Below are 56,470 nucleotides of genomic sequence, written 5' to 3' on the forward strand. Positions count from 1 at the left end.
ATGGTGCGGTCGGAGAGACTTGAACTCTCACACCTCTCGGCGCCAGAACCTAAATCTGGTGCGTCTACCAATTCCGCCACGACCGCAGCAAATCTTTATAGTCATATCGAATATTGGTGCTTCAATAAGACATTGTATAAGTGGTGGCTACTGCGGGATTTGAACCTGCGACCCCATCATTATGAGTGATGTGCTCTAACCAACTGAGCTAAGTAGCCATAATAAATCTAAATAGATTCACTATTTGTTCTCTAATGAAAGAGAAATAATGGTGCGGTCGGAGAGACTTGAACTCTCACACCTCTCGGCGCCAGAACCTAAATCTGGTGCGTCTACCAATTCCGCCACGACCGCAGCAAAGCTTTTACTCTAGCGAAGAGTATAGTTAAGAAGACTTATGGTTTGTCTAAGTAACGTTGTAATGGCTGGGCTACCTGGATTCGAACCAGGGAATGCTGGCATCAAAAGCCAGTGCCTTACCGCTTGGCGATAGCCCAACAGTGATATCACTTAAGATATCTAAATAATGGTGCGGTCGGAGAGACTTGAACTCTCACACCTCTCGGCGCCAGAACCTAAATCTGGTGCGTCTACCAATTCCGCCACGACCGCAGCAAAGCTTTTACTCTAGCGAAGAGTATAGTTAAGAAGACTTATGGTTTGTCTAAGTAACGTTGTAATGGCTGGGCTACCTGGATTCGAACCAGGGAATGCTGGCATCAAAAGCCAGTGCCTTACCGCTTGGCGATAGCCCAACAGTGATATCACTTAAGATATCTAAATAATGGTGCGGTCGGAGAGACTTGAACTCTCACACCTCTCGGCGCCAGAACCTAAATCTGGTGCGTCTACCAATTCCGCCACGACCGCAGCAAAGCTTTTACTCTAGCGAAGAGTATAGTTAAGAAGACTTATGGTTTGTCTAAGTAACGTTGTAATGGCTGGGCTACCTGGATTCGAACCAGGGAATGCTGGCATCAAAAGCCAGTGCCTTACCGCTTGGCGATAGCCCAACAATGATATCACTTAAGATATCTAAATAATGGTGCGGTCGGAGAGACTTGAACTCTCACACCTCTCGGCGCCAGAACCTAAATCTGGTGCGTCTACCAATTCCGCCACGACCGCAGCAAATCTTTATAGTTATATCGACATTGGTGATTCGATGTAACGTTGTTCTTTTGGTTAACTACTTAAGTAATCAAACAAAGAGTTTTAAATAGTGGCTGGGCTCCCTGGATTCGAACCAGGGAATGCTGGCATCAAAAGCCAGTGCCTTACCGCTTGGCGATAGCCCAACAATGATATCACTTAAGATATCTAAATAATGGTGCGGTCGGAGAGACTTGAACTCTCACACCTCTCGGCGCCAGAACCTAAATCTGGTGCGTCTACCAATTCCGCCACGACCGCAGCAAATCTTTATAGTTATATCGACATTGGTAATTCAATATAACGTTGTTTTTTCTTCTTTCATAAAGAAAGAATGGTGGCTACTGCGGGATTTGAACCTGCGACCCCATCATTATGAGTGATGTGCTCTAACCAACTGAGCTAAGTAGCCATCTGAGAGCGAAGTAATATAATATAATCTCGCTTTCAATGCCATTATCTTTTTAAAGATAATTACACTTTAAATTGTGGCTGGGCTACCTGGATTCGAACCAGGGAATGCTGGCATCAAAAGCCAGTGCCTTACCGCTTGGCGATAGCCCAACAATGATATCACTTAAGATATCTCAATATGGTGCGGTCGGAGAGACTTGAACTCTCACACCTCTCGGCGCCAGAACCTAAATCTGGTGCGTCTACCAATTCCGCCACGACCGCTTTACTTTCCTAAAAACTCTTGTCGTTAATAAACATGTGTTTAATAACAAACAGAGTGCTTAGGAAATGGTGGCTACTGCGGGATTTGAACCTGCGACCCCATCATTATGAGTGATGTGCTCTAACCAACTGAGCTAAGTAGCCATTTCCAAATTGTCGTTCATTTCGAGACGTTGCCGCTTCGTTGTGAACGGGGCGCATTATGCGTAGTTGAGCGAAACCCGTCAACTTTTTTTTTGAATAAATCGCGAATAAACATCTGTTCGGTTTCTTTTTAGGCAAAGAGGCGTATTTGTCGACAAAAAACAGGTCTAAAAGGCGATATATATAGGAAGTTAAGTTTCTGATAAGGGGCAAATTAGAAAGGGAAAAAACAAAAAGGCCAGTGAATTCACTGGCCTTTTTTCTAGATGTTTAATCAGAATTATACGTTGAAGCGGAAGTGAACAACGTCACCATCTTTAACGATGTATTCTTTACCTTCAAGGCGCCATTTACCTGCGTCTTTCGCACCGCTCTCACCGTTAAACTCGATGAAGTGATCAAATCCTACTACTTCTGCACGGATGAAACCTTTCTCGAAGTCTGTGTGGATCTTACCCGCGGCTTGTGGCGCAGTTGCACCTACAGGGATTGTCCAAGCGCGAACTTCTTTAACGCCAGCAGTGAAGTAAGTTTGAAGAGTCAGTAGTTCGTAACCAGAGCGGATCACTCGGTTAAGACCTGGTTCTTCGATCCCCATATCCGCTAGGAACTCTTCGCGATCTTCGTCATCAAGTTCGGAAAGCTCAGATTCGATTGCTGCACAAACTGCAACAACTACGTTGTTTTCGTTTTCAGCGTATTCACGAACAGCGTCTAGGTATGGGTTATTTTCAAAACCATCTTCTGCAACGTTTGCGATGTACATTGTTGGCTTAAGCGTTAGGAAGTTTAGGTAGCCGATTGCTGCCGCTTCTTCTTTGCCAAGTTCAACAGTGCGCGCCATACCACCTTCAGTTAGAACTGGAAGTAGCTTTTCTAGTACAGTGATTTCGAATTTAGCGTCTTTGTCGCCGCCTTTTGCTTTCTTTGCGTTACGTTGAATTGCACGCTCACAGCTGTCTAAGTCAGCCAGTGCAAGTTCAAGGTTGATCACTTCGATATCTTCGATTGGAGATACTTTACCAGCAACGTGAACAATGTTTTCATTTTCAAAGCAGCGTACAACGTGACCGATAGCGTCAGTTTCACGGATGTTAGCTAGGAACTTGTTACCAAGACCTTCACCTTTAGATGCGCCAGCAACTAGGCCCGCGATATCTACGAATTCCATTGTCGTTGGAAGGATCTTCTGTGGATTAACAATTTTTGCTAATGCATCTAAGCGTAGATCTGGAACCGGAACGATACCTGTGTTTGGTTCGATCGTACAAAATGGAAAGTTTGCTGCTTCGATGCCTGCTTTCGTCAGTGCGTTAAACAGAGTTGACTTACCAACGTTTGGTAGACCAACGATGCCACATTTAAAACCCATGATATAAACCTTATTCTGCTTTGAACGTATGTAAGCGATTTTGTGCTTTTGGTAGGCCATCTTTTAATAAGATGTCTAGGCTGCGAACCGATTCGTCAACGACGGCCTCGATACACTCTTGCTCTTTTTGAGGAGCTTTGCCTAATACATAACCTGCAACTTTATCTTTGTGTCCTGGATGGCCGATGCCTAATCTAAGACGATAGAATTCTTTATTGTTACCCTGCTTGCTGATGATGTCTTTCAGACCATTATGTCCACCATGACCACCACCTTTTTTAAACTTTCCAATACCTGGAGGAAGATCTAACTCATCGTGAGCGACCATGATCTCTTCTGGTTTAATTTGGTAGAACTTTGCTAAGGCTGCAACTGCTTTGCCAGACAAGTTCATAAAAGTCGTTGGGATCAGCAAACGAAGATCTTCACCGTGAACCATGATACGACCCGTTAGGCCAAAGAACTTTGGTTCGTTCTTTAGTGTCACGTTATGTACACGCGCTAATTCTTCAACTACCCAAGCACCCGCATTGTGGCGAGTTTTGGCGTATTCTGGACCTGGATTAGCCAGTCCAACGAGAAGTTTTATTTGTTGGCTCAAGGTATGGATCTCTCTCGGGATTTCAAAAAGCGCCGTATGATATCACAGTTTATGAAAAAGGTGCGAGCTAGCTGATAGCTGCGCGATTATTCCTGTTTGTGATAACTAGCAGTGCAATATTACTCAGACATAAAAAAAGCACTTCATTGACTGAAGTGCTTAATGTCTTTCTCTAGCGTATTTCTAAAACCAAGCTTTTGTAAAAAAGCTATAAAGCTTGGATTAGTTGAACATCGCTGAGATTGATTCTTCATTGCTGATACGACGAATCGCTTCAGCAAGCATGCGAGAAAGGCTAAGTGTTGTCACTTTACCAGTCGCAGCCATCTCTGGAGATAGAGAGATAGAATCCGTTACGATAACTTGATCTAGAACAGAGTTCTTGATGTTGTTCGCAGCAGTACCAGAGAAAACAGCGTGAGTTGCGTAAGCGAATACACGCTTAGCACCGCGCTCTTTAAGCGCTTCAGCTGCTTTACATAGTGTGCCACCAGTATCGATCATGTCATCAACGATAACACAGTCACGGCCTTCAACATCACCGATTAGGTTCATTACTTCAGAAACGTTAGCACGTGGACGACGCTTATCAACGATAGCGATGTCAACATCACCTAGCGCTTTAGCCGTTGCACGAGCACGTACAACACCACCAAGGTCTGGAGAAACCACAACTGGGTTTTCTAGACCACGGTTAGCCATGTCTTCTAGAAGAACTGGAGTGCCGAAGATGTTATCAACAGGTACATCGAAGAAGCCTTGGATTTGCTCTGCGTGTAGGTCGATAGTAAGAACGCGGTCAACGCCAACGTTAGAAAGGAAATCTGCAACAACTTTTGCAGTAATTGGCACACGAGCAGAACGTACACGACGATCTTGACGGGCATAACCGAAGTAAGGGATTACAGCAGTAATACGGCCAGCAGAAGCACGGCGCATTGCGTCAATCATTACCACCAATTCCATTAGGTTGTCATTGGTTGGTGCACAAGTTGATTGAATCAGGAATACATCGCTACCACGAACGTTTTCATTGATTTGAACAGCGACTTCGCCATCAGAAAAACGGTCTACAGTAGCATCGCCAAGAGAGATGTATAGACGATCAGCAATACGTTGGGCTAGTTCAGGTGTTGCGTTACCAGCAAATAGCTTCATATCAGGCACGGTGGAAACCTCGGGTTGCGTCCAGTTTTAAATAGATTGTGGGTGGGCTGATTGGTATTCAGCCAGAGTTTCTTTTAAAGGAGAAATGTTTCTTCCTTTTGCTACGAAAGCGGAAACTGTGTCAAGTAGTTTTTCTTGTACCGATTCGGCTTCTTTTTTGCTGCTAAACTCAGCAAAAATGCATGAACCGGATCCAGTCAATCTTGACGGCGCGTATTGTAGCAGCCATGAAAGTTGCTTATCAACCTCTGGGTACAGCATTCGCACAATTTTTTCGCAATCGTTTACGTATTCTTGTTCTAGAAGCGTTGATAGTGCTCGCTTTGGCGTGCTTCGAGTTAATTCTGAATGTGCAAATATGTCTGCAGTTGCTATGCTCACTTGAGGTTTAACCACAAGATACCATTTTTCACCCGGATTAGCGGGTTGTAGCTGTTCGCCTACGCCTTCAGCAAAGGCAGCATGACCACGAACAAATACCGGGACATCTGCTCCAAGCTTTAAACCGATTTCGGCGAGCTGATCATCTGAGAGATCGAGTTGCCATAAATAATTAAGCGCGACTAATACAGTTGCTGCATTTGAAGAGCCTCCGCCAATGCCACCTCCCATAGGCAGCACTTTCTTGAGTTCAATATCCGCACCGAAAGACGTTGAGGTATATTGCTGCAGCGCAGTAGCGGCTTTCCAGATCAAGTTGTCTTCAAGTGCTACACCAAGAATTTCTGGTGTGATTGTTATCGAGCTAGTTTCTGAGTTTGCAGTGACCGTCAGTTCATCACCAAAATCGACAAACTGAAATAAGGTTTGAAGTTCGTGATAGCCATTGTCACGTCGACCAGTGATATAAAGAAATAGATTCAGCTTTGCTGGAGAAGGCCAGTGTGTTGGTGTTGTAATCATTTTTTCAGTGTCCACTTCGAAACTACGATGTTGATTTTGTTTTGGTCTTGCTTGAAAGATAGTCGAGTAGGGAGCGGAATCGTCTCCACATTTACTTTGTCTTCACCAGATTGCAGCGTACTCGGCATCTCTGTATTGCGATAGTTAGCAAAACTCAGAGTCCATAGTTGGTTGCTGACTTGCTTGGTTAGTGACTCAAGGGTGTTCGTTGTATTTAGCTGATAGCTATCCGCTTGGTCTGGAATGCCAAGGAACCATTGTGGCAGATGATCAACAGGGATCTTCAAGCCTGTAAGCTGCTCAACCAAAATAGAGGCGCTCGCGTGGGTAAATACTTGGTCATCATAAGTGACGACTTTGGCGCCAGATGGATCAATGGTTAGGTTCAATGCGGTTTGACCGAGAAAAGTCGTAAGCCTTAATTGACTCTGATTTGGAGAATGCTTCCAAATGAAATTTAGGCTTTGGCGTTGCTCTGGAGAAATGTAAGCGAGCTTGCCAGAGGCTTGGTAATTTTCTATCTGTATAAGCCGGTTTTGGTGACTTTGCCACTCAACGCTAGTAGGTTGTTCTGGTATAGACGAGCAACCCACCATAATTATGGTCATAAAAATAAGAGACGTGATTTTACGAAGCTTGCTCATATTTGCTCACAACTTGTTCAAATTTATCTGAAAAACGTCTCAACTATAGCATTGAATTCACGAAGTCAGGAAAACAAATCCCGCTTGCTCTTTAAATAGAGCCATGCATCAAGTAAAATTCGCCCCTTGTTTCCATTCCCTGATCGAGAACTTCTGATACATGTCTTTGCTTGCCGTAGGTATCAATCACAATACAGCGTCGGTTGAATTGCGAGAAAAAGTCGCTTTTGGTCCAGATAAATTATCTGAGGCACTCAAGCAACTTAACGCAAATGCACACGTAAATGGAAGTGTCATACTTTCTACCTGTAATCGAACTGAAGTGTATTGTGACGTCAAAGGCGTTGCAAAAAACAAGTTGATCGATTGGCTGTCAGTGTTCCATCAAGTTAGTCCTGAAGAGCTAAAACCAAGTCTTTATATCCATGAAGAGCAGGCAGCGATTAAGCATTTAATGCGTGTAGCTTGTGGTTTGGACTCTTTAGTATTGGGCGAGCCACAGATCTTAGGTCAGGTGAAGCAAGCTTATACAGACTCGCGAGAGAACAAATCTGTTGATGCTTCAATGGAAAAGCTGTTTCAGAAGTCATTCTCTGTCGCGAAGCGTGTTCGAACTGAAACGGAGATCGGCGGAAGCGCGGTTTCGGTTGCTTACGCAGCTTGTACATTAGCCAAACATATTTTTGAATCAATTGCCGATTCAACTGTGTTATTGGTGGGTGCGGGTGAAACGATTGAGTTGGTGGCTAAGCATCTGTCAGCGAATGGCTGTACCAAGATGATTGTGGCTAACCGAACTCGTGAGCGTGCATTAGGGCTAGCAGAAGAATTTGGTGCTGAAGTGATCAGCCTCAATGAGATTCCTGATCATCTGCATAGAGCAGATATCGTGATCAGCTCAACCGCAAGTCCGTTACCTATTATTGGTAAAGGCATGGTAGAGACAGCTCTTAAGACAAGAAAACATCAACCGATGCTGTTGGTTGATATTGCGGTTCCTCGTGATGTGGAATCTCAGGTCGGTGAGTTAAACGACGCCTACCTTTATTCAGTGGATGATCTGCAGTCGATTGTTGATGGCAACATCGAACAACGCAAAGTGGAAGCGATTCAAGCGGAAGCAATAGTTAGCGAAGAAAGTGCGGCATTCATGAGTTGGATGCGTTCACTACAAGCAGTAGACAGTATTCGTGACTACCGTAAATCGGCCAATGAAATCCGAGAAGAATTATTAAGTAAAAGTTTACAATCACTTGCCGCTGGTGGTGACCCTGAGAAACTCTTACTTGAGCTAAGTAATAAGCTCACAAACAAATTGATCCATGCTCCAACGCGTGCACTTCAAAGTGCAGCAGAGCAAGGAGAACCTGCAAAATTAATGGTCATTAGACAGAGTTTGGGCTTAGAAAACCCTCAATAATATTAGACCTCCAACAGAATAAGACATTATGAAAGCCTCGATTCTAGTAAAGCTTGAAACACTTGTTGAACGCTATGAAGAAGTTCAACATCTACTTGGTGATCCAGATGTAATCGGGAATCAAGATAAATTCCGTGCACTTTCTAAAGAGTACTCTCAACTAGAAGAAGTGACAGCTTGCTTCCAGTCATACCAGCAAGCTCAAGAAGATCTAGAAGCTGCTGAAGAGATGGCAAATGAAGATGACGCTGAAATGCGTGAAATGGCTCAAGACGAAATCAAAGACGCAAAAGCGGCGATTGAACGTTTGACTGATGAGCTACAGATTCTTCTGATTCCAAAAGATCCAAACGATGAGCGTAACTGTTTCCTTGAAATCCGTGCAGGCGCGGGTGGTGATGAAGCGGGTATCTTCGCGGGCAACCTGTTCCGTATGTACTCTAAGTTTGCTGAGAAGAAAGGTTGGCGTGTTGAAATCATGAGCAGCAATGCTTCTGAACAAGGCGGCTATAAAGAGATGATCGCTAAGGTAAGTGGCGACGCTGTTTACGGCACAATGAAGTTTGAGTCAGGCGGTCACCGTGTACAACGTGTACCTGAAACCGAGTCTCAAGGCCGTGTTCACACGTCAGCATGTACGGTTGCCGTTATGCCTGAGATCCCAGAAGCAGATCTTCCAGAAATTAAAGCGGGCGACCTTAAAATTGATACTTTCCGTGCATCAGGCGCGGGTGGTCAGCACGTTAACACCACGGATTCAGCAATCCGTATTACTCACTTACCAACGGGTACAGTAGTAGAGTGTCAGGACGAGCGTTCTCAGCATAAAAACAAAGCGAAAGCGATGGCTGTTCTTGCTGCTCGTATTGTTCAAGCTGAAGAAGAGCGCCGCGCAGCAGCTGTTTCTGATACACGTCGTAACCTACTAGGTTCTGGTGACCGTAGTGACCGTATTCGTACGTACAACTACCCACAAGGTCGTGTTTCGGATCACCGTATCAACCTTACTATCTACCGTCTTAACGAAGTACTTGAAGGTGACATGCAAAGCTTGCTTGATCCTGTACTTCAAGAGCACCAAGCCGATCAGCTTGCTGCACTTGCAGAGAATAACTAACCTGTATGCAGTCAGCATATACGGTTGAAAGTGCTTTAAAAGCAGCAATCGTAAAGCTTCAAGAGGGTGATAACACATCACCCTCAATTGATGCCGCGGTACTGCTTTGTCAGGCCTTAGATAAACCAAGATCTTACCTGCTTACTTGGCCTGAGAAGCACCTCACCTCAGAGCAAGAGTCTGAATTCAATGCCCTTCTAACACGTCGCTTAACTGGTGAGCCTGTGGCTTACATTATCGGTGAGCGTGAGTTTTGGTCACTGCCGTTAAAAGTTTCCCCGTCCACCTTAATCCCACGCCCAGATACTGAGCGTTTGGTTGAGTTGGCTTTGGATAAAACTTACGGCAAGCAAGGTGCGATTCTAGATTTAGGGACAGGTACAGGTGCAATCGCGTTAGCATTGGCGTCAGAGATGCCGAATCGACAGGTAACGGGTATTGATCTTCGCCCTGAAGCGCAGCAGCTTGCTACAGAAAACGCACAACGCTTAAACATCACTAACGCCACATTTTTACACGGCAGTTGGTTTGAGCCTTTAAGCTCTAAAGAAACTGTGAAGTTCTCTCTGATTGTCTCTAACCCGCCATACATTGAGAAAAATGATCCTCACTTATCTCAAGGTGATGTACGTTTTGAGCCGATCACGGCGTTAGTCGCTGAAGAGAGAGGACTCGCAGATATTCGATACATCTCTGAAAATGCACGCGGATTTTTAGAAAACGAAGGTTGGCTAGCATTTGAACACGGTTACGACCAAGGTTTGGCAGTACGTGAGATTATGCAGACACTCGGTTATCTCGATGTTGTAACAGAGAAAGATTACGGTGGTAATGACCGAGTGACATTGGGTCGTTACTGTTCATAGTTCGTAGCTGTATTCGATTACGGGTATTCGCTTATGAGTAATAGACGATGAACTTGCCAAATTGATACCTTAACTCGAAAATACATTTAACTCGGTAATGCATTTAACGCAGAAATACAGGGCATTAACGGGTATTGTGAGGCTCGTGTTAACGAAAGCACATATAAAAATATAAAGGAATACCATGTACGAAGGTCTAAAACATTTTCACCTATTAACGATTGCGATAAGCGCGCTACTTCTTTCGATTCGATTCGCTCTTATGATGGCTAACTCACCTAAGCTTAAGCATCCTTTCTTGCAGCGTTTTCCTCATATCAATGACTCGTTGCTACTGCTATCGGGTATTGGTTTGATTTTTATCACTGGCTTTATTCCATTTACACCTGCAGCACCATGGTTAACTGAAAAACTAACCTGTGTTATGGCTTACATTGCATTGGGCTTCTTTGCACTTAAACTAGGTAAGAACAAGCTATTGAGAGTTTTCTCTTTCTTCGGTGCACTTGGCTGGTTAGCAATGGCAGGCAAAATCGCAATGACCAAGACGCCAACATTTTTCGGTTAATTATCTCCTTATTTTCGGTTAACTATCTATGTACGAATTTTTTGATGAAGACTTTGACCAGCTAGAATTAGCTGAAGGTGCATTGATCTTAAATAAAGCGATTAACCCAGAAACTCAAGACAGTTGGGCTGAGCAAGAGCTGGCAAGATTGTTTAAAGAAGCTGAGTTTGCTTTGGTTCATGAAACCGACGAACAGCAGAAGTTTGAGTCTTTTATTCGACTATTCTTCTACGAGTGGGGTTTTGCTGGCGATAAGGACGCGTACTTCTCTTCAGAAAACGCATTCATTGATAAAGTGCTTGAGAGAAAGAAAGGCATTCCAGTGAGTCTGGGGGCGATCTTTCTTTTTCTAGGTCGCAAGCTAGGCTTTCCTGTAGAGGGCGTCTCTTTCCCGACTCAATTCTTACTTAAAGTAAGCTGGTACGGGCAAGCTGCGGCCTACATTAACCCTTATAACGGTGAGTACGTTGGCGAACAAACGTTGCGAGCATGGTTAATTGGGCATGATGGCCCATTAGCTAAGGTGAAACCTGAGCACTTGGAAGTCGCCGACCATCCAACAATTATTGGTAAGTGGTTAGCTCTGATCAAGAGTGCACTGCTGCGAGAAGAGCGTTATACACTTGCATTGAAGTGTACCGATCTGGCGTTAACGTTTGTGCCGGATGACCCGTATGAAATCCGTGACCGCGGTTTTATCTATCAGCAGCTAGACTGTCATCAAGTGGCTGCAACGGATTATCAATACTTTATCGACCAATGCCCAGATGACCCTGCATCTGAGTTACTGAAATCTCAAGTGAACGTCATGAACGAAAAGACAGTGGTTGTTCACTAATTAATAATTATTTAGAGAGAATATGATGGAACAGAAAACAGTTCATATTGGCGATATGCCAATTGCTAACGACAAGCCATTTACGCTATTTGCAGGCATGAACGTTCTTGAATCTCGCGATCTCGCTATGCAGATCTGTGAGCACTATGTAAAAGTAACCGAGAAGCTGGGCATCCCTTACGTATTTAAGGCGTCTTTCGATAAAGCGAATCGAAGCTCAGTTCATTCATACCGTGGTCCAGGCATGGAAGAAGGTCTTAAAATCTTCCAAGAGCTGAAAGACACTTTCGGCGTGAAGATCATTACTGATATTCACACAGAAGCCCAAGCTCAGCCTGTTGCGGATGTGGTTGATGTGATCCAACTACCTGCATTCTTAGCTCGTCAAACTGATCTTGTTGAAGCAATGGCTAAGACTGGCGCAGTAATCAACGTGAAGAAGCCTCAGTTCATGAGCCCGAACCAAGTTGGCAACATCGTTGATAAGTTCGCTGAGTGTGGTAACGACAACATCATCCTTTGTGAGCGTGGCGCTTGCATGGGTTACGACAACCTAGTAGTTGATATGCTTGGCTTTGGCGTAATGAAGAAGTCTTCAAACGGTAGCCCAATCATCTTCGATGTGACGCACTCTCTACAAATGCGTGACCCATCAGGTGCTGCATCTGGCGGCCGTCGTGAGCAAACGGTTGAGCTTGCTAAAGCGGGTCTTGCGACAGGTATTGCGGGTCTGTTCATTGAAGCTCACCCTAACCCAGACCAAGCTCGCTGTGATGGCCCATCTGCGCTACCTCTAGACAAACTAGAGCCGTTCTTGAAGCAGATGAAAGCACTGGATGACCTTATCAAAGGCTTTGAGCACATCGATATTAAATAGCTGAAGCTGATGTTAAATAACTCGCTAATGTAAATTAGTTAAAGTGGTTATTTAACGATATCAAATAAACGCCCAACTCTAAGAGTTGGGCGTTTTTGTTTATCTGGGTATCAGTTCGTTTCGTTGTGCGCTTATCTGTTCTTTTGAGCGCTAATTAGCGCTAGATGATTAAATCCTTGTTAACAGAATCTTTGACTCCCTAAGAAATAACCATGAGTGTGTGAGGTCTGTCCTGTTTACAGTAAATTACTGATGTTCATCACACTTTATAAGTAAACGATTGCCTGTGATGCAGGGGAAGTTTGAGTGTAATCTCATAATTTTGTTACACTTAACTGTTGATCTATGCGTGACCAATTCGACATAAATATGAAATCGTCGTGTTACATCTAGAATGTTAATTTAAGATTAGTCATGTTGAAGTCTTATTGTTCGAACTCCAGGAAAGGGGTCGCAATAGATTATAAAAAGCAGTGGATTCCCCTAAAAAGTTCAAAGGTATGACAATGAAGCAACGCCTTATTCTAAAGACAGCACTAAGTGCTGCAATCCTAGCTACTTTAGCTGGGTGTGCGTCTCAATCAGCTCATGATTGGAACCAAGACGAAACTTACAAGCTAACGATTCTTCACACAAACGATAACCATGGTCGTTTCTGGCAGAATAAATACGGCGAATACGGCATGTCTGCGCGTAAAACGCTTGTTGACCAACTTCGTTCAGAAGTTGAAGCAGAAGGCGGTAGCGTGTTGCTTCTATCTGGCGGTGACATCAACACGGGTGTTCCAGAGTCAGACCTTCAGGACGCAGAACCTGATTTTAAAGGTATGAACAAAATTGGTTACGATGCAATGGCATTGGGTAACCACGAGTTTGATAACTCTTTAGACATACTACAAAAGCAGATCGATTGGGCTAACTTCCCAATGCTGTCAGCAAACATCTACGATAAAGCGACAGGCGAACGTAAGTTCCAAGCTTACGAGATGTTTGAAAAGCAAGGTATCAAGATTGCAGTTATCGGTCTAACCACTGAAGATACAGCAAAAATTGGTAACCCAGAGTTTATCGCTGGCATCGACTTCCGTGACCCTAAAGAAGAAGCGAAAAAACTGATCGCTGAACTTAAAGAAACTGAGAAGCCAGATCTCATCTTCGCAGTGACTCACATGGGTCACTACGAGAATGGCCAACGCGGTGTTAACGCACCAGGTGATGTAGCACTAGCCCGTTACCTAAATGAAGGCGATCTAGATATGATCGTTGGTGGCCACTCTCAAGAGCCTGTATGTATGGAAGGCCCTAACGTTGCTAAGAAAAACTTCAAACCGGGTGATGAATGTAAACCAGACGTTCAAAATGGTACTTATATCGTTCAAGCTCACGAGTGGGGCAAGTATGTAGGCCGTGCTGATTACGAATTCCGTAATGGCGAACTAGAGATGGTTAGCTACGATCTAGTTCCTGTTAACCTTAAGAAGAAAGTTAAGATTGACGGCAAGAAGCAACGTGTTCTTATTCAAGACGAAATCGCACAAGATCCAGAGCTACTTGAATTCCTACGTCCATTCCAAGAGCAAGGTCAAGCTCAGTTAGAAGTTAAAATCGCTGATACAAATGGCAAGCTTGAAGGTGACCGTAACGTCGTTCGCTTCCAACAAACTAACCTAGGTCGTTTGATTGCAACCTCTCACATGGAGCGCGCAAAAGCAGATTTCGCTGTAATGAACTCTGGTGGTGTTCGTGACTCAATTGAAGCGGGTGAAGTGACTTACAAAGATGTACTAACAGTACAACCTTTTGCAAACATCCTGACTTACACTGATATGACGGGTAAAGAGGTTTTAGATTACCTAAATGTCGTGGCGACGAAACCAATCGATTCTGGTGCTTATGCTCAGTTTGCTGGTATCTCTATGACAGTAGCAAACGGTGAAGTATCGAATGTATTCATCGGTGGCAAACAGCTGCGTTTAGACGAAACATACCGCTTCACAGTACCAAGCTTTAACGCTGCTGGTGGTGACGGTTACCCTAAACTGTCTGACCACCCAGGTTACGTGAATACTGGTTTTGTTGATGCTGAAGTACTGAAAGAGTACCTAGAAGCGAATAGCCCGGTTGATGTGAATAAGTACGCGCCTTCTGGTCAAATGGTTTACAAGTAATTGAATCCAAGCAATTGTATCAATAGGTGCTAAATTAGATTGACTCTAGCACCATGATAAATTTAACTAAAGCGACGCCTCGGCGTCGTTTTTTGTTTATCTACCGTTTGGATTTGTTATGACCCCTGCAATCAATCTCGCCAAGAAAAAGAAAATCGCTCATAGTGTGCATCAGTATCATCATGATGCGAATAATACGAACTATGGATTAGAAGCCGTTGAAGCGCTTGGTCAAGATCCCAAACGTGTGTTCAAAACGCTGTTGTTCTGCTTGAATGGTGTGGCGAAAGATTTAGCGGTTGCTGTTATTCCAGTCGACCAGAAGCTCAATCTGAAGCTGGCAGCAAAAGCGGGGAAAGGCAAAAAAGCAGAGATGGCTGATCCAGAGATTGCTCAAAAAACCACGGGTTATGTGGTGGGTGGAATCAGCCCGCTTGGTCAGAAAAAAGCGCTGCCGACTTTTGTTCATTCTAGTGCGACAGAATTTGACACAATATGTGTGAGTGCGGGTAAGCGAGGTTTAGAAATTGAACTTGCCCCTAAAGACTTAGCTCAACTGACTCGAGCTCAGTTTACTGATTTGTGCTTGCAAGCTGATGGTTAGTCGTTAAAAGCCATGACGTACCGAACAATAAACAAAAACGCCCACTCATTAGTGGGCGTTTCTGTATAAGGAGTCATTCTACTTTTTCAGACCTAAAGTGCCACTAACACGTTTCTGAGCTGGTTTATTTGGTCTGCTTGAATCTTGGTTACGGCTTGCCGGCTTTCCGCTTTTACGATCGTTATTGTCGCGATCTGTACGATTGCGATCCGAACGGTTTCTATCTGAATTAGAACGCTCTGAACGAGAGTTCGACTTCCAGTTCTCGGTATTACCACCGCTTTCACCGTTCGATGAATTGCGGCCACGCTTTGAGTTAGGCGCATGACGGAATTCATCCGCATTGTTACCGCGGTAAGTGCGAGATCGGTTCTCGTTTTGATTGCGGCGCGCTGTTGAGGTTTGGTTTTCTTCACGGCTGTCAAAAAGTTTTGCGTCAGTCGCTTTACGAATACGCTGACCTTTGGCGTTCATTTTTGACGCATCTTCTGTACTTACTGAGCCTTCACACATCGCTAAAATTTCAGTGATCTCTTCGTCGCTCAGGTAGCGCCATTTTCCGTTAGGAATACCGTCTAGTGAGATGTTCATAATACGAACACGGCGCAGTTTAAATACTTCGTAACCCAATGCTTCACACATACGGCGAATTTGGCGGTTAAGGCCTTGCGTTAATGTGATTCGGAACGAGAACTTGGTTTCTTTCTCGACCTTACATGGCAAGGTCACAGTATCGAGAATATGAACGCCAGCGCCCATTTGCTTCAAGAACTCAGTCGTAATCGGCTTATCTACACGCACCACGTATTCTTTCTCGTGGTTGTTACCTGCACGTAGGATTTTGTTTACGATGTCGCCATCGTTGGTTAGGAAAATAAGGCCATCAGAAGGCTTATCTAGACGACCAATAGGGAAAATACGCTTGTGGTGGCCGATAAAATCGACGATGTTGCCTGGAATATCACGCTCAGTCGTACAGGTGATACCTGTTGGTTTATTAAGAGCAATGTAAATAGGCTTCTCTTTTGAGCGAACAGGCTTATTGTCGATCTCAACATCATCACCGGGCAAGACTTTAGTACCCATTTCAGGGATCTTACCGTTAATAGTAACTCGGCCTGCATCAATGAGTTTATCGGCTTCGCGGCGTGAGCAAAAACCAGTTTCACTGATGTATTTATTAAGGCGTTTAGCTTGGGATTCTTGTGACATGATATTCTCTTAGCGTTTCACAACGGAAATATAGATAAACAAAAAGCAACCTTTGGATAGTTGCTTTGAGTTGGAATTCTTTAACTGAGGACAATTTTAGCACTTGGTGCGAGTCTAGGCACGAAATATCGATCTTGATGCAAAATCGCTACTAGCCCATTTATCTATCTAAACCTATCAACTGGTGCGCTTTTGATGGCGCTCTCTGTTCTCTAGTTTTTTCTCATTACTCTTTCTGAGCATGACATAGACCGCGCCAGTACCACCATGAAATTGCTGAGCAGAATGAACACATTGAACATCGTTGATTTGCGTTAGCCAATTTGCAACGTAGCTTTTCATCATTGCTGGTGGATTCGAACGTTCGCCCTTACCATGAACAATGATGACGGTACGAACATCCATTCTTAAACACTGACGCAAAAATGAAAGTACTTCGTTACGTGCGTCTTTCAGTGTTTTCCTATGAAGGTCTAGCTTGGCTTGAATCGGGTATTTGCCTAGGCGCAGCTTTTTGTATACGCCTTCTTGTACACCGTCTTTTTTATAAGCAATAACATCGTCTGGCCTTATCATTGGTGAGTAGTCTAATGATAAGTAGTCTTTCTCGTCATCAGATAGCCACATAGCGGCTTCACGCTTGGCAAGGTGAGATTCTGTGACTCGGTGTACTTTCTGGTGTTCGGCGGTGTCATGGTCGATACGTTTAACGTCGCCCATCATTTCTTGGAATAGATCTAAGTCGTCATCATGAGACATAGTGTGTATCTCAAGTTGGGGAAGGATTGGGTAAGTATACCTAAGTTGGGACAGGGTTTAAAAATGAAAAAACCGGAGGTGACAAGAGAAATCAGCTCCGGTGCAAAGCGTTTTAATATTTACCCGTAAGTAATGATGCTTGAGGTAAATAATTTAGGCTGAGCGATTCTAGTGAGGAGATTTTTCAGTCATAACTTTGTAGATGAAGAAGCCTCCATAAAACATCATGAGACCCAGAGCCCCGAAGATTACTATCATTGAAGATAGCCCCACCGCATTACCAAATAGGAGATCTAGCCAAAAGTCCATGTGTGTATACCTCAAAGTTATATGACATGGCTTAGTGTATTAAGTAGCATTATCAATTTACTGATCTGGATCAATCCTGTTGCATAAGTTAAATACTTGTTGGCAACTGTGTGTTTTTCGTCACATTGAGCGAGTTGTTGTATGTCTTTTGTTCGAACGATTCGAATTCACAATAAATATGAGAAAAAGCGCTTGCGGATAAATTCAGAATCCGTATTATACGCTCCATCGACAGGCAATCAGCCAGTTAGATATCTCGGTGAATAGCGCAGCTTGGTAGCGCATCTGGTTTGGGACCAGAGGGTCGGGGGTTCGAATCCCTCTTCACCGACCACATTAAAGAAAGCCTGCTCATTGAGCAGGCTTTCGTCGTTTCAGGGCATGAGAAATGGGATTTGAACCTAGGTGGGGTTCGGCTGATGTTCAAAATAAGCTCATCACAGCCACATTGAAGAAAGCCGTAGCATTCTCTGTAATAGAAGGGTCTACGGCTTTTTGTATTTTGGTATATGTGTAATTTCCTAGAGCGACGAAGGAGCGAGTCGGGAATCTCTTGTTGTTCTAAACGTGCAGCATAGAAACAAGGATTGATCCAGTAGTCCCAAATCTATTTACTTAACATCACAGGTAATGTTCTTGATTGGTGTTTCCGAGGTAACAAAACAAACATACGCTTCAGCTGGCTTATTAGGGCCAATTCGAATGTAACCAGCCTTTACCTCATCTTCATCAAACGTCACCGAGTGAGAGATACCCGTTTGGTTGTCGTAAAAGCTCGCTTCAAAATTGTTGTTCATTTGGCTTGCGATACGGTTTCGTGTTGTAGACGTTGTGAACGTAATATTGGCGCAGCGCATCGGGGGCTTCTCTGCAATTAAAAACTGGCCGCTTTCTTTATCTAATACACCGCCTTTGGTATCCGGTTGAATATCTATTGCCTGAAACTGTTCAATGGCGCACGTTTCTTTGGCTGAGGCTATTGAGGGCATCAGCATAGTGAGGGCTAAAGGAAAAGCAAAAAGTACTGGTTTCATTGGAACAACGCCGTAGGTAAAAGAGCGAAAGATAATAGCACCGCAATGGTGCTATTAAATGTAATGATTCTGTTATTAGGTAATGGTTATATTAGGAGAAGGTCATGGCTTCGAATTGAGCTAGCTGTCGTCACTAATCTCAAATTGACACTGAGCCTGTTGGCTTTGTGATTGTTGAGTGACATTAAAACCTTTCTCTTTTAACAACTGCAAAAGGTTGCCTTCTCCAACTAGGTGTAAGGCACCAACCACAATCAAGTAGTTCCCTTTTGAGTCGAGTTTCCAATTATTGGCTGATAGTTTTTGTGCCCAGTCTATGTTGCGATCGGTTAAGAATGCTTTCTCTAGTTCAGGCGACATCTCAGAGAGCTTTGCGAAGGCTTCCAGTTTTTCTAAATCACCCGCTTTCCAGCTTTCTATTAGGCAATGAACCACACGATCAGTTTGGTCAAATTCTTCAAGACTACTGATTAACCACTCCTTACCGTCGTCCTTTTGTTTTGTCATCAGGTCTATTTGGAATTGCAGACGCTCTAAACTGATAACCGGAACACCTTGGATAGTCGCTTTGTAAGCTAGTGTCGCATCAACGCCGCTGGCTGAGCCATAACCCAGGTTTTTTAATTGCTGCATCTGTATGGAAAGAGACGTCGCCCAAGGCGGTGAGCTAAGCAGTTGTTGCGTCGGCATGCCCAATGATTTTGATATGTCGGTTAATAATTGTAGCTGTTCTGTATTGAGTACATCGGCTGTAGTGAGTTTGTTGTGGGGATATACAACGCCATCAGATTTTCTGATATCCGTTTCGATTACTAACCCATCACTGTTTTTTAGCGCGTCGGTGATCGCTGAAGGAAGTGGGTACATACTCTCGTCCCCAACGTGCACAGAACCTAAGATAGTGAGTGTCAGTTCTTCCTTTTTGGCTTGCCAATAAAGGGGCTCGGCGACCGCTTGTTTAGCTGAAAAGACGAGAACGAATAAAACCACGTACCAGAGTGGGCGCAAAGGGAGCTCCTTTAGGAAGTATTAAACTCGTTAAAATCGGTTTTGACGGTATTTTTTAACGGTTTTTTTTGAGAACAATGTCACGTTGTTTGTACGAAAAGTATAACAACCCAAGCAAATTCTTAAACCTTTCTCTATATCAACGACACGATTTTATGAAATCCTTTAGAAAGATTGTGATTCAATTCTCAATTTTTACGTCAAAATTAAAATGACAGAAGTGTCGTTGCTACTAACGTTATGATTTTAAAGTAAATAATTTTAGAGATATTTTTGAGATTTGAAGCTGATCACTTTATTAACTTGATTTAATTCACGGCAAAAAATAAGCCCATATAGTTTAGTTAACTTTCGAAGCGCTCCAATTTGCTTCTTACTCAATTTTTAAATTTATGGGTGAATACGATGTTGAAGAGAAACTTACTATCTGTAGCGGTACTGGCTGGTTTGACGGGTTGTGCTATAACACAAGCACCAGAACAAAAGGTGGTTAATGCACTGGCTGATAACCTTGATGTGCAATATGAAATCTTGACTAACCACGGTGCAAACGAAGGCATGGCTTGTCAGGATTTAGGCGCAGAGTGGGCATCATGTAATAAAGTAAACATGACGTTAACTAACGATGGTGAAGCAATTGACTCTAAAGATTGGACCATCTACTTCCACAGTATTCGCCTTATCTTAGATGTTGATAATGAGCAGTTTAAAATAACTCGCGTAACCGGTGACTTACATAAGTTAGAACCAACCGAAAAATTTGATGGTTTCGCTGCGGGTGAAGAAGTGATTCTTCCACTGACGAGTGAATACTGGCAGTTGTTTGAAACTGACTTTATGCCGGGTGCATTCGTAACGGCACCAAACGCAGAACCTAAGATGATTGCTTCATTGAATACAGAAGATGTCGCGTCGTTCGTAACAGGTTTGGAAGGAAACAACCTAAAGCGTACACCTGATGACAACAACGTAATGGCGACTGCTGTTACGCGTTTCGAAAAGAATGCGGATCTAGCAACGCAAGACGTATCAACCACTTTATTACCAACGCCAATGTCGGTAGAAGTCGGTGAAGGTTCAGTTAGCATTGCTGGTGGTATTGCCCTACCTAAAGACGCATTCGACGCTGAGCAATTCGCAGCAATTGAAGAACGTGCAGATGTGGTAAACGTAGATGTGAGTGGCGACCTACCTGTGAGTGTCGCTGTTGTTCCTACTCAGTTTACGGGTGATTTAGCGAAATCTGGCGCTTATGAACTAAGCATCTCGGAAGAGGGGATTGCAATTAAAGCGTTTGATAAAACCGGCGCTTTCTACGCAGCTCAGTCTATTTTTGGCCTAATAGATAGTCAGAACGCTGAATCATTACCACAACTGTCGATCCAAGATGCTCCACGCTTTGATTACCGTGGTGTGATGGTGGATGTTGCTCGAAACTTCCATTCAAAAGATGCCATCCTAGCAACGCTAGAGCAAATGGCAGCCTACAAGATGAACAAACTGCACCTTCACTTAACGGATGATGAAGGCTGGCGTTTAGAAATCCCAGGTTTACCAGAGCTAACGGATGTAGGGTCTAATCGTTGTTTCGATTTGGAAGAGCAAAGCTGTTTACTGCCTCAGCTAGGTTCAGGTCCAACAACAGACAACTTCGGCTCTGGCTTCTTTAGTAAAGCGGATTACGTCGAGATCTTAAGCTACGCAAAAGCGCGCAGCATCGAAGTTATTCCAGAGATTGATATGCCAGCACACGCTCGTTCTGCTGTGGTATCAATGGAAGCACGTTACACTCGCCTAATGGCGGAAGGTAAAGAAGCGGAAGCGAACGAATACCGTCTGATGGATCCACAAGATACGTCGAATGTAACCACGGTTCAGTTCTACGATAAGCAAAGCTTCATCAACCCATGTATGGAATCTTCAACTCACTTTGTTGATAAAGTGATTTCTGAAGTGGCGGCCATGCACCAAGAAGCGGGTGTTCCGCTAACGACTTGGCACTTTGGTGGCGATGAAGCGAAAAACATCAAGTTAGGTGCTGGCTTACAAGATATTAATGCAGAAGACAAAGTGGCATGGAAAGGTAACATTGACTTATCTAAGCAAGACAAGCCATTCCAGCAGTCTCCACAGTGTCAGAAATTAATTGCAGACGGTACAGTAAGTGATTTCGGTCACCTGCCAAGCCACTTTGCAGAACAGGTGTCTAAGATTGTTGCTGAGAAGGGTATTCCACACTTCCAAGCGTGGCAAGATGGCCTGAAATACAGTGAAGGTGAAGAGGCATTTGCAACAGAAAGTACGCGCGTTAACTTCTGGGATGTTCTTTACTGGGGCGGTACTTCATCAGTTTACGACTGGTCTGCGAAAGGTTATGACGTAATTGTTTCTAACCCAGATTACGTATACATGGATATGCCATACGAAGTGGATGCTGCAGAACGTGGTTACTACTGGGCAACGCGTGCAACCGATACTCGTAAGATGTTTGGCTTTGCTCCAGAGAACATGCCACAAAACGCAGAAACGTCATTAGACCGTGACGGCAATGGCTTCAGTGGTAAAGGTGAGATTGAAGCGAAACCTTTCTACGGTTTGTCAGCGCAGCTTTGGTCTGAAACAGTACGTACGGACGAGCAGTATGAATACATGGTATTCCCACGCGTTCTTGCAGCAGCTGAGCGTGCATGGCACCGAGCTGATTGGGAAAATGACTACAAAGTGGGCGTTGAGTACTCTCAAGGTACTGACTTAGTGAATAAGCAGGCTCTAAACAACGACTTTAATCGTTTTGCGAATATTGTTGGCCAACGTGAGCTGGCTAAGTTAGAAAAAGCGGGTATTGATTACCGACTACCAGTTCCAGGTGCAAAAGTGGTTGATGGCAAGCTTGCAATGAACATTCAGTTCCCAGGCGTCGAGCTGCAATACTCTGCTGATGGCGAAAACTGGCTAACGTATGATGAGCAACAACGTCCATCGGTTTCTGGTGAAACTTACATCCGTTCTATTTCAGAAAGTGGTGAGAAAGTAAGTCGAGTAACGTCAGTTAAATAATCGATAAGCACTGTTATTAGTAGAAGAGCTCCCGAACTTTATCTTACCCAAGATAAAACGGGAGCTCTTTTTATTCGCCGCGAATTAGGCTCTTCTACAAAACTGAAACATATAGAAATCGACTTTGTTTATATCGTCAACAATGCACATAAGGTGACTTTCATCCCAAAAGTGACGAGCTTCTCATTATTCTCTTCAAAAAATAAGTCTCCTATAAAAAACTCTAAATCAGGTGTGATTCATCTATCTAAATCTAATTTTTCTTCGTGAAATAACGTGATCCCGATCTGTGATTTTTTCCATCTTAAGTTTTTTATCAATTTTTATGTTTTTAAGTTGTTGATTTTTAGGTGTTAAATAACTTGTCTTTTTTTGATAGTGAGAGGGATCACTCTGCTTGCTCTTTTATTTTGAAACGCAAATTAATTCGAGCAACATAGATTCCATGCCAGGGAGGCTACCAATTACTCAAGCGGTGAAGGTGAATGATATACCGAAGATATGCCGCTGAAAAAATCAAACTAAGGCAGTTTACTATGAAAAAAATTATCGCTCTAAGTGCTCTTTCTCTTGCTTTCGCTTCTAGTGCTTTTGCTGGTTCTTCTTACGTTACAGGTAACGTTCAATTTCACTCTGATTTCCAACCAAACGCTACGTCTACTCTAGAAGCTGGCCACACGTTTGACTCTGGTACAACGCTACTAACAGAGTTCGATGGTATCTCTCTTGGTAAGTACGACAATGACGCAATCCAAGATAGCGGTCTAGGTAACTCTCCATACATCACTTTAGGTGTTGAGCAGATGTACAACATCAATGACAACCTATGGGTTGCTGCTGGTTACCACCACCTACTAAACAACGGTGAAACAGTTCAGTACCGTCCACTAGTTAAGATTGGCTACAACTTTGATAACGGTATCTCAATCAGCAACCGTACTCGTTACCACGCAATGGAAGATAGCAAAGCTGACGACCAAACTCGCTTTGATAACCGTATCGGTTACGCAGTAAATGCTGAACTAGCTCTAAGCTACAACAACGTATACGTAATCAGCGATGCTGATAACACAATGGACCACGAGCTTCGTGCTACATGGACTCGTCAAGGCGTTCAACCTTACTTTGAGTACCGTAACCAAGCTGACAACGAAAACAATGCATTTGTATTCGGTGCTTCTTACGGCTTCTAAGCTGATTCACTTGGCTACTTAGTCAATTAGATTGTTAGCCAAGTGAGCTTCTTTGCTAACTAGCTTGTTTGCGAATTAGTGAGGAAATATAGCAGCACTAACAGACCGGTTGGTGCCGCGACAAGATTTGCTTTACTGTCCAAAAGCAAAGAGCCTAGCAAGTAAACCACAGTCTTGGGTTTTCTTAATGCTAGGCTCTATTTTTATGACTTCATTTTTTGAATGTCATGTCGGTTACCTTACATTCTACTTTCCATTGTAGTGACGGTATTCAAACACCTGACCTTTCTCGTTAAACGCGTACACTGAATACTCGTCTTTCTTATCGCCATATTCCATGCCCGGTGAGCCCATTGGCATACCTGGAACTGCTAAACCAATTGCATTGCGTGGCGGGTTTTCTAAAAAGGCTTTAACATCATCAGCCGGAATGTGTCCTTCAAATACGTAACCATCGATCTCTGCAGTGTGGCAAGAGGCTAGCTCTTGTGTTACCCCTAGTTTCTGCTTGATTGGATTCATATCATCGTGGAGCTTCTCTGTAACATCGAACCCAGCATCTCGCATATGTTCAGTCCATTCTGTACAGCAGCCGCAATATGGAGACTTATGGTTTAGAACATCAGTAGCTAGAGCTTGTCCTGAAATTGCAGCGAGTGCAGTAAGAGTCATAATTTTACGAATCATGGTTAACCTCATGAATATGGTTTTTGTTGATATTAGAATGAGTGGGTTTGAACAGTCTTAATCTGTTGGCATTGCTTACTACCGTGATTGACGACATAGCCATCGCAGCGCCTGCAACGACAGGGCTAAGCAGAAATCCGAAAAATGGGTAGAGCACACCGGCGGCGATAGGAATGCCAAGCGAGTTATAGATGAAGGCGCCAAATAGGTTCTGCTTCATATTTTTCACTGTTGCTTGAGACAGCTCTATTGCATTACTCACGGATAGTGGTGACGAGTTGAGGAGTGTCATTTGCGCACTCTCGATGGCTACATCACTGCCACTACCCATCGCGATACCGATATCGGCTTGAGCGAGTGCTGGAGCATCGTTAATGCCATCTCCAACCATGGCAACACTCTTATATTGCTGTTGAAGCTGAACAATATGCTGAGCTTTCTGCTCTGGAAGCACTTCCGAGATAACCTCATCGATACCGACGTCTTTACCTATTGCTTGAGCCACAGAGTCGTTGTCGCCCGTTAATAGCACAGTGTGAATTCCGGCGGATTTTAGTTGAGCTATCGCCTGTTTGCTATCTATTTTTAACGCGTCTGAAATGCCCAATATGCCTTCCAGTTTTTGGTCAATCACAATGAAAATAGGCGTCCACGCTTGCGAGCGGCAAAGCTCGATGAAATCCGCGCCAATCTCTGTATTGATGCCTAATTGGGTTAGGTACTTAAGCGAGCCAACTTGCACGTTCTTGCCGTTAATTGTTGCTTGAACCCCAAGCCCTCGTTGGTTTTCAAATTCGCTGTGTGGGAGAGCTGACACTTCCAAGCTCTCTGCATATTGGCAAACGGCTTTGGCGAGTGGGTGTTCTGAACCGACTTCTACTGAATAAGCGTAAGCCAGTAATTCTTGTTCTAATAGATTGTGATAAAAAGCCTGCTGAACGCTTGGTTTCCCTTGGGTTAGGGTGCCTGTTTTATCAAACACAACAGCATCGATCTTGCTGGCAGACTGCAATACATCCGCATCTTTAATAAGAACGCCAAACTCAGCCGCTTTACCAACGCCAACAGTAATCGAAAGCGGTGTGGCTAAGCCTAATGCACATGGACAAGCGATGATCAGCACAGTGGTCGATACGACAAGCATGTAACTTGCACTTGGCTGCGGCCCTACAAAAAACCAAACTAAGGCGGCAACGGCAGCGATCACGACCACAACCGGAACGAAAACGGCTGAGATAGAATCGGCAAGCTTGGCGATTGCTGGTTTACTGCTTTGCGCTTGGCGAACCATTTGAATGATTCTAGCTAGCATGGTGCTTGAGCCAATCCCAGTCGCTTCAATAATTAAGCTACCATCACCATTAATGGTGCCCGCAGAAACGCCATCATTGATCGACTTTACGTTGGGAAGCGGTTCTCCGGTCAGCATCGATTCATCGATATAAGACTCACCCGATACCACGACACCATCAACCGGCACTTTTTCACCGGGTTTTACTCTTACTTGCATACCGACCTGAATCGTTTCTACGGCGATGGTTTGCTCTTTGCCATCGACGATAACCACCGCTTTTTGAGGCTGTAAGTTAATCAATGCCTGTAAAGATTTTGTGGTACGCGCTTTGGCTTTGGCTTCAATGTAATGACCCAACGAGATAAGACCGACAATCATCGCGCTCGCTTCAAAATAGACATGGCGTGATGCTTCTGGGAACCATGATGGAATAAGCACAACCAACATTGAGTAGAACCATGCTGCGCCTGTACCTAGAGCGACTAGTGTGTCCATGGTAGCGCGCTTGTGCATCAGTGATTGCCAAGCATTAGTGAAGAAGCTGCGTCCAGAGGTGGCTAGCAGCACTAAACAAACCACACCGATTAACCCCCAAGCTAGTTGGTCGCTGAATGTCGCAATGGTCATGCTGCCACCGAACATGCCCCAAGCCATCAGCGGAGCACCGATAACCAGCGCACTTACGGAGTTTCTAAGGAAGGCTTGTTGAGTACGAAGTTGCTGTTCTTGCTGTTTTTGTTGTTGAGTCGCTGCATCGTCGACAAACTCGGCGCCATAACCTGCAGCTTTAACCGATTGGATGAGCTCGTTTTCGATAAGATCTCGTGTTTTAGAGGTGAAAACCAGAGCCGTTTGCTCGGCTAGGTTAATCTGAGCTTGGTCGACGAACTCATTGTTTTTCAGTGCTTTTTCTACCGAAGAGACACAGCTCGCACACGTCATTCCCTCAAGAACAAGGTGATAGGTATATTGGCTGGCAACGGGTTCAGTTAAAGTTGCTTCTGTAGGCGCCAGTTTTTTATCTTCTTCTAAATCTGAACTCGATGAAAGGTTATTCGTTTCAGAGTAGGGAGCTGCGTGATAACCCACACTCTCGACCAGCTCAATAACCTCGGATTCAGAAAGCAGAGTAACCAGTGATAACTCCTGTTTGCTCACTTCTAGGTTTGATACTTGATCGGTTTGTTGAAGCGCTTGAGACAGTTTGCTCACACACTTTCCGCAGCTGAGGCCGGATAGTGAAAGGTGCAGCTGATTACCCATAGAATAGCCAAGAGTCGCTAACTGTTCGTTGAGATGAGTGTAGCTATAAGGAGTCGAAATATCGATGTGGGTTGGCGATATGTCATTGATCGTCGTGTTGTTGAGATCGCCAAACAATGTGCGGACTTTCTTTGCACAACCCATGCAATTTAGGCCGTTGAGCGCGGTTGCGTAGTGGTTCATATCGATACTCCAATTCTCATCTACGCCTAACATAAACCTTCCCGTAAGGGTAAGGTCAAACATAAATTCAAGAATTTGATCTTAGTAGAATATGAATGAGTGAGTTACGTTTGTGGATACGGGGGAAACTAAAGTAAAGCGTGGTTTCTATTTATTGGTTACAGGCTGTAGATTTTCGATTTCGAAGCTGGATTTAGCCTTTCTACACTCGCTTTCGCATAAGATCAGCACATTAATCATTCACTACTGATTGTAGATTTAAGCGGTGGTGATAAAATAGCGCCCAAAATTTAGTGATATTTGTCTGTTGCAGGCTTTGTAATAGCGATCACTAAAAGAATCACCTACATAATCAAGGTATTTAAATGACGGTTAAAACTCGTTTTGCTCCTAGCCCAACTGGCTATCTTCACGTTGGTGGTGCACGTACTGCACTTTACTCTTGGCTATTCGCTAAGAACCAAGGTGGTGAATTCGTTCTACGTATCGAAGACACGGACCTTGAGCGTAACTCTCAAGAAGCGGTTGATGCAATTCTAGAAGGCATGCAATGGATGGGTATGGAATGGGACGAAGGTCCTTACTACCAATCTAAGCGTTTTGACCGTTACAACGAAATGGTTGATAAGCTACTTGCTGAAGACAAAGCATTCAAATGCTACGCGTCTAAAGAACTGCTTGATGAAATTCGTGCAGAGCAAGAAGAAAACAAAGAAATGGCTCGTTACGATGCTAACCACCCTAAAATTGTTGCAGCAAACGAAGCAGCAAAAGAAGGTGATGCATGTGTTATCCGTTTCCGTAACCCAAAAGAAGGCAGCGTAGTATTTGATGACCAAATCCGTGGTCGCATTGAAATTGCGAACAGCCAACTTGATGACCTAATCATTCGTCGTACAGACGGTGCACCAACATACAACTTCGTAGTGGTTGTGGATGACTGGGATATGGGTATTACACACGTTGTTCGTGGTGAAGATCACATCAACAACACACCTCGTCAAATCAATATCTATGAAGCACTAGGCGCGCCAGTTCCAACTTTCGCTCACTGTGCAATGATTCTTGGTGATGACGGTGCAAAACTTTCTAAGCGTCACGGTGCTGTTTCTGTAATGCAATACCGCGACGAAGGTTATCTGCCAAATGCACTAAACAACTACCTAGTTCGTTTAGGTTGGTCTCACGGTGACCAAGAGATCTTCTCTCAAGAAGAGATGATTGAATTCTTCAGCCTGAACGCTATCAGCAAGTCTGCTTCTGCATTCAACACTGATAAGTTGCTTTGGTTGAACAACCACTACATCAAGACTTCTGAGCCTGAGTACGTTGCTAAATATCTGCAATGGCACCTAGACGCACAGAAGATCGATACAACAAACGGCCCGGCTATCACTGAAGTGATCAAGCTAGTTGGCGAGCGTTGTAACACGCTTATCGAACTTGCTGAGCAATCTCGTTACTTCTATGAAGATTTCTCTGAGTTTGAAGCTGGCGCAGCGAAGAAGCACCTACGTGGTGTTGCTAAAGGCCCACTAGAGCTTGCTCTTGCTAAGGTTGAAGCACTTGAAGATTTCACTACTGCAAACATCAAAGATGGTGTGATTGCAGCAGTATGTGAAGAACTAGAGATCGGCATGGGTAAAATCGGCATGCCACTTCGCGTAGCAGTAACAGGCGGTGGTCAGTCTCCTTCTGTTGATGCAGTGATGGAGCTTGTTGGTAAAGAGCGCGTAATCGCTCGCATCAAAATGGCTCTTGAGTTCATCGCTGAGCGTGAAGCTAACGCTTAATTGAGCGATTGCTATAATCAAAAAAGGGTCAGTAACTTGGTTACTGACCCTTTTTATTTGTCTTGAGTTTTGTCTAATAAATAAACTTAAATCTTTTTGAAGATAATAGATGTATTAATGCCGCCAAAGGCAAAGTTGTTGCTCATCAGATATTCAACATCCAATTCGCGACCAGAACCTGTAATGTAATCGAGTTTGCCGCAGCGTTCGTCGATGTTCTCAAGGTTTAAGGTTGGGCTGAACCAGCCGGAATGCATCATCTCCAAGCTTAACCAAGCTTCAATTGCACCACATGCGCCAAGCGTATGGCCGAAGTAGCTTTTCAATGAACTGATTGGCACTTCTCCGAAAATATTTGCCGTCGCATTACTCTCTGCAATATCGCCTTTTTCAGTTGCCGTTCCGTGTGCAGAAACATAGCCAATTTTCTCAGCTGGAAGTTGTGCGTCTCTCAGTGCTTTTTCCATACAGATTTGCATGGTTTCCATCTGAGGTTGGGTCACATGGGCTGCATCGCAGTTGCTGGCAAAACCGATGATCTCAGCGTAGATTTTTGCACCACGAGCGACTGCATGTTCATATTCTTCAAGAACAAGCGTGCCAGCACCTTCACCGATAACGAGGCCGTCGCGCTCACTGTCGTAAGGGCTAGGGGATTTTTCTGGTGTGTCGTTTTTTAAACTGGTAGCAAAAAGGGTGTCGAAAACGGCAGACTCAGTTGGGCATAGTTCTTCACCACCACCGGCAACCATCACGGTTTGGTAGCCGTGTTTAATTGCTTCATAGGCGTAACCAATGGCTTGGCTTCCTGAAGTACACGCACTACTGGTGGGAATCACGCGACCGCGCAGACCAAAGAATAGACCTACGTTGACAGCAGCGGTGTGTGGCATCATTTGAACGTAAGTGGTTGCGGTAATCGCGCGTGTCGATTTCTCGTTAAGCATCACGCCAAACGCACCAACGGCATCAGTACTGCCGGTTGAAGAACCGTAAGCGATTCCGGTTTCGCCATTGGTTAATACATCGTGACCAATTAAGCCTGCTTGTCCTAAAGCATTTTCTGTCGCAACGGTAGCTAGGCGCGATACACGACCCATGCCACGCACTTGCTTACGCTTATAGTGTTTTGGCAGTTGAAAGTCATCAATTGGTGCGGCAAGCTTAGTGTTTAGACCATCATATTGCTCGAAGCTTGGCATATATTGGGTTGCATTTTCACAGGCTTTTAGCTTTGGCTCTATCTGTTGCCAGTCGTTACCAAAAGCAGTAACACCAGACATTCCAGTTACAACAACGCGGCGGGTCATACTAAGCCTCCATTAACAGAAATTACTTGGCGAGTTACGTAGCCTGCAATATCAGACATTAGGTAGCTGACTAGGCCTGCCACTTCTTCCGGCTCACCCATTCGGCGCAGTGGTACTTGAGGAAGCGCATGATCTTTCACGTGCTCGTCAACCATACCGGTATCGATTAAGCCTGGGGCGACACAGTTCACGGTGATCTTGCGTTTTGCGAGCTCTAGAGCAAGGGACTTAGTTGCCCCAATCACACCAGCTTTCGCTGCAGCATAGTTAGTTTGTCCGCGGTTACCCATGATGCCTGATACAGACGCTAGAGTGACGATGCGGCCGCCTTTGCGCTTTTGAACCATAGGCATCACACACGGGTGGAGCACATTGTAGAAGCTGTCGAGGTTGGTATGAATCACGCCGTCCCACTCTTCTTCTGTCATGGCTGGAAATGCGGTGTCACGAGTAATGCCCGCGTTGTTCACGACACCATAGTAAGCACCATGTTCAGCGATATCAGACTCAAGTTTTTCGCGACACTCGCTGCGGTTGCTGATATCAAATTGGATAAGACGTCCAGCACCACCCAGTTCGGTGATCGACTGCAATGTCTCTTCAGCGCCTTGCTTGTCACCCATGTAATGAACGGCGATTTCAAATCCGTCTTTCGCGAGTTGAATAGCGATCGCTTTACCAATACCTTTGCTGGCACCGGTGACTAAAACCTGACGGGTCATGATGGGCTCCTAGTTTTCATTTCTTGTAATTTTTGTTCGGTCGGCACGTAGACGTTGAGCTGGCATTGAGCCACCAACTCGCCTTGGTCTTCTACTCTGGCAGTAAACACGGCCATGCCACTGTCTTCCATAAGCTGTTCGGCATAGACGTCAAGGGTCTGACCTTGAGTAAACTCATCACACAGTGATTTGTAGCGACGAGAACCGAGCAGGAAGCCGATAGGGGGAGTGGTGCCGTTTTTGATTGCATGATATCCAGACCACGCAGCCACTGACTGCGCCATAAACTCGATGCCGACATAAGCAGGGACCGTTTGAGAGTCGGTATTAAAGAATAGATTATGGTCACCAATATCGACCTGACAGTGGATAGACAACGCCTCTACGCTGATAGCACGATCGATTAATATCATCGGATCATCGTGTGGGAGAAGTTGGTCTACAGAAGGGATATCAGTCATTTACTACACCAAAAATCAGGCTAACGTTGTTACCACCAAAAGCGAATGAGTTGCTTAAGATGTTCTTTACTTTAAGTTTCTGAGTACAGTTTACCAAATCAATCTCAATATCTTCAGCTTTATCCTGACATTTTTGTAAGGGAAGCGGTAAGTCATATTTCAAAATATGCCACGCAATTGCAGCCTCTATCGCACTTGCGGCTCCAAGAGTATGCCCTGTGAGCGGCTTGGTTGAGCTAACGGGAACCTTGTTTGCAAAAATACGATGAATGGCTTTGCTTTCCATTGAATCATTGAGTGGCGTTGCGGTGCCATGGGCATTGATATAACCGATCTCCTCTGCTTGTAATTGAGCAGAATCTAACGCTTTTCTCATCGCTTGCTCGGCACCGTTTCCTTCTGGATGAGGCGCTGAAATATGGTGTGCATCAGAGCTATCACCACAGCCTAATAAGGCAATGTTTGACGTGCCTTGCGTTGTCTTAACTCTGGTTGGGATGGTCTTGCTGAGCAACATAAACGCCGCTGCTTCTCCGATGTTGATGCCATCACGAGAGGCGCTAAACGGCTTACAATGTGTGGTTGAGAGTGCTTCTAGGCCATGGAAACCATTCAGCGTTAGCTTACACAAAGTATCGACGCCGCCTACTAGCACTGCATCTGCCATTCCAGAATCTAACAAACGTTGAGCGGTAAGAAATACACGGCCACTGGATGAACAGGCGGTCGAGATCGCGTAGCTCGGGCCGGTTAATGAGCAGTATTGGCTAACGAACTCGGAAGTGTTCCCTAGCTCTTGTTTTGAGTAGTGATAATGCTCGGGAAAAGAACCTTGGTCGAGTTTGTGCTTAAAAGCGGCCTCACCGTCCGATATCCCAGAGGTGCTGGTGCCGATAACTACGGCAACGCGCTCGGCGCTAAATTGTGATTTTGCTTGCTCAATTGAATCTTTGATTTGATTAAGAGCCGATAATGCCAGTTGATTGTTGCGAGTGGCGTATTGCGCGAGAGTGGATGGAATCTCTGGCAGTTCACTCGCGATTTTGCCAACGACAGTGTGCTTACCGTCGTTCAGCATATCGCTTACTTCAACCATGTTTGGTTCACGCTCGTCTTTGAGACAGCCATGAATGTCAGCAATACTTGAGCCTAGTGCTGAGTGGAAACCACAGTCTTGGATATAAATAGGCATAGTGTTTAGCTCTTACGTGGGTTAGCGACAATCGTTGAGTTCAACGTTTGTATGGTGATGGTGTAGCCTTGGATCAGATGCTTGAAAACAATCTCTCCAGAGATCTTTGGTTCGCCGACTTTTACTTGGTATTCAATACGAATGATGGCTTGCTGGTTGTCGTCAAAAACGGTTCTTGTTTTGTCGGTATCGACTAGGTGCCAACCTATATTTTGTAAAGGCTGAGCCCAGGCTTCAGCCGGCCATAGAGTCAACATTAAATTGAATAGCACCTGTTCGGGCTGTGGCAAAGTTGCGCCAAGCCCAGACAAAACCTGCGTATCAATCACTTGATTTTGATATTGCAGTGATAAGATGCGAGTACCCCAAGAAGAAAAACCCGCCAAAACCACTTTATCCGCTGTCACTTCGACTTGAACGGGAAGTTGCTGCGTGTCGGTTTCCCACGTGGCGCTGATGAGCTGACTGGCCGTGAGGGAGTATCCCAGTTCAGCTGGTAATGGTAGTGCTAGCTCGGTGTCATTGTTGATAGACACACTCGCGCCTGTAGGTTGCTGAGAAACCATCGAGCAGGCACTGAGCAGAATGCCCACTAGCGTGGCGAAGGTTACCTTTAATGTCTTGATCATCTAAAAGCCTCTCGAGAGGTTGGTCGTTCTACGCTTTTGCCACTGTTGATCGCGAGTGGAGAAAGTAGCCAAGCGACAAAAATCCCTGTCAGAACCGTCACCCCGAAGCTATGAATAGCGTGAGTCTGACTCAGCGACAGTAAGCCAAATGAAAGCAGCGTCGTGAGGCCGGATAAACTAATAGCGAGCAAGGTACTGAGCGATTTTTTCTGTTCGGCAAAGAATAAGGTGTAGTCGATGCCAATCCCTAAAATCAGAATCAAGCCTAGCAGATTAAACAGGTTCAATGTTGAACCTAAAATGCTAGTGACCGCTAAACCTGCTACGCCTGCAATTAATGAAGGCAACAGCATTAATAGGCTTTGCTTCACACCATAACGCCAGCCTAAAACCATCCCAATAGCCGCCAAGGCTATCAATAATAACTCGGTGATCTTGACTCTGTATTCCGCAAAGAGAGCAGAGATTTCATCGGCTTTATTGAGGTATTTAACACCTTGTTGCTGAGCAAAGCTTGAATCGAGCCATTGAGAGAACAGCTCTGAGTTTGTGACGTCTTTGATCAAAATGACCGATGCCGCTTGGCCGTCGATTGGATTTAACCAAAGTGGTCGAACAGGCTCTGAGACTGGAGACCCCAAAAACCCAGATACCGTAATTGCTTCGAACTTCGGTAATTCTGGAAAGCTAGGCCAACCTAAAGTGTTTTGTAAGATATGGCTTTGTTGGTTATAGAGTTGTTCAACCAATTGGTAGTTATCATGTTGTTCTTGCTTGCTTAACAAGTGTTGATTGATGCTACGATATCCGGAGATACCTTGTCGATCGACCAGGGAATCTAAGCTCGTGGTAACTTCTGCCAGTTTTTTGAGTAGCTTTTGATCACTCTTTGCGGTCACCAGCAGCATATTTTGACCATTGCCTAGCCCTGATATCTCAGTGATGGCTTGCTCTTGCTGTTTTAGTTGCTCTGGCATCGCCTGAAGTTGGCGGATATCGTCGTCGTAACGAACTTGACTGAGTGATATCAAGCTAACGATAGTTACCGTTAATGGTAAGCCAATTCTAAATTTTTGGTTGTTCCAGATACTTAACCAAGCATGCCAAAGCTTCGACAGGGGAAGTGGGCGCTCTTGGCTTGGTTTTACCGCTAAAACCGGATACCAACAGACCACACTGGCGTAAGCTGCGATAAGTCCAATCGACGAAAACAGAGCCAGTTGCTGTAAGCCTGGGAAAGGCGCGACCAACAGGCCTAGGTAGCCGATCAAGCTTGTAATCAGACCTAAGGTGATTGCAATGAAAATGTGCTTCAAGCCTTTGTCACTTTGCCATTTACTTCCAGCTGCCAAGCGGTCAGTCAGGTAGTGAAAGGAGTAATCGATAGATACGCCAATCAAGCTGGCACCGAACACCAAACTAAACAGATGAACTTTATCGAAGATAGCGACGGTGCTTGCCAGCGCAACCAATAATCCTGTACTGATTGAGAGCAAAGATAAGGCAAGTGGTAGGACACTACGAAATGTCAGCCACACTAATAAAATAACACCTGCCAATGAGCCCAAACCAATGGTACTGATTTCTGATTTCGCGCTTTCGGTACCGTAATTGGCGTAGAACACTACACCAGTATGCTGCACTTTGACACCAAACTGCTTTTCGACCTCGCGCTCAATTGAATCAAGATCTGGAAGTTGCTCTTGAATAGCCAAGCTATAAGGCGAACCTGCCAGAGTAGCCGTGACCAAAATATGAGTTTGTTCATTAGATTGAGCAGTGAGGTATCCTTCTTTCAATACAAAGTTACTTGATTGAAGGCCAACTGCACTGATGTAGTCGCGAAATAACAAAAATGGGTCGAGAGATAGCTCTGCTGCGGTGACGCCTGAGAACGGGTTGTACAGAGATTGAATGACGTATTGAGCACGCGATTCTGGTGCGTGACTCAGTGTTTCTTTTTGTTGCTGGGTCAGCAGTTGAGCTCGGTGACGAAAATAGAAATCGCTCCACTGGCTTTGAGTACTGGCGTTGATTCTACCTTGAACTTGTTTAAACAGAGCTGGCTGACTTGAAAAGGCTCTTTGGTTGAGGGCTTTTTCAAAAGCATCAGTCGCCACTATTGCTTGTTCTATGTCAGTAGCACTTAAGATAAACACGACTTGTTCGCTCATCGAACTGGATATCTGCTGAAATGCTTGTTCGACCATGGGGTCTTGCTGGTTTTCTGGCAGCAATTTCATGATGTTGCTTTCGATGGGTACTGAAGAAGAAAAAGCGAACTGTTTGAGCAACAGTCCACTAAATAGCACTACGATAACGAGCCAGACAAGGGCGAGCTTAGAGTTGAAATTGTTGTGCTTCGGCATCTGATAATACTTCCGGTTGATGGCTTAGCTGACTAAATTCGATCACTGTGCTATCTCCACGAATCTCTTTCAACTCGATACGTTCAATATCACTTTGTCCTTGCAGTGTGATGGCCTCAAACACTGCGTTCATTGGCGCACTCTTGGGAGTAAGAGTCAGTGCCCATGACTTTTTCTCTGTCTTTTTATCCGATCTTGTGGCCGTTGCGGGCTCAAAATCGAGTGCGAACTGTTCTTGAAGTTTTTGCGTGTCTCCATGAAACACTGACAAGAAGATATGGCTGAAATAAAATGCCATTGGGTTTTCTTTATCGGTGATGATTTTCGCGGGTTGATCGGCAAATCTTTGGCTCAACTTATTATCAGTGAGCACTAAGTTCACAGGAAACGGCGTTGTTTGTGTCCAAAGTAGGCCACTTGATTTGTCTAACAGGAATGTACCTTGTGACGTTAAAGGTTGGGCAAACATCTCCATATTGCGCGTTTGAGTAAACTCGCCACGAACAATGCTATTTTCACTCAACACAGTTTGTAGTTCTGAAATAGAACCAACGACAGCTGTGTTCTCCTTGGCACTGACAAGGCCGCTTACCATCATAGAAGTAAGCCCCAGCAGTGCGATGCTGATGTGTTTGCGACTACGTTTAAACAGACTCATGATTCACCTGCTGTGGGTTAGAGGTTTGCGTCTGATGTTCAGCTGCTAGAGGTAAGCAACCAAACTGGTGCCAGTGCTCAACTTTATCAGTAAACACTTTCGGTGAAGCGAAGCACATCTCTTGCTCTTCAATGGTCACGGCAACCTGCATGGTGTGAGCACGTGTCATGCGAGCGCCTGTGTTGGCATCGTGAACTTCATAATCAACACGCAGACGGTTTTCCCACTCAGTCAACCTAGCTGTTACCTTAATCTTGTGATTAAACGGTATCGCCTTAATGTATTTTACGCGGGTATCGATGATAGGCCACATGTAGCCGGAATCCTTCATCTCATGGTAGTTGTACTCAATCTTATCCATCATGATGCGCCTTACTTCTTCAAAGAATCGGAAGTAGTTGCCGTGATAGATCACACCCATAGGGTCGGCATCTTGAAATGAGGTGATAAGCGTCACCTCAGATTGTAATGGATGAAGGATTTCAGACATAAATCGCTCTCAACAATATTGCGTAAAGGGTTGGTTACTATATGAACTTAGCTATTTTATGAGGTTAGCTACTCTATGAGTAAAGTGACCAGTGCTGACTTTGAATACGAGCAATAAAGTGGCGTAGATCGCCTTCAAGCGGGCGATCCTCGACAATAAATTCAAACTCTTTCAGTACTTCATCGCGAATGTGCTTTAGGTTTTCACTCATGTGGTGCTCATCAAGTTCATTGTGGCGTTTACGAAGCTCAAGCGCTTGAGTACCAGCTAGGAGTGATGCGGCCGCTACTTGTTCAGTGAGTTCTAGAACACGTAGACAATCACGAGCCGCAATGGTGCCCATGCTGACTTTATCTTGGTTGTGACACTCAGTTGAGCGAGAGAATACGCTTGCTGGCATGGTGTGTTTCAATGCTTCTGCTGTCCAAGCTGAAACGCCAATTTGTACTGCTTTAAAGCCGTGGTTGATTGGCTTACGTTCACCTTCTGCGCCTGTTAGGTTAAATGGCAAGCCGTTATTGAACTTGTAGTCCATTAACTGCGCCATTTGGCGATCAAGTAGATCTGCTAGGTTGGCTACCGCTGTTTTTAGTGTATCCATCGCCATAGCGATATGACCACCGTAGAAGTGTCCACCGTGCAGCACGCGCTCGTTGTCACCGTCGATAATCGGGTTGTCGTTAGCACTGTTTAGTTCGTTCTCGATCATTTGGCGTAGCCAAGGTAGAGAGTCTTGAACCACACCGATAACATGTGGAGCACAGCGCAGAGAGTAACGATCTTGTAGGCGGTCACTGTTACGTGGCGGGCGATCGGCTTGCAGGTCATCACGTAGCCATGCCGCAACTTGCTGCTGGCCTGGATGTGGTTTAACAGCAAATAGCGCTTCATCGAAGTGGAAGTCGTTGCCATGCATGCCGACAGATACCATTGCGGTGATCTTAGTTGATAGCTGAGCTAGGTATTCTGCGCGTTTGTAGGCGATACAAGCCAGTGCCGTCATCACTGATGTACCATTCATCAATGCTAAGCCTTCTTTTGGCTTAAGTTTAATAGGGCTAATGCCTAGCTCTTTGTAGACATCACTGGTTGGGCGAACTTCACCCTTGTAGATAACATCGCGCTCGCCGATCAGGGCTGCAGCTAAGTAAGAGAGAGGCGTCAAGTCGCCACTAGCACCAACAGAACCTTCTTGCGGAATACGCGGTGAAATATCTTGGTTGATCAGGGTAACGATTTGATTGAGCAGATCGTGAGTCACACCGGAGACACCTTGCGACAACGAACAAAGACGCGTTGCTAATACTGCACGAGCTTGCTCATGAGACAGTATTTCACCTAAGCCACAACCGTGGAAGCGTGTTAGATGTAATGGCAATTCATCAACAAGGTTTGGTGGAATTGCTACGGTACATGAATCTCCGTAACCCGTTGTCACGCCATAAATCACGCCTTCTTCTTTCAACAGGCGTTCTAAGAAAGCGACACCTCGGTCGATCTTAGATGTGAACTCGTTACTTGAGTTCATCGAGGCTTTTGCGCCCTGTGAAATAGCGACAACATCCTCAATCGTGAGGCGTTCGGCACCAAAAGTGATGCTATTTGGATTCTTTTTCGTCATGGTGCTGGTTGCTCAATGTCCAAAAGTTAAAAAAGTTGTACCACTGAAGCGGTGCTTGCAGTGTGTAGTGCTGAAGTCGGTTCGCATATCTTTGCACGACTTGCTGTAAAGATTGTTCACGAGTCTTTCTTGGTAGCTCGATCTTGTCGCTAAAATGCTCGAAATAGACATTAAAGTGCGGCTTAGTTTGTGAGTCATCACGTAGGCCAAACAGTAAAAATACGGGGGCTTTTAGCACAGAGGCTAACATAAATGGACCTTGAGGGAATGGAGCTTCCTTACCTAAGAACTCAGCCCATACTGAGCGGCTCTCTTTGCTGGTGGAAGTTCTATCGCCAACAATTACGAGCCATTCTCCTTGCTCCAACTTCTGTTGTAATAAGATAGCCGTATCTGGCCCCATCGATGTCACTTGAATCAGGTTTAAATCAGACTGCGGGTTAACTGCTTTCATTACTGAATTAAAACGTTCAGCGTGCTCAGTGAAAACCAGAGCGTTGATTTTAATGTTCGAGTGTCTGCGGCCTAAAGCGCGACACAACTCGATGTTGCCTAGGTGAGAACCCAAAATCAGCACACCTTGCTTATTTTCCACCATACTCTCAAATTGCTCTTGACCATGAATGGTCAGGTTATCGACCGAAAAGTCTCCTTTCCACGCGGCTAGCTTGTCTAGCATAGTATGACCAAACGAGAGCAGATGGTTATAACTGTTTAATTCAGCGGGTAACTCTATATTTTGCTGTTCCGCATAGGCTTTCAATTGAAACAAGTATTGTTCAGAAGCGTTTCGCGCGCGCTTGCCGGTTAAGTGGTAGTAACGCATCACACCACGCAAAATCAGGTTAAATACACCGCGACCTAATAGGGTATAAACCGCCAACAGCAGTTTGATGCCGATTACGGTGCCGCGTTCTTGAGTGCGAGACCAATGGGGTTGTTCTGACTCGTTGTTGTTTGATCCAGTCGATGAATCTTGTTTTTGACCACTTTCAGCAGACGTTGATTTGAAATGGCGAGCAATCAGCTTGGGAGCTCTTGGCAGCATGCCGAAGAACAGACGCGTATGCATCCAACTGATTTTGACGTTATCCCACAACGCATCGAAATGAGAGATGCCGTTTTCAGGGTAGATAACTCGAGTTTCAACGAAGTCGATGTCACAACCTTCCCAATACAGGCGAACCAAAATCTCGATATCGAAGTCCATTCTCGAACCAATATCGTACTTATTCAACACTGTTTGAGTTTGGTTGATGGGATACGCTCTAAAGCCACACATGCTGTCTTTAATTGATAAAGAAAGGGTTTCTATCCATACCCAAATGTGTGTCGCGTAGCGCCCATAGAGCCTTGCCTTGGGCACGCTGTCATCGTAGATAGGCTGACCTGATATCAAGCGCTGGGGGTTGTCTTGCGAAGTTTGGATTAATGCGGGTAGTGCTTCTAGGTCGTGTTGCCCATCTGCATCGATCTGGATGGCATGACTAAAGCCGAGCTCTTGCGCTCGCTTGATGCCAGCTTTTACTGCGCCGCCTTTGCCTTGATTCTGTTCAAGCGTCACCAAAGTCACGTGTGAGTTTTCCGCTAGGGGAGTCAGAAACTGTTTGGTCGCGAGCTCACTGCCATCGTCAACGATGATGATAGGTAACTCAAAATGATGGAGTGACGACACCACTTCAGGCATGGTTACGCCATGGTTAAAGCACGGGATAAGGAAGCAAGCGTTGTAGCTGCTTTCTTTTGTTTGGTGCTGAGAAGTAGCCTCGACGGGAGTGCTATTCACTTTTCTCTCCCAGCTTCATTTTGCCTGAAGAGTGGGTCTGTTCACCGCTGTTTGAGGTGTAACTGAAGCTCAGCTTGTTTTTGTCAGCATCCCATTTGAGTGATAGCTGAATTGTAGCGTCAGGCAGGATAGGCTCTTGGAACTTGATGACTTCCATGCCTTTGAAGAAACCAGGGACGTTTAGCTCTTGGACAGCGTAGTGAAGTGCCCAATCAATTTGCGTGACGCCCGGTAGAATTGGGAAGCTCTTGAAGTGTCCCTTAAAATCGGTGATATCTCCGCTAACATGGAGTGTCAGGGTCGATTCATTCTCTACCGTGTTTACAGCAATGATGTTTGGTTTTCTTTTATCCATAGGGCGTGCTTAGAATCCTTGGGCAAATATTGGTTCTTTGACAAAAATATAAAAAGATAATCTCAGTGTAAAATACGATCAGCGGTTTCTATGATTTTATTAGCTGTTCTATGTGAGATGTTAATCGCTTACCTTGGCTGTTGAGGGGAATCTCATCGACAACACGGTACTTTCTTGGGATAGCGATTGGCTCTAACCACTTTCTTAGCTCTGTGCGCAGCATCAACCAGAATTTACCTTTGCTCATGGTCGATAGAGCGGCTTGGCCTTCATCTGATAATACCAAAACAGAGGCTAAGATTAATCGCTCAGGCTCCTCAAATGGAATCACCACGCACTCACTTATCCAAGGCAGTTGCTCCAGTCGTTTCTCCACTTCAACCAGTGATACTCGTTTTTCTTCTATCTTGATTACTCGATCAGTTCGGCCCTTCAAAATGAATTGATTGTCCGAGACCATTTCGCACTCATCAGCGGTTTGATACCAGTTGTTTTTATCTATGTAGGGCGACAATAACTTAATGCAATTCTCACTGTTGAGACTAGCCTCAATACAGTCAAAAAGCTGCCAAGGGGTTTGAGCGTTCTCTTGTTGGCGAAAAGCGATGCCACCGGTCTCTGTGCTGCCAAATACCTCGATAGGTAAATGTCCTAGTAGATCTCGTGACTGGTGAGCCGACTCGGTAGGCAATGGGCCACCCGAAGAGAAGATTCCGGCAAGTTGTACCTTGTTGGTCTCATGCTTTAATCGCTTCAGTAGCGCAGGGCTGCTGATCAGAACACAGTTTTTATTGGCATGAGACAGAATTTGTTCAGGGTACTCGAGGTTGTTGCGAGCAAATGGAACACCAGAGCAGAGTGGCCATAAAATTCTAAACAGTAAACCATAGATATGTTGGTGCGAGACCGTACTTTGGACTCGGTTATTCTTGAGTAATTCGCCCCAGTTTTTGTTTAACTGAGCGGTCTCAATATCTAGGTGTTCTAACGTTTTATCTATCGCTTTTGGCGTACCGCTTGAACCTGAAGTAAACAGAGTTAATGGGACTGTTGCCAAATCAATGGTCGTAAGAGCATCGGTTAGAGGCTTTTGTAGTTCGGTGCTTGAGTCCAATAAGGTTTGGATATTGCGAACGTCACTCACCTCAACTTCGCCAATCGAGTCATCAACTAGCAGGCAATCAAACTGTTCACTTAACTCAGCAAGTGCACAAGGTTGGTAGTTACCCGGTAAGATGATGTGTTTGTTAGCTGCTGCACACGCCAAAAATGCTATCGAAAATAGGTAGCTATCTTGGGTACAAATCGCAACTCGTTGACAAGGGGATGAAGATAAAAGGTGCACGAGTTGAGATAAGTCGTCGTTAAAGGCTTGCCACGTAATCTCACTATTGTCGTCAAAGCAGACAATAGATTCAGGGGCTCTGTTCTGGCTGAGAAGTTCAGACAACGAGGTGTAAGATACGGTTTGGGTCATAACAATTTAACTCTGACGAATGCGCTGTCTTACTACCCACTCCCCTGCAAAGAGCACCCCTGCAAACAGATAGCTGAGTAAGCCATTGTAGAGGGTCCATACTTCTAGCGGTTGGAAGCAGGTGTAAAAAGCAATAGAGCCGTTGATAACGAAGAACAAGCACCAGACTTTGGTGACTTTTCTGGTGTAATCAATGCCACTTTGTGGAAGATCAGGCTCTTGAAGGCGAGCAAGACGCTCGATAATCGTTTGCGGTTGCCATAGGCTTGAAGCGAACACAACCAGCATACAGACATTAACGATGACGGGATAATAAGTTAACCAGCCATGCTGCTTAAAGGTTAAACCTAATACCAGTAGAACAATTCCGGCACTTCCACTGATCCAAGCTAGGTGCTTTAGCTCTTTAATTTTAGCCTGACCGCCGGTAAAAATGCGGACAGCAAAGATAACGGCCAAGGCAATACCTACGGTTTGTAGGCCAAACTTGTTGAGTCCAAAGTAAACCGCTATTGGATAAGTGAAAAGTATGATTGCCGACAATAAAGTCAGCAGAGGACGCATTAGGCGTCCTTCAATAGTTCAACTACAGATTCGACAACGTCATTAACGGTGCGTACTGCTTTGAACTCTTCAGGTTTGATCTTCTTACCTGTTACATTCTGCAGGTGGACGACCAAATCAACCGCATCAATGCTGTCTAGGTCTAGATCGAGATAAAGGTGTGCTTCAGGGGTGATATCTTCCGCATCAAGCTCGAACAGCTCAATAAGCGCATCTTTAACCTGGTTGTATACTTCTTGTTGGTTAGCTTGTGTCATAAAGATCTGTCTAGTTGTTCGTTTGAGAAGAGATGTAGTTCGCTAGATTTTCAACTGACGCAAAGTGCTGTCGAGTATTTGAATCGTCGGCATCAATAACAATGTTGTACTTTTTCTTGATAGCAAGGCCAAGCTCAAGGGCATCGATAGAATCTAGTCCAAGTCCATCACCAAATAGTGGAGCTTCCGTTTCAATCTCATCAATACTCATGTCTTCAAGGTTCAATGCGTCGATGATCAGTTGTTTCAGTTCGTTGTGTAATGTTTCCACTTTGGCCTACTTAATGCTTTATCTGAATGCTGCTTTAAGGGGGCGATTCTACATTATGCGAGGTATTTTCGAAATGCTGATATCGCCAGTTGTTTTATTGGTGAGCTAAATACTTTCTTCGGAAGGGAAAATAGTCTGTGCAAGATGATGATTAAGGCGTCTTGCTGCCGAAGTTAAGTTATTTGAATTCTCAATAAATGGTGCGACGTCTATTTTACCTTTCACCGCGATATGAAAAAAGGGTTTCATAGCAGGAACTTGATACCATTTTTTCTCTTTCGTTAAGAATGTCGGAGAAACCGTAATATGAATCACACGTAAATCGGTTTGTGTGCGAGTGGCAATTTGTGCGGCGCCACGCTGTAAGGATGGTTCAATTCCGGGTGTTGTGCGAGTTCCTTCGGGAAAAACAAGCAAGACATTGCCGCGTGAGAAGCGCTCTTCACAGCGCTCTAACAGATCGTCAGGTGCCTGGTTAGGTATATACCCTGCTGCTTTGACGATCCTCTTCATAAATGGGTTTTCCCATATAGCGGCTTTAACTAAACAATCACATTGAGGAAGCTGAGAGGCGATCAGTACATAGTCAATCAAACTAGGGTGGTTGGCGACGATAATGCAGTTACGGTCGTTACGCAGTAGTTCTGCACCATCAATTCGGTAATCAATTGCCCCGGTGAACTTCATGATCTGGCAAAACGCATTGAATGAGAAACGTATTAATCGCTGTGCTTTAAGCTCTCTTTTAATGGTATTGGGAGTCATTAAAGCGATAGTAGGTAAGATTATGAAGCTTAATACTAAGCCACCGAGACCAAAGATGGTAAAGCAGAGCCCTGTCGCGAATACTCGCCAATATTGGTCGACTTTTCCCATTATAGTGCCTCAGTTTTTGTGTTATTTACCCACGACCATTGTTGGTGCTTGCTCGCAATAGTCCAACGTTGCATATTCTGAAGGATGTTCTGCAGTGTTTGTAGGCTCTGTGGTAAGTCAGGCGTTGATTTGTCACTGGTAACTGCCCTTGAAACCGAATAGTCACTGCCCGCGGTTAGCACTATACCCAGCGCATAATCAGCAAAGTTCTGTGTTTCGTACTCTTGGTAGAGCTCGGGCAGAGGTTGGTCGAAATCAACCACCAGCACACGGTGTGACGGATACTGGTGAAGGTAAAGATAGGCTTCAATCAGCGCGTTATGGAAAGTATCTTGCCCTGCGGCTATTGAGGACAGTGGAATCGGTGCTTTTGCGGCAATGGTTGTTAATCCCGCTGCTGTATTGTGCACTGACTGCGAGAATGCCATTGGAGAGGCGTCGTCACCTTCCAATATCGACTGAATTAAAGTAGCGGTTCGGTGTAGCTCACCATGTCGGCTAGAGAACACTAGATAATCAATAGGGGTGTCTTTTAACAGGGTTAATGCGGTTTGGACGGCAAGTTTGCTTTGCACACTCATTCGGCGGCGCATCATTGGAGCGATGGCTTTAAATTCAGTAGAGCCATCTTGAGGCCAGTCTAAATTAGTGCTCCACGCTTGCCATTCGGCAACGGAATTGAGGCCGGCCGAATTTGCAGACCATTTCTCAATATTAAACGACATTAATTGGGATTGATTTGACATAGAGTATTGATTTGCTTTGGGTCTAACTAAATACTATACGTGCTTATAAATAAACACAGATAAGGAATTTAAATGAAATTACTAAAAATAGCCGTTTCAATGTTATTCATATTCGTTCTTGCAGGATGTGGACGTGTCCAACCTGTAATGAATGTTGAGGATACTCCAGTTGCACTGAATCTTCAAAGTAAACAGGTGAAATCAGCTATTTATGAATCTGCTGAAAACAGAGGCTGGTTGATTTCAGAAATAAAACCAGGCTTGCTCCGTGCTGAGCTGTATGTTCGCTCGCACCATGCAGTGGTTGATATTCCATATACTGATAAGTTTTACTCTATTCTTTACGTTGAGTCAGAGAATTTGAAGTACGACGATGGTGAAATACACCGTAATTACAACCGTTGGGTTAATAACTTAAACGTTGATATTAAACGCAAGCTTGCACAAATGGCAGCTGAGTAATCCTCTATTATTTAAAGTTAGGTTTTTCGTGTCAGAATATAAATCAGATCCATTCAATGCATTAGAAGCAAAAACAGAAGCACAAAAATTGTCTTTCGCGCCTATCGTTTTTCATACTGCTCGCACACTGCGTGATTTAGGTATTTTAAAGGCCTTAGATGACGCGAATAATGATGGTTTACCAGCGGAGAGTATCTCGAAATTAACGGGTGTATCCGAGTATGGCGTGAAAGTTCTGCTCGATATGGCGTTAAGTGCACATATTGTTACTTGGGACAAACCTAACTACAAAATTGCCAATCTTGGCTTCTACCTTTTGCACGATGGAATGACCAACGCAAACATGGATTTTACTGCCGATGTTTGTTATGCCGCGATGATGCATCTAACCGAAGCCATTGAAGAGGGCACACCTGCTGGCCTGAAAGAGCTTGGCGATTGGGAAACCATTTACCAAGGCTTGTCTCAATTACCAGAAAAAGCAAAAGAGAGCTGGTTTAAGTTCGATCACTTTTATTCAGATCGCTCATTTCCTGTGTTACTTGAGAAAGTTTTTAGTAAGAAACCTAAATCGCTGGTGGATATTGGTGGTAACACGGGGAAGTGGGCGATGCAGTGTTGTAACCACGACTCAGACGTTGAGGTGACAATTGTTGATTTGCCACAGCAGCTAGAAATGGCTATGGCAAACGCAACGCAGCACGGTCATCAAGATCGAGTAACGCCATTCCCGGCCAACATGCTGGATAAACAGCAAACTCTGCCAACGGGCGCCGATGTATGGTGGATGAGTCAGTTCCTTGATTGTTTCTCGCCAATGGAGATTCTGAGCATATTAAAGCGTGTTCGATCTCATATGTCAGAAGAAGCGACCGTCTATATCCTTGAATTGTTTTGGGATGCACAGAAATACGATGCGGCTTCTTATAGCTTAAATGCGACGTCTCTTTATTTTACTTGTCTCGCAAATGGCAACAGCCGCTTTTACCGTAGTGAAGATTTCCTAGAGATCGTTGAAGAAGCTGGCTTTGAAGTGGTGACTCGTACCGACGATATTGGCCTTGGTCACACGCTTCTTGAATTGAAAGCTGGCGCGCAATAAAAATAACAAACATGGCTTAAATTAATGAAAAAACTGTCTACTCAAGTGGTGATCATCGGAGCAGGGCCGTCAGGGTCGATTGCTGCATCTTTGCTTCATAGAAAAGGTATCGATGTTCGAGTGATTGAAAAGAGCGTTTTCCCCCGTTTTTCTATTGGCGAAAGCCTATTACCAGCTTGCATGGAAGTGATAGATCAAGCTGGTATGAGCGAAGCTGTCGCGAATGCTAACTTCCAATTTAAAGATGGTGCGGCTTTTCGGAATAATGGTGTTTATACAGCATTTAATTTTGAAGATAAGTTCTCTTCTGGACCGGGAACGACATTTCAGGTTCAGCGAGGTGCCTTTGATAAGGTGTTAGCTGATTGTGCTGAAGAGCAAGGCGTTGCCATAGATTACCAGCATGAGTTGATGGGCATTAACTTCGCAGAAGATCGCACCATCCTAGATGTACAAGTGCAGGGTGGCGAGCGTTATCAGTTAGAAGCTAAATATGTTCTGGATGGCAGTGGTTTTGGTCGCGTGCTACCAAAAATGCTTAACTTGGAAGAGCCGTCATCGCTCCCTCCACGCAAAGCTATTTTCACGCACATTAACGATCATATTTCAGAGGTCGAGACCGAACTTGAATACGATCGCAATAAAATCTTGATCTCAGTACACCCAACCAATCCTGATGTTTGGTACTGGTTGATTCCATTTAGCAATGGTGTCTCTTCGTTTGGTGTTGTAGGTGAGCCGAAGTTCTTTGAATCATACCCAGAAGACAAGGTTGCTGCTCTTAAACAACTGGCAATGGAAGAGCCGGGTTTAGCTGAGATTCTGGCTAATGCAGAGTACCCTAACCCTGCGGGTGAAATCGGTGGCTATTCTGCTAACGTAAAACATCTCGCAACGGATAAATACGCACTGCTTGGTAATGCTGGTGAGTTTCTTGACCCTGTCTTTTCATCAGGAGTGACGATAGCGATGAAGTCGGCTCAGTTTGCGGTTGAGTGTGTGGAAAAACAACTTAACGGCGAAGAGGTCGATTGGGAGTGCGATTATGCCGATCCGTTGATGGTTGGCGTAAACACCTTTAGAACATATGTTGAGGGGTGGTACTCTGGTACGCTGCAGGATGTGATTTTTTATCAAAATCCAAACCCGAAGATTAAGCAGATGGTGTGCTCAATTTTGGCTGGCTACGCATGGGATCAAACCAACCCTTATGTGAAAGAGTCAAAGCGTCGATTGGCGACACTGGCTGAGATATGCCGAAACTAGGTAATCGACTTTGTATGTAGCAATACTCTAAATTGTCACGATGGTTCGTCATAAATTAAAAACAGCCGCAATGTGCGGCTGTTTTTGTATCTGAAAAATATGGGTGGTCAACTTAATCGGATTTAAGCCTACTTCAGGTCGATGCTGTTCAATCGTCCCATAAATATAAGCAGTTCAATTACGTCTTTGTGAGCATCAAGCAGTGCGCGTTTGGTTTGGCTATAAGCGGCAAGTCGGCCGTGCTTTCTGATTGAACATACCTTGGTTTTGTATTTATAGTCGCCGTTTTCCGAGAATACACGCCACTTAGCGATGTAGCACTCGTCGCGGTGCTCAGGATCACTCTGAGTTGGGTTAGGCTTAAATACAATTTTAGGTTCTAAACTGTGAGGCAGACGCGTCATAAGATAGGGCTCTCTGAGAACCTTAGGCCAAAATTTCCCCCAAAGCTGTCTACCCAGTTCGTCTCTTAATTTGATGGTTTTCTTTAGTGCCTTGTCTTCACCCATACGAACAAAGCCGACCGAACGGTGTAGCACCTTATCTTCGGGAGTATGAATGTGGATTTTAAAAGCGGTTTTGCCTTTCGAGATAAAGCGGTAACCGGTAGCACCAATTAGATTATTCTGACTCATAGCTTGCTAAGTGATGATTATGTTATTAATAAGATTACGACAAATACCGCGAAACCGAAACTAATCCCCATGAAAAAAATAAAGCCTTAGTACTTTTGCTAAGGCTTTATTAGAAACTATGAAACGAGAGTGTCGTTAACTACATGATTTTTTGCATTACATCACCAATTTGAATGCTTCCTGCAAGGCTTGGTTGGTCGATCGTAAGTTCTGCTTCGTTCTCGTAAACACGAGAAACCGTCAGCGTGATGTCGCTTTGCGACACTTTATTGCGCGGCAAGCCTCGTTGGTCGATAAACGAACCTGTGTGCCATAGCTGCAGTTTGTCACCTTGTTGTACACCGTGCATTCGACCTAAATCAATAGTCACCGTGTTACCAAATACCGCTGCAACCTCTGGAAGCGTGATCTTACATGACACTTCCGATTCCAAGTCCAACATAATATTGCGGCTAACACGCAGCATCATACTGCCGTAGGTTGATGCCCAGAAACGGGCACTGCGGGTGTCGACTTCACTTGTCTTAGCAAATGGCCACTTTGCCACTTCACGATAGCTACGGTTGTAAACCTGATGTCCTGTTTTACCATCGAAGACTTGCATCTCTAAAGCAAACTGACGATTGATGATGTCGTCTTTCAAAAGTTTGGACTCGATGGTCGCGGTTAAATCGGTAATGTCGCCACCAATGATGTACTGCGCGCCAGTGTCTTGGGCGATCATTTTGATCACCTCAGGTCGACGTTTGTCGATGTCGTAATTGGTCGTGCCAACGGAAACAAAGCTGCGAGACTCTTGTGCTAGCTGTCGATCCACGACATGGCCAAAATCATCGCCAATATTATAGATTCTGCCCATTACCGCTTGTTGTGGGGAGGTCACATCAATGTTGCCGACCAAAAATGTCTTTTTATATTGGCTCTCATGGCAAGCATTTGCCGAAGGATAGATATCGATCCTTGCAGTGATCATTATATTGCCACTGCGTTTTTTCTCTTTTTCTACCAAAATGTAGCGCACTTCATGATTGGTAAATTGAAACTCTTTCTTGTTTGCGTCGAGGTAGGGCGTGAGGTTGGAGATACTACCAATATCAGCACCTGAGAACTGGATCGCTTTATATACCGCGTCTTCCAGAGCATGAACCCTTGCCGTTTCCTCTGAGGATACGATGGCTGCGGTACCGGTAACTTCATACCAAGAGGCATGAGCACTGAAGCTTATGGTTATCAGTGAACTTATTGAAAATAAGTAAGAAATTATTTTTTTCATCTATTCGTTACCAGTTGGGTATAAATATTGCTTAACAAATAACTATAAGCTTGAAGCTGACTTAAGTGCGTTTTTCTTAATCTGAACCATTAATGAAAAGCAAAGACTGTTCCAACATTGTAATCCATTGAAAAGAATAATGGTGAGAACATATTGGAACAGGTAGCACTAAAACTATCTGGAGATAAGATAATGAAAAAATGGCTCGTAGTAATGAGTGTCATGTTGTTGACCTCATGCGCTTATTCGCCAATCTATAACGGCAAGTCTGAATATTCAGGCAGTCAGTTTATGTTGATGGACAGCCCTCGTCATACTATGGATTTTTTCGTGGAAAGTATGACTGAAGATTTGATCATTTCGAATACAAGTATTTCAGCTAGAACGCCGATAGCGATCACTTCGTTTGTTGATCTGCAACATATGGATACAACGAATTGGCTAGGAAACTCGGTATCAGAAGGCTTCATTCATCAGTTTCAGCGTCGTGGCTTCAAGGTTGTTGATTTCAAAACAACCGGTTCTATTCAAGTGACTCACCAAGGTGACTTTGCGTTAAGCCGCGATTGGAAAGACTTAGCTCAAGAGCAAGACGTTCAATACGTACTGACAGGCACTATGCTTCGCCAAGAAGGCGGTGTGTTAGTAAATGCCCGTGTTGTTGGTATGCAAACTCGTATTGTTGTGGCGTCTGCACAGGGCTTCTTACCTGCGGATCGTATTGGCCGTGACCTAGATACTCTGAATAGTATTCGAACTCAAGATGGTGTCATTATTCGCTCTGATCCAACGATGACCCAGCCTTATACTGTTATTCTTCGCCCTTAGGAGTTCGAGATGAAGAAGTTAATATTTGTTGTTGCCGCTTTACTGCTTGTCGGCTGTCAACCACTGCAAAACATGAGGCCAGACGATTTCTTGGTTGCCGTTGGTTATGCAAGTATCAGTGAACAAAAAGGGCGCAACGACGAAGAGAAGCGCATCCGCGCAATGAGAGCTTCAAAAATTGATGCTTACCGTGAACTTGCTGAGCAAGTCTATGGTATGCGAGTGAGTGGTCGAGCAGAGCTTGAAGATCAACGCCTTGGTACAGAACGTACTTCTGGTGCGGTTGATGGTGTAATTCGTGGCGCAGAAGTAGTACGCAGTTACCCTGTAGGTGATAGTTATGTCACTGAGCTTCAGCTCGATATCCGTAAGATGGAACAACTACGTAATTACGGCGAAGTTCAGCCAGTGCCTGAGAAGAGACAACAAACGTTGTTCTAGCTTAATGATCATCTAGTTATAGGCTTATCCAGTTATATTGGCTGTTACTCGCTTTCCAGATGGCGTATCGGCAACCAATAACTCATATGAATAAGAAAGCGGCAAGTATGAAAATACTTGCCGCTTTTTTGTGTTTATCGTTTTATTGGGTGTATTTACAGATGTAGTAGGGTGCTAATGAGAGGGGTAAGAAGAGTAGGCTGAGATACAGATACAAGTAAGAAGGGGGAGGCAAGAAGATTAGCCCAATTAGGCTTTTACATTGGTTCCCAGCGTAGAAATGGTATGTGTTTGGCCACCTGCATTGTAGGTCATGCCAATTTTACCGTGGCTTTGTTGCATCATATTGCTGAGCTTTTTGAAGCTAAGGTGCGCTCGATTCAAGGCTTCGCCATTAACAAGGTTCGCTTGCTGACAATCGTGCACAATGGACTGGATCTTTGTGACTAACTGAGCAAGTTCAGGATTCTCGGTCAGTTCTGAGATATTGGTATGGGCAGCGATTCGTTGATCGGTTGATCTTAGCTGTTCAACAAGAACCACTTTTTCTTTGGCGATTCGCTCAATATCGTTTGATTGACGGCTCGTAATAGCAGTTTTCTCTGAACTCAATAATTCAGATAAGGCTTTGGCATTTTGAAGTTGAAAATTAACTAAATCTGCTAGTGCCGCCATAACGTAAACCTATTCATAACCTCGTGTACTTTAAGACAATAACTTCAATGAAAAGTGAGTGTTTGCTTAAAGGCCTTTTAATTCATCTTCGAACTTGATCATGTTGTCAGCCAGTTTTTCTGGATCAACTGTATATGAACCGTTCGCAATCGCTTCTTTTATCGCCGCAACTTTTACAGAATCAAAGCTTGGTTGTGCTGCCATATCTTGGTGGAGCTGACCAATCGCTTTGCCTTGTTGGCTAAGTGAAACCGCATCTTTGCTTGCTGGTGATTTAGTTGATACATCAGAGCGTGATGCCTCAGAACTAGAATCAGAGCGTACTGCTGATCGGTTAGTGGTCGTTAGGGATTGCCCTGAACGAATATTATCAATGCCTGCCATAGTTAAGCCTTTTTCTTCAAAAATGGGAACCTGTACAGTCAATATCGACCAAGGGTTCGAATACTTTAGCAATTTTTAGCTCAATAGTCGAAAAGGGACAAAACACCGCCGCCGTTATATTTGGCGTTAGAGTTGAGAGTAAAGCAGCTAACGATACCGTCAATTTAGAAGTAGATAGTTAAAAGTAAACTGTGACTTCAGACATGCTGGTAACAATCCCCTCAATTATACGCTGTGATTTATCATTTTTCACTCTTACTTGATCGCCCATAGAGCCATCGGTAAGTGCTGTGCCTTTGGTGGTAATGGTCATGCCACCTTTTACTGCCTGTATGATAACCTTCTCGTTTCGGCATACGACACAGATATCGCCTCTTTCGACAACGTCACCCGGCCTTAGGTTCTTTTTTACCTTGGCGCCGATAACTTGTTGTGGAGCTGTGAAGCCTTGACGACGGAATTTGTTAAGAGAAATCATCGCGGTTGTCACATCGTATTGACCGATAATTTCGCCTCTCGCTAGTGCTCTTGTACTCGTCACAAGCGGCACCGACATCGAAAGGCGTACCGGCACATAAACTCGCCACTCATCAGGAACACATTGCACTAAAACCGTAATACTGCTGCGGGTATTGGTGGTGGTTGAGGCGCTTGTCTCAAGAGGAACCGGGCAGTCTGTTGCTTTGATTCTTGAGTCAATATTTGCTGAATTAACAAAGAGTTCGCCACCTCGTGGCTGTTCAACGGTATCAAGGATGTGTTGCTCCGCCGCAGACTGAATCATCTCAATTTGTTCTGGGGTCGCAGCTTGCACAAAAAAACTAAACAATATTGATAAAATGCCGATAAACTTAGCGACAGTTTTAAAAGTAGCTCTACACATTGCTATGGAAAGAAGTGGCAAATTTGTTTTATAATACGTCATTCCGTTTCTCTGGTGGTTCGTAGCCTGCAGTAGACTAACACTTTTTATACAAAAAAGTTTGATATGGAGATGAGCTCATGACGGGTATTCTTGATTCAGTGAATCAGCGTACGCAACTCGTCGGTCAAAACCGATTAGAATTATTAACCTTTCGCCTAATGGGGCGTCAGCGTTACGGCATTAATGTCTTTAAAGTAAAAGAAGTGCTTCAATGCCCTAAGTTGACGAAGATGCCAAATTTAAACCCACTGGTTAAAGGTGTCGCACACATTCGTGGTCAAACGATCTCTGTGATTGACTTGAGCTTAGCGATTGGTGGCCGTCCAACAACGGATGTTGAAAAGTGTTTTGTGGTTATCTCTGAATTTAACAGAACCATTCAAGGTTTCTTGGTAAGTTCAGTAGAGCGCATTATTAACATGCACTGGGAATCTATTCTTCCGCCGCCGGATGGCGCAGGTAGAGCTAACTACCTGACAGCGGTAACCAACATTGACAATGAATTGGTAGAAATTCTTGATGTTGAGAAGATCCTTGCAGAAATTTCGCCTGTTGATGAAACAATGGATAGCAAGATTGCTGAAGACATTGCGAAAGTAGAGCAAGAGAAAGAATTGGTTCGCCGTATCTTGATTGCTGATGACTCGACCGTTGCTCGTAAGCAGGTTCAACGTGCTATTGAGTCGATTGGTTTTGAAGTTATCTCTGTGAAAGATGGTAAAGAGGCCTATGAGAAGCTGGTGCAGATGTCATCAGAAGGCAGTATTTACGATCAGATTTCATTAGTGATTTCAGATATCGAAATGCCAGAAATGGATGGATATACGTTAACTGCTGAGATTCGTCGTCACGCCGAACTTAAAGATCTATACGTAATTTTACACTCATCGTTGAGTGGTGTATTTAACCAAGCCATGGTTGAACGCGTAGGAGCTAACTCCTTCATCGCGAAATTCAACCCTGATGAGCTTGGTGCAGCGGTAAAAGCTGCGTTAACTAACTAAAAGAGACATTAATGACTGCTATAACAATAAGTGATCAAGAGTATCGCGATTTCAGCCGTTTCTTAGAATCTCAATGTGGCATTGTATTAGGTGACAGCAAACAGTACTTGGTACGCAGTCGTCTAAGCCCATTAGTAGCGAAGTTTAATTTAGCTTCTCTATCTGATCTATTGAGAGACGTAGTAACAGGTCGAAACCGTGAGCTGCGTGTGGCTGCTGTCGATGCCATGACGACGAACGAGACACTTTGGTTCCGAGATACTTACCCGTTTGCTGTGCTTGCGGATAAACTTCTACCGGAAATAGCGGCAAATAAGCGTCCTATTAAGATTTGGTCTGCGGCAAGCTCCTCAGGCCAAGAAGCATACTCAATGGCAATGACGATTCTTGAAACTCAAGCTCGTAAGCCGGGTATGTTGCCAAATGTATCGATTACTGCAACCGACATCTCAGCAAGTATGTTGGATATGTGCCGTACAGGCGCGTACGACAACCTTGCATTGGGACGTGGACTTTCTCCTGAGCGTCGTCGTACCTTCTTTGAAGATGCGGGCGATGGTCGTATGAAAGTGAAAGATAACGTTAAGCGCATGGTGAACTTCCGCCCTCAGAACCTGATGGACAGCTATGCCTTGTTAGGCAAGTTCGACATTATTTTCTGTCGTAACGTGCTGATTTACTTCTCACCTGATATGAAGTCAAAAGTACTTAACCAGATGGCAAACAGCCTCAACCCTGGTGGTTACCTATTATTGGGTGCGTCTGAATCATTAACAGGCTTAACGGATCGTTTTGAAATGGTTCGCTGTAATCCAGGCATCATCTACAAATTAAAGTAATGAGTAGCACCAGTATAAGGTGCGACGTTACTGTTTAAATTCAAAACCCAGCCAAGTGCTGGGTTTTCTTTTGCCCGCTTAAGCTATATCTTTAAGTCAGAGTGACATTCCAATTTACTCTGTTTTTTTGGCTTGTATATTGCAGGTTTACCCATGAGTAACCTGTAAAAGTATAGATAGACCGCTTTGTTTTAAAAGTTGGTATATATATTGCTTTGGTTATTTCATAACAGTCAGTTCTTGAGTTGAGGTTTACATGGCTATTTCTTTTGACAATGCTTTAGGCATTCACCAGCACACAGTTGGTGTACGTGAGCGTAACGCTGAGGTGCTTTCCACCAATATCGCGCAAGCAAACACGCCTGGGTATAAAGCAAAGGGATTAGACTTTAAGAAATCACTGCAAGCGGCAAGTTCTGGGGCAAGCATTGGTCTTAGCCGTACAGATGGTCGGCACATTTCTGCCTCAACAACGGTGAACGGGGAAACGAAGTATCGAATTCCTACACAACCTGATACAGGAGATGGCAACACGGTTGATTTGGATTTGGAAAGAAACCTTTTCATGCAAAACCAAATTAGGCATCAAGCCTCTCTCGACTTCCTAGGAAGTAAGTTCAAGAATTTAACTAAAGCGATTAAAGGGGAATAATTAGATGAGCTTATTTAATGTATTCAATGTAACTGGTTCTGCGATGAGTGCTGAATCTGTTCGTCTAAATACGACCTCGAGTAACCTTGCGAACGCGGACAGTGTAAGTAGTTCTGCTGAAGAAACTTACAAGGCTCGTCACGCAGTGTTCGGCGCTGAGCTAAATCGAGCACGTAACAGTGACCACACTGTGCCTGTGAAAGTGTTAGGTATTGTAGAAAGCGATAAGCCGCTAAGCGCGGAGTACAACCCGGATCACCCATTAGCGAACAACGAAGGCTACATCTACAAGCCTAACGTGAACGTTATGGAAGAGATGGCAAACATGATTTCGGCATCACGTGCGTACCAAACGAACGTACAGGTTGCTGACTCGAGTAAACAAATGCTGCTGCGTACGCTGCAGATGGGTCAATAAGGATAAGGAGGTAGCACATGGCTGGAATCAACAATAATGTTGGTCAAAGCGGCTTGTCCTATGTTGACCAGCTGAAGAGTCTTCAAGATGGCGCTAAGAAGCCCGATGAAACAACAGGTAAGCAGGATCTTAAACAAGAAGACTTCTTATCTTTGTTGACTAAGCAACTAGCACAACAAGACCCTTTCAAGCCGGTTAGCAATGACCAGATGATTGCGCAAATGGCTTCATTTGCGACCGTAGATGGCATTGGCAAAATGAATACACAGTTTGAAAGCTTGAATTCATCAATGACCTCTAACCAAGCACTTCAGGCATCCTCTTTGGTTGGTCGTGACGTATTGGTTCCTGGTGCGGCAGGTGTAAAGCCCGGTGATGGCGGTATGGCGGCAATGGTTAAGCTTCCTCAGGCAATGGACAATGTAATGGTCCGTGTTGAGAACGAAGTTGGTCAATTGGTTCGCACATTTGATATCGGCTCTAAACCATCTGGTGATACACGTGTTGAATGGGACGGAAAAGACGAAGACGGTAACCCATTGCCGGCCGGTAAATATAACGTGAAAGCGTCGGGTTTACTGGATGGCGAGAACACAGAGTTCCAAGTTTCCAGTTATGCGAACGTGAACAGTGTGCTTCTTGGTAAGGGTGATGGCAACGTACTACTCAATCTGGCTGGTTTCACATCGCCAGTACGACTTGCTGAAGTACTAGAAGTTGGTAAAGCGTAGCTCTTTATTGAGTGACTATGCTAGCTAGATAGATTAGGAGAATATTGGAATGTCATATGTAGCTTTAAGCGGCCTATCCGCTGCACAATTAGACCTGAATACAACCAGTAACAATATTGCGAACGCAAACACGTTTGGCT

56 protein-coding genes and 16 tRNA genes (1 of these 72 cut by a window edge) are annotated in these 56,470 nt (G+C 44.5%); 23 read left to right on the forward strand and 49 right to left on the reverse strand.

The window, feature by feature from the left end; genetic code table 11:
- Position 1 precedes the first annotated feature (1 nt).
- The 20 genes from ATB74_RS22010 to lolB form a co-directional block, all read right to left on the reverse strand.
- Positions 2-86: transfer RNA gene (locus ATB74_RS22010), tRNA-Leu, on the reverse strand.
- Between the two features lie 55 nt (positions 87-141).
- A tRNA-Met gene (locus tag ATB74_RS22015) sits at positions 142-218 on the reverse strand.
- Between the two features lie 51 nt (positions 219-269).
- Positions 270-354: transfer RNA gene (locus tag ATB74_RS22020), tRNA-Leu, on the reverse strand.
- Between the two features lie 68 nt (positions 355-422).
- Positions 423-497: transfer RNA gene (locus ATB74_RS22025), tRNA-Gln, on the reverse strand.
- A 30-nt stretch (positions 498-527) separates the two neighbouring features.
- Positions 528-612: transfer RNA gene (locus ATB74_RS22030), tRNA-Leu, on the reverse strand.
- Between the two features lie 68 nt (positions 613-680).
- Positions 681-755, reverse strand: a tRNA-Gln gene (locus tag ATB74_RS22035).
- Positions 756-785: 30 nt separating this feature from the next.
- Positions 786-870 (reverse strand) — tRNA-Leu (locus ATB74_RS22040).
- A gap of 68 nt (positions 871-938) precedes the next feature.
- Positions 939-1,013, reverse strand: a tRNA-Gln gene (locus ATB74_RS22045).
- Between the two features lie 30 nt (positions 1,014-1,043).
- Positions 1,044-1,128: transfer RNA gene (locus tag ATB74_RS22050), tRNA-Leu, on the reverse strand.
- Between the two features lie 95 nt (positions 1,129-1,223).
- Positions 1,224-1,298 (reverse strand) — tRNA-Gln (locus ATB74_RS22055).
- Positions 1,299-1,328: 30 nt separating this feature from the next.
- Positions 1,329-1,413 (reverse strand) — tRNA-Leu (locus tag ATB74_RS22060).
- Between the two features lie 74 nt (positions 1,414-1,487).
- A tRNA-Met gene (locus ATB74_RS22065) sits at positions 1,488-1,564 on the reverse strand.
- Between the two features lie 77 nt (positions 1,565-1,641).
- Positions 1,642-1,716 (reverse strand) — tRNA-Gln (locus ATB74_RS22070).
- 29 nt (positions 1,717-1,745) lie between these two features.
- A tRNA-Leu gene (locus tag ATB74_RS22075) sits at positions 1,746-1,830 on the reverse strand.
- A 67-nt stretch (positions 1,831-1,897) separates the two neighbouring features.
- A tRNA-Met gene (locus ATB74_RS22080) sits at positions 1,898-1,974 on the reverse strand.
- A gap of 280 nt (positions 1,975-2,254) precedes the next feature.
- Positions 2,255-3,346, reverse strand: coding sequence for a redox-regulated ATPase YchF (gene ychF / locus ATB74_RS22085; RefSeq protein ID WP_010439159.1), 1,092 nt, complete (start codon positions 3,344-3,346; stop codon positions 2,255-2,257).
- A 10-nt stretch (positions 3,347-3,356) separates the two neighbouring features.
- Positions 3,357-3,947, reverse strand: a complete 591-nt coding sequence (gene pth, locus ATB74_RS22090; protein WP_004739815.1) for an aminoacyl-tRNA hydrolase — start codon at positions 3,945-3,947, stop codon at positions 3,357-3,359.
- 222 nt (positions 3,948-4,169) lie between these two features.
- Positions 4,170-5,114 carry a ribose-phosphate pyrophosphokinase gene (locus ATB74_RS22095; protein ID WP_004739814.1) on the reverse strand — a complete coding sequence of 315 codons (945 nt, stop codon included), beginning with the start codon at positions 5,112-5,114 and terminating at the stop codon, positions 4,170-4,172.
- Positions 5,115-5,141: 27 nt separating this feature from the next.
- The gene (ispE, locus tag ATB74_RS22100; protein WP_061019751.1) at positions 5,142-6,017 is read right to left on the reverse strand and encodes a 4-(cytidine 5'-diphospho)-2-C-methyl-D-erythritol kinase; all 876 of its coding nucleotides are present in this window, start codon (positions 6,015-6,017) and stop codon (positions 5,142-5,144) included.
- On the reverse strand, positions 6,014-6,661 hold the full coding sequence (gene lolB, locus ATB74_RS22105) for a lipoprotein insertase outer membrane protein LolB (protein WP_060983583.1): 648 nt from the start codon (positions 6,659-6,661) through the stop codon (positions 6,014-6,016). Before lolB ends, ispE begins: the two co-directional genes overlap by 4 nt.
- Before the next feature lie 160 nt (positions 6,662-6,821).
- On the opposite strand from lolB, the gene hemA reads away from it, so the two are divergent.
- From hemA to ybaK, 8 genes are all read left to right on the forward strand, one after another.
- Positions 6,822-8,081 (forward strand): glutamyl-tRNA reductase, encoded by a 1,260-nt coding sequence (gene hemA, locus ATB74_RS22110; protein WP_060983584.1) that lies wholly within the window; start codon positions 6,822-6,824, stop codon positions 8,079-8,081.
- 28 nt (positions 8,082-8,109) lie between these two features.
- Positions 8,110-9,198 carry a peptide chain release factor 1 gene (gene prfA / locus ATB74_RS22115; protein ID WP_019821589.1) on the forward strand — a complete coding sequence of 363 codons (1,089 nt, stop codon included), beginning with the start codon at positions 8,110-8,112 and terminating at the stop codon, positions 9,196-9,198.
- Between the two features lie 5 nt (positions 9,199-9,203).
- Positions 9,204-10,064, forward strand: a complete 861-nt coding sequence (gene prmC, locus ATB74_RS22120) for a peptide chain release factor N(5)-glutamine methyltransferase (protein WP_061019752.1) — start codon at positions 9,204-9,206, stop codon at positions 10,062-10,064.
- Positions 10,065-10,248: 184 nt separating this feature from the next.
- Positions 10,249-10,632: a SirB2 family protein gene (locus ATB74_RS22125; RefSeq protein ID WP_009848726.1), complete on the forward strand. Its 384-nt coding sequence runs from the start codon at positions 10,249-10,251 to the stop codon at positions 10,630-10,632.
- A 28-nt stretch (positions 10,633-10,660) separates the two neighbouring features.
- The gene (locus tag ATB74_RS22130; protein ID WP_061019753.1) at positions 10,661-11,470 is read left to right on the forward strand and encodes a SirB1 family protein; all 810 of its coding nucleotides are present in this window, start codon (positions 10,661-10,663) and stop codon (positions 11,468-11,470) included.
- A 22-nt stretch (positions 11,471-11,492) separates the two neighbouring features.
- The gene (gene kdsA, locus ATB74_RS22135) at positions 11,493-12,347 is read left to right on the forward strand and encodes a 3-deoxy-8-phosphooctulonate synthase (RefSeq protein ID WP_017069619.1); all 855 of its coding nucleotides are present in this window, start codon (positions 11,493-11,495) and stop codon (positions 12,345-12,347) included.
- A gap of 506 nt (positions 12,348-12,853) precedes the next feature.
- Positions 12,854-14,515: a bifunctional UDP-sugar hydrolase/5'-nucleotidase UshA gene (gene ushA / locus ATB74_RS22140; protein WP_061019754.1), complete on the forward strand. Its 1,662-nt coding sequence runs from the start codon at positions 12,854-12,856 to the stop codon at positions 14,513-14,515.
- Positions 14,516-14,633: 118 nt separating this feature from the next.
- Positions 14,634-15,119: a Cys-tRNA(Pro) deacylase gene (gene ybaK, locus ATB74_RS22145; RefSeq protein WP_061019755.1), complete on the forward strand. Its 486-nt coding sequence runs from the start codon at positions 14,634-14,636 to the stop codon at positions 15,117-15,119.
- 78 nt (positions 15,120-15,197) lie between these two features.
- Here ybaK and rluF read toward each other — a convergent pair whose 3' ends face one another.
- From rluF to ATB74_RS23975, 3 genes are all read right to left on the reverse strand, one after another.
- Entirely contained in the window at positions 15,198-16,331 is a 1,134-nt protein-coding gene (gene rluF, locus ATB74_RS22150; RefSeq protein ID WP_061019756.1) for a 23S rRNA pseudouridine(2604) synthase RluF, read from the reverse strand.
- Between the two features lie 177 nt (positions 16,332-16,508).
- Positions 16,509-17,090, reverse strand: a complete 582-nt coding sequence (gene smrA, locus ATB74_RS22155) for a DNA endonuclease SmrA (RefSeq protein ID WP_048669170.1) — start codon at positions 17,088-17,090, stop codon at positions 16,509-16,511.
- A gap of 168 nt (positions 17,091-17,258) precedes the next feature.
- Complete coding sequence (locus ATB74_RS23975) at positions 17,259-17,399, reverse strand: DUF3149 domain-containing protein (RefSeq protein ID WP_017062321.1); 141 nt, start codon at positions 17,397-17,399, stop codon at positions 17,259-17,261.
- Between the two features lie 257 nt (positions 17,400-17,656).
- Between ATB74_RS23975 and ATB74_RS22160 the strand changes: the two genes are divergently transcribed.
- Positions 17,657-17,733: transfer RNA gene (locus ATB74_RS22160), tRNA-Pro, on the forward strand.
- 277 nt (positions 17,734-18,010) lie between these two features.
- On the opposite strand, the gene ATB74_RS22165 is transcribed toward ATB74_RS22160, so the two are convergent.
- Both ATB74_RS22165 and ATB74_RS22170 read right to left on the reverse strand, forming a co-directional pair.
- Entirely contained in the window at positions 18,011-18,433 is a 423-nt protein-coding gene (locus tag ATB74_RS22165; protein ID WP_060983591.1) for a hypothetical protein, read from the reverse strand.
- A gap of 120 nt (positions 18,434-18,553) precedes the next feature.
- Positions 18,554-19,441, reverse strand: a complete 888-nt coding sequence (locus ATB74_RS22170) for a TraB/GumN family protein (RefSeq protein WP_061019757.1) — start codon at positions 19,439-19,441, stop codon at positions 18,554-18,556.
- Between the two features lie 405 nt (positions 19,442-19,846).
- On the opposite strand from ATB74_RS22170, the gene ATB74_RS22175 reads away from it, so the two are divergent.
- Together ATB74_RS22175 and ATB74_RS22180 are read left to right on the forward strand one after the other, a co-directional pair.
- Positions 19,847-22,498, forward strand: coding sequence for a beta-N-acetylhexosaminidase (locus ATB74_RS22175; RefSeq protein ID WP_061019758.1), 2,652 nt, complete (start codon positions 19,847-19,849; stop codon positions 22,496-22,498).
- A 536-nt stretch (positions 22,499-23,034) separates the two neighbouring features.
- Positions 23,035-23,691, forward strand: coding sequence for an oligogalacturonate-specific porin KdgM family protein (locus ATB74_RS22180; protein ID WP_060983594.1), 657 nt, complete (start codon positions 23,035-23,037; stop codon positions 23,689-23,691).
- 246 nt (positions 23,692-23,937) lie between these two features.
- Here ATB74_RS22180 and ATB74_RS22185 read toward each other — a convergent pair whose 3' ends face one another.
- Both ATB74_RS22185 and ATB74_RS22190 read right to left on the reverse strand, forming a co-directional pair.
- Positions 23,938-24,378, reverse strand: coding sequence for a DUF411 domain-containing protein (locus tag ATB74_RS22185; RefSeq protein ID WP_060983595.1), 441 nt, complete (start codon positions 24,376-24,378; stop codon positions 23,938-23,940).
- Entirely contained in the window at positions 24,368-27,181 is a 2,814-nt protein-coding gene (locus tag ATB74_RS22190; protein WP_081090164.1) for a heavy metal translocating P-type ATPase, read from the reverse strand. The genes ATB74_RS22185 and ATB74_RS22190 overlap by 11 nt, the downstream gene beginning before the upstream one ends.
- A 302-nt stretch (positions 27,182-27,483) precedes the next feature.
- Here ATB74_RS22190 and gltX point away from each other — a divergent pair, with 302 nt between their 5' ends.
- Entirely contained in the window at positions 27,484-28,911 is a 1,428-nt protein-coding gene (gene gltX, locus ATB74_RS22195; protein WP_017069020.1) for a glutamate--tRNA ligase, read from the forward strand.
- An 86-nt stretch (positions 28,912-28,997) separates the two neighbouring features.
- Here the strand turns inward: gltX and ATB74_RS22200 are convergent, their stop codons facing one another.
- From ATB74_RS22200 to ATB74_RS22280, 17 genes are all read right to left on the reverse strand, one after another.
- Positions 28,998-30,221: a beta-ketoacyl-ACP synthase gene (locus tag ATB74_RS22200; RefSeq protein ID WP_060983598.1), complete on the reverse strand. Its 1,224-nt coding sequence runs from the start codon at positions 30,219-30,221 to the stop codon at positions 28,998-29,000.
- Positions 30,218-30,943, reverse strand: a complete 726-nt coding sequence (locus ATB74_RS22205; RefSeq protein ID WP_017085315.1) for a 3-ketoacyl-ACP reductase FabG2 — start codon at positions 30,941-30,943, stop codon at positions 30,218-30,220. Before ATB74_RS22205 ends, ATB74_RS22200 begins: the two co-directional genes overlap by 4 nt.
- Complete coding sequence (locus tag ATB74_RS22210) at positions 30,940-31,404, reverse strand: hotdog family protein (RefSeq protein ID WP_061019760.1); 465 nt, start codon at positions 31,402-31,404, stop codon at positions 30,940-30,942. The genes ATB74_RS22205 and ATB74_RS22210 overlap by 4 nt, the downstream gene beginning before the upstream one ends.
- Entirely contained in the window at positions 31,397-32,596 is a 1,200-nt protein-coding gene (locus ATB74_RS22215; protein WP_061019761.1) for a beta-ketoacyl-[acyl-carrier-protein] synthase family protein, read from the reverse strand. Before ATB74_RS22215 ends, ATB74_RS22210 begins: the two co-directional genes overlap by 8 nt.
- A 5-nt stretch (positions 32,597-32,601) precedes the next feature.
- Entirely contained in the window at positions 32,602-33,225 is a 624-nt protein-coding gene (locus ATB74_RS22220) for a DUF3261 domain-containing protein (protein ID WP_061019762.1), read from the reverse strand.
- Complete coding sequence (locus tag ATB74_RS22225) at positions 33,222-35,594, reverse strand: MMPL family transporter (protein WP_061019763.1); 2,373 nt, start codon at positions 35,592-35,594, stop codon at positions 33,222-33,224. Before ATB74_RS22225 ends, ATB74_RS22220 begins: the two co-directional genes overlap by 4 nt.
- Positions 35,566-36,252 carry a LolA family protein gene (locus ATB74_RS22230; protein ID WP_061019764.1) on the reverse strand — a complete coding sequence of 229 codons (687 nt, stop codon included), beginning with the start codon at positions 36,250-36,252 and terminating at the stop codon, positions 35,566-35,568. Before ATB74_RS22230 ends, ATB74_RS22225 begins: the two co-directional genes overlap by 29 nt.
- On the reverse strand, positions 36,239-36,742 hold the full coding sequence (locus ATB74_RS22235; RefSeq protein ID WP_060983604.1) for an acyl-CoA thioesterase: 504 nt from the start codon (positions 36,740-36,742) through the stop codon (positions 36,239-36,241). Before ATB74_RS22235 ends, ATB74_RS22230 begins: the two co-directional genes overlap by 14 nt.
- Positions 36,743-36,815: 73 nt before the next feature.
- Complete coding sequence (locus ATB74_RS22240) at positions 36,816-38,363, reverse strand: HAL/PAL/TAL family ammonia-lyase (RefSeq protein ID WP_061019765.1); 1,548 nt, start codon at positions 38,361-38,363, stop codon at positions 36,816-36,818.
- Positions 38,341-40,149 carry a glycosyltransferase family 2 protein gene (locus tag ATB74_RS22245; RefSeq protein ID WP_061019766.1) on the reverse strand — a complete coding sequence of 603 codons (1,809 nt, stop codon included), beginning with the start codon at positions 40,147-40,149 and terminating at the stop codon, positions 38,341-38,343. Before ATB74_RS22245 ends, ATB74_RS22240 begins: the two co-directional genes overlap by 23 nt.
- Positions 40,142-40,504, reverse strand: a complete 363-nt coding sequence (locus ATB74_RS22250) for a hypothetical protein (protein ID WP_060983607.1) — start codon at positions 40,502-40,504, stop codon at positions 40,142-40,144. The genes ATB74_RS22245 and ATB74_RS22250 overlap by 8 nt, the downstream gene beginning before the upstream one ends.
- 88 nt (positions 40,505-40,592) lie before the next feature.
- The gene (locus tag ATB74_RS22255) at positions 40,593-41,981 is read right to left on the reverse strand and encodes an AMP-binding protein (protein WP_061019767.1); all 1,389 of its coding nucleotides are present in this window, start codon (positions 41,979-41,981) and stop codon (positions 40,593-40,595) included.
- 6 nt (positions 41,982-41,987) lie between these two features.
- On the reverse strand, positions 41,988-42,545 hold the full coding sequence (locus ATB74_RS22260; RefSeq protein ID WP_061019768.1) for a septation protein IspZ: 558 nt from the start codon (positions 42,543-42,545) through the stop codon (positions 41,988-41,990).
- The gene (locus ATB74_RS22265) at positions 42,545-42,802 is read right to left on the reverse strand and encodes an acyl carrier protein (RefSeq protein ID WP_004739745.1); all 258 of its coding nucleotides are present in this window, start codon (positions 42,800-42,802) and stop codon (positions 42,545-42,547) included. The genes ATB74_RS22260 and ATB74_RS22265 overlap by 1 nt, the downstream gene beginning before the upstream one ends.
- A 10-nt stretch (positions 42,803-42,812) precedes the next feature.
- A complete protein-coding gene (locus ATB74_RS22270) occupies positions 42,813-43,073 on the reverse strand; it encodes a phosphopantetheine-binding protein (RefSeq protein ID WP_004736154.1) in 261 nt (86 codons plus the stop codon).
- A 105-nt stretch (positions 43,074-43,178) separates the two neighbouring features.
- The gene (locus ATB74_RS22275) at positions 43,179-43,949 is read right to left on the reverse strand and encodes a lysophospholipid acyltransferase family protein (protein WP_061019769.1); all 771 of its coding nucleotides are present in this window, start codon (positions 43,947-43,949) and stop codon (positions 43,179-43,181) included.
- Positions 43,949-44,695, reverse strand: coding sequence for a beta-ketoacyl synthase chain length factor (locus ATB74_RS22280; RefSeq protein ID WP_179946937.1), 747 nt, complete (start codon positions 44,693-44,695; stop codon positions 43,949-43,951). The genes ATB74_RS22275 and ATB74_RS22280 overlap by 1 nt, the downstream gene beginning before the upstream one ends.
- A 72-nt stretch (positions 44,696-44,767) precedes the next feature.
- On the opposite strand from ATB74_RS22280, the gene ATB74_RS22285 reads away from it, so the two are divergent.
- From ATB74_RS22285 to ATB74_RS22295, 3 genes are read left to right on the forward strand one after another with little or no spacing between them, the layout of a single operon-like run.
- A complete protein-coding gene (locus tag ATB74_RS22285; protein WP_061019771.1) occupies positions 44,768-45,157 on the forward strand; it encodes a hypothetical protein in 390 nt (129 codons plus the stop codon).
- A 28-nt stretch (positions 45,158-45,185) separates the two neighbouring features.
- Positions 45,186-46,259, forward strand: a complete 1,074-nt coding sequence (locus ATB74_RS22290) for a methyltransferase (protein WP_060983613.1) — start codon at positions 45,186-45,188, stop codon at positions 46,257-46,259.
- A gap of 24 nt (positions 46,260-46,283) precedes the next feature.
- Positions 46,284-47,525: an NAD(P)/FAD-dependent oxidoreductase gene (locus ATB74_RS22295; protein WP_061019772.1), complete on the forward strand. Its 1,242-nt coding sequence runs from the start codon at positions 46,284-46,286 to the stop codon at positions 47,523-47,525.
- Between the two features lie 128 nt (positions 47,526-47,653).
- Here ATB74_RS22295 and ATB74_RS22300 read toward each other — a convergent pair whose 3' ends face one another.
- On the reverse strand, positions 47,654-48,160 hold the full coding sequence (locus ATB74_RS22300; protein WP_061019773.1) for a hypothetical protein: 507 nt from the start codon (positions 48,158-48,160) through the stop codon (positions 47,654-47,656).
- 139 nt (positions 48,161-48,299) lie between these two features.
- A complete protein-coding gene (locus tag ATB74_RS22305) occupies positions 48,300-49,433 on the reverse strand; it encodes a flagellar assembly protein FlgT (RefSeq protein ID WP_017064138.1) in 1,134 nt (377 codons plus the stop codon).
- A gap of 192 nt (positions 49,434-49,625) precedes the next feature.
- On the opposite strand from ATB74_RS22305, the gene ATB74_RS22310 reads away from it, so the two are divergent.
- Together ATB74_RS22310 and flgP are read left to right on the forward strand one after the other, a co-directional pair.
- Entirely contained in the window at positions 49,626-50,261 is a 636-nt protein-coding gene (locus ATB74_RS22310) for a FlgO family outer membrane protein (RefSeq protein ID WP_004736167.1), read from the forward strand.
- Positions 50,262-50,270: 9 nt separating this feature from the next.
- Complete coding sequence (gene flgP / locus ATB74_RS22315) at positions 50,271-50,702, forward strand: flagellar assembly lipoprotein FlgP (protein ID WP_060983616.1); 432 nt, start codon at positions 50,271-50,273, stop codon at positions 50,700-50,702.
- Positions 50,703-50,951: 249 nt separating this feature from the next.
- On the opposite strand, the gene ATB74_RS22320 is transcribed toward flgP, so the two are convergent.
- From ATB74_RS22320 to flgA, 3 genes are all read right to left on the reverse strand, one after another.
- Entirely contained in the window at positions 50,952-51,377 is a 426-nt protein-coding gene (locus tag ATB74_RS22320; RefSeq protein ID WP_017064136.1) for a flagella synthesis protein FlgN, read from the reverse strand.
- Between the two features lie 66 nt (positions 51,378-51,443).
- The gene (gene flgM, locus ATB74_RS22325) at positions 51,444-51,761 is read right to left on the reverse strand and encodes a flagellar biosynthesis anti-sigma factor FlgM (RefSeq protein ID WP_060983617.1); all 318 of its coding nucleotides are present in this window, start codon (positions 51,759-51,761) and stop codon (positions 51,444-51,446) included.
- Positions 51,762-51,939: 178 nt separating this feature from the next.
- On the reverse strand, positions 51,940-52,686 hold the full coding sequence (flgA, locus tag ATB74_RS22330; protein ID WP_061019774.1) for a flagellar basal body P-ring formation chaperone FlgA: 747 nt from the start codon (positions 52,684-52,686) through the stop codon (positions 51,940-51,942).
- Positions 52,687-52,763: 77 nt separating this feature from the next.
- Here flgA and ATB74_RS22335 point away from each other — a divergent pair, with 77 nt between their 5' ends.
- The 6 genes from ATB74_RS22335 to flgE form a co-directional block, all read left to right on the forward strand.
- Entirely contained in the window at positions 52,764-53,690 is a 927-nt protein-coding gene (locus ATB74_RS22335; protein ID WP_048609568.1) for a chemotaxis protein CheV, read from the forward strand.
- Positions 53,691-53,701: 11 nt separating this feature from the next.
- On the forward strand, positions 53,702-54,529 hold the full coding sequence (locus tag ATB74_RS22340) for a protein-glutamate O-methyltransferase (RefSeq protein ID WP_060983619.1): 828 nt from the start codon (positions 53,702-53,704) through the stop codon (positions 54,527-54,529).
- A 256-nt stretch (positions 54,530-54,785) separates the two neighbouring features.
- Positions 54,786-55,181, forward strand: a complete 396-nt coding sequence (gene flgB, locus ATB74_RS22345; protein ID WP_004736175.1) for a flagellar basal body rod protein FlgB — start codon at positions 54,786-54,788, stop codon at positions 55,179-55,181.
- 4 nt (positions 55,182-55,185) lie between these two features.
- Positions 55,186-55,599, forward strand: a complete 414-nt coding sequence (gene flgC, locus ATB74_RS22350; RefSeq protein ID WP_017631739.1) for a flagellar basal body rod protein FlgC — start codon at positions 55,186-55,188, stop codon at positions 55,597-55,599.
- Between the two features lie 17 nt (positions 55,600-55,616).
- Positions 55,617-56,330: a flagellar hook assembly protein FlgD gene (gene flgD, locus ATB74_RS22355; RefSeq protein ID WP_010439286.1), complete on the forward strand. Its 714-nt coding sequence runs from the start codon at positions 55,617-55,619 to the stop codon at positions 56,328-56,330.
- Positions 56,331-56,379: 49 nt separating this feature from the next.
- A protein-coding gene (gene flgE / locus ATB74_RS22360; RefSeq protein WP_048609567.1) for a flagellar hook protein FlgE crosses the window boundary here: on the forward strand, positions 56,380-56,470 show its start. It continues 1,214 nt past the right edge of the window; the window shows 91 of its 1,305 coding nt (coding positions 1-91); it begins with the start codon at positions 56,380-56,382; its stop codon lies beyond the right edge, outside the window.

It is taken from the genome of Vibrio splendidus, assembly GCF_001557875.1.
Taxonomy (GTDB): domain Bacteria; phylum Pseudomonadota; class Gammaproteobacteria; order Enterobacterales; family Vibrionaceae; genus Vibrio; species Vibrio splendidus_F.

What these genes read in the sequence shown, in the direction of transcription:
- ychF (WP_010439159.1), bottom strand. Translation starts at nt 3,346, where the DNA reads ATGGGTTTTAAATGTGGCATCGTTGGTCTACCAAACGTTGGTAAGTCA.
- ispE (WP_061019751.1), bottom strand. Translation starts at nt 6,017, where the DNA reads ATGATTACAACACCAACACACTGGCCTTCTCCAGCAAAGCTGAATCTA.
- lolB (WP_060983583.1), bottom strand. Translation starts at nt 6,661, where the DNA reads ATGAGCAAGCTTCGTAAAATCACGTCTCTTATTTTTATGACCATAATT.
- hemA (WP_060983584.1), top strand. Translation starts at nt 6,822, where the DNA reads ATGTCTTTGCTTGCCGTAGGTATCAATCACAATACAGCGTCGGTTGAA.
- prfA (WP_019821589.1), top strand. Translation starts at nt 8,110, where the DNA reads ATGAAAGCCTCGATTCTAGTAAAGCTTGAAACACTTGTTGAACGCTAT.
- prmC (WP_061019752.1), top strand. Translation starts at nt 9,204, where the DNA reads ATGCAGTCAGCATATACGGTTGAAAGTGCTTTAAAAGCAGCAATCGTA.
- ATB74_RS22125 (WP_009848726.1), top strand. Translation starts at nt 10,249, where the DNA reads ATGTACGAAGGTCTAAAACATTTTCACCTATTAACGATTGCGATAAGC.
- ATB74_RS22130 (WP_061019753.1), top strand. Translation starts at nt 10,661, where the DNA reads ATGTACGAATTTTTTGATGAAGACTTTGACCAGCTAGAATTAGCTGAA.
- kdsA (WP_017069619.1), top strand. Translation starts at nt 11,493, where the DNA reads ATGATGGAACAGAAAACAGTTCATATTGGCGATATGCCAATTGCTAAC.
- ushA (WP_061019754.1), top strand. Translation starts at nt 12,854, where the DNA reads ATGAAGCAACGCCTTATTCTAAAGACAGCACTAAGTGCTGCAATCCTA.
- ybaK (WP_061019755.1), top strand. Translation starts at nt 14,634, where the DNA reads ATGACCCCTGCAATCAATCTCGCCAAGAAAAAGAAAATCGCTCATAGT.
- rluF (WP_061019756.1), bottom strand. Translation starts at nt 16,331, where the DNA reads ATGTCACAAGAATCCCAAGCTAAACGCCTTAATAAATACATCAGTGAA.
- smrA (WP_048669170.1), bottom strand. Translation starts at nt 17,090, where the DNA reads ATGTCTCATGATGACGACTTAGATCTATTCCAAGAAATGATGGGCGAC.
- ATB74_RS23975 (WP_017062321.1), bottom strand. Translation starts at nt 17,399, where the DNA reads ATGGACTTTTGGCTAGATCTCCTATTTGGTAATGCGGTGGGGCTATCT.
- ATB74_RS22165 (WP_060983591.1), bottom strand. Translation starts at nt 18,433, where the DNA reads ATGAAACCAGTACTTTTTGCTTTTCCTTTAGCCCTCACTATGCTGATG.
- ATB74_RS22175 (WP_061019758.1), top strand. Translation starts at nt 19,847, where the DNA reads ATGTTGAAGAGAAACTTACTATCTGTAGCGGTACTGGCTGGTTTGACG.
- ATB74_RS22180 (WP_060983594.1), top strand. Translation starts at nt 23,035, where the DNA reads ATGAAAAAAATTATCGCTCTAAGTGCTCTTTCTCTTGCTTTCGCTTCT.
- ATB74_RS22185 (WP_060983595.1), bottom strand. Translation starts at nt 24,378, where the DNA reads ATGATTCGTAAAATTATGACTCTTACTGCACTCGCTGCAATTTCAGGA.
- ATB74_RS22190 (WP_081090164.1), bottom strand. Translation starts at nt 27,181, where the DNA reads ATGTTTGACCTTACCCTTACGGGAAGGTTTATGTTAGGCGTAGATGAG.
- gltX (WP_017069020.1), top strand. Translation starts at nt 27,484, where the DNA reads ATGACGGTTAAAACTCGTTTTGCTCCTAGCCCAACTGGCTATCTTCAC.
- ATB74_RS22200 (WP_060983598.1), bottom strand. Translation starts at nt 30,221, where the DNA reads ATGACCCGCCGCGTTGTTGTAACTGGAATGTCTGGTGTTACTGCTTTT.
- ATB74_RS22205 (WP_017085315.1), bottom strand. Translation starts at nt 30,943, where the DNA reads ATGACCCGTCAGGTTTTAGTCACCGGTGCCAGCAAAGGTATTGGTAAA.
- ATB74_RS22210 (WP_061019760.1), bottom strand. Translation starts at nt 31,404, where the DNA reads ATGACTGATATCCCTTCTGTAGACCAACTTCTCCCACACGATGATCCG.
- ATB74_RS22215 (WP_061019761.1), bottom strand. Translation starts at nt 32,596, where the DNA reads ATGCCTATTTATATCCAAGACTGTGGTTTCCACTCAGCACTAGGCTCA.
- ATB74_RS22220 (WP_061019762.1), bottom strand. Translation starts at nt 33,225, where the DNA reads ATGATCAAGACATTAAAGGTAACCTTCGCCACGCTAGTGGGCATTCTG.
- ATB74_RS22225 (WP_061019763.1), bottom strand. Translation starts at nt 35,594, where the DNA reads ATGCCGAAGCACAACAATTTCAACTCTAAGCTCGCCCTTGTCTGGCTC.
- ATB74_RS22230 (WP_061019764.1), bottom strand. Translation starts at nt 36,252, where the DNA reads ATGAGTCTGTTTAAACGTAGTCGCAAACACATCAGCATCGCACTGCTG.
- ATB74_RS22235 (WP_060983604.1), bottom strand. Translation starts at nt 36,742, where the DNA reads ATGTCTGAAATCCTTCATCCATTACAATCTGAGGTGACGCTTATCACC.
- ATB74_RS22240 (WP_061019765.1), bottom strand. Translation starts at nt 38,363, where the DNA reads ATGACGAAAAAGAATCCAAATAGCATCACTTTTGGTGCCGAACGCCTC.
- ATB74_RS22250 (WP_060983607.1), bottom strand. Translation starts at nt 40,504, where the DNA reads ATGGATAAAAGAAAACCAAACATCATTGCTGTAAACACGGTAGAGAAT.
- ATB74_RS22255 (WP_061019767.1), bottom strand. Translation starts at nt 41,981, where the DNA reads ATGACCCAAACCGTATCTTACACCTCGTTGTCTGAACTTCTCAGCCAG.
- ATB74_RS22260 (WP_061019768.1), bottom strand. Translation starts at nt 42,545, where the DNA reads ATGCGTCCTCTGCTGACTTTATTGTCGGCAATCATACTTTTCACTTAT.
- ATB74_RS22265 (WP_004739745.1), bottom strand. Translation starts at nt 42,802, where the DNA reads ATGACACAAGCTAACCAACAAGAAGTATACAACCAGGTTAAAGATGCG.
- ATB74_RS22275 (WP_061019769.1), bottom strand. Translation starts at nt 43,949, where the DNA reads ATGGGAAAAGTCGACCAATATTGGCGAGTATTCGCGACAGGGCTCTGC.
- ATB74_RS22280 (WP_179946937.1), bottom strand. Translation starts at nt 44,695, where the DNA reads ATGTCAAATCAATCCCAATTAATGTCGTTTAATATTGAGAAATGGTCT.
- ATB74_RS22285 (WP_061019771.1), top strand. Translation starts at nt 44,768, where the DNA reads ATGAAATTACTAAAAATAGCCGTTTCAATGTTATTCATATTCGTTCTT.
- ATB74_RS22295 (WP_061019772.1), top strand. Translation starts at nt 46,284, where the DNA reads ATGAAAAAACTGTCTACTCAAGTGGTGATCATCGGAGCAGGGCCGTCA.
- ATB74_RS22300 (WP_061019773.1), bottom strand. Translation starts at nt 48,160, where the DNA reads ATGAGTCAGAATAATCTAATTGGTGCTACCGGTTACCGCTTTATCTCG.
- ATB74_RS22305 (WP_017064138.1), bottom strand. Translation starts at nt 49,433, where the DNA reads ATGAAAAAAATAATTTCTTACTTATTTTCAATAAGTTCACTGATAACC.
- ATB74_RS22310 (WP_004736167.1), top strand. Translation starts at nt 49,626, where the DNA reads ATGAAAAAATGGCTCGTAGTAATGAGTGTCATGTTGTTGACCTCATGC.
- flgP (WP_060983616.1), top strand. Translation starts at nt 50,271, where the DNA reads ATGAAGAAGTTAATATTTGTTGTTGCCGCTTTACTGCTTGTCGGCTGT.
- ATB74_RS22320 (WP_017064136.1), bottom strand. Translation starts at nt 51,377, where the DNA reads ATGGCGGCACTAGCAGATTTAGTTAATTTTCAACTTCAAAATGCCAAA.
- flgM (WP_060983617.1), bottom strand. Translation starts at nt 51,761, where the DNA reads ATGGCAGGCATTGATAATATTCGTTCAGGGCAATCCCTAACGACCACT.
- flgA (WP_061019774.1), bottom strand. Translation starts at nt 52,686, where the DNA reads ATGACGTATTATAAAACAAATTTGCCACTTCTTTCCATAGCAATGTGT.
- ATB74_RS22335 (WP_048609568.1), top strand. Translation starts at nt 52,764, where the DNA reads ATGACGGGTATTCTTGATTCAGTGAATCAGCGTACGCAACTCGTCGGT.
- ATB74_RS22340 (WP_060983619.1), top strand. Translation starts at nt 53,702, where the DNA reads ATGACTGCTATAACAATAAGTGATCAAGAGTATCGCGATTTCAGCCGT.
- flgB (WP_004736175.1), top strand. Translation starts at nt 54,786, where the DNA reads ATGGCTATTTCTTTTGACAATGCTTTAGGCATTCACCAGCACACAGTT.
- flgC (WP_017631739.1), top strand. Translation starts at nt 55,186, where the DNA reads ATGAGCTTATTTAATGTATTCAATGTAACTGGTTCTGCGATGAGTGCT.
- flgD (WP_010439286.1), top strand. Translation starts at nt 55,617, where the DNA reads ATGGCTGGAATCAACAATAATGTTGGTCAAAGCGGCTTGTCCTATGTT.